The 57,671-nt window shown below is 70.5% G+C and carries 44 protein-coding genes, 1 tRNA gene and 2 CRISPR repeat arrays (2 of these 47 running past the window's edge); of the genes, 16 read left to right on the forward strand and 29 right to left on the reverse strand.

All coding sequences use genetic code 11. The features are described 5' to 3' along the window. Both cas1e and cas2e read left to right on the forward strand, forming a co-directional pair. Window positions 1-572: the 3' portion of a type I-E CRISPR-associated endonuclease Cas1e gene (gene cas1e, locus ABD191_RS04650; RefSeq protein ID WP_344077167.1), read on the forward strand. The gene continues 382 nt to the left of window position 1, outside the view; only the last 572 of its 954 coding nucleotides appear in the window; its start codon lies beyond the left edge, outside the window; its stop codon occupies window positions 570-572. Continuing rightward, window positions 572-928: a type I-E CRISPR-associated endoribonuclease Cas2e gene (cas2e, locus tag ABD191_RS04655; protein WP_344077169.1), complete on the forward strand. Its 357-nt coding sequence runs from the start codon at window positions 572-574 to the stop codon at window positions 926-928. Before cas1e ends, cas2e begins: the two co-directional genes overlap by 1 nt. Window positions 929-993: 65 nt before the next feature. After that, window positions 994-4,074: a CRISPR direct-repeat array (repeat unit 28 nt; unit sequence GTGCTCCCCGCGCATGCGGGGGTGATCC). A gap of 94 nt (window positions 4,075-4,168) precedes the next feature. Then, window positions 4,169-4,562: a CRISPR direct-repeat array (repeat unit 28 nt; unit sequence GTGCTCCCCGCGCATGCGGGGGTGATCC). Between the two features lie 212 nt (window positions 4,563-4,774). Here cas2e and trxA read toward each other — a convergent pair. From trxA to ABD191_RS04735, 16 genes are all read right to left on the reverse strand, one after another. After that, window positions 4,775-5,101: a thioredoxin gene (gene trxA, locus ABD191_RS04660; RefSeq protein ID WP_344077171.1), complete on the reverse strand. Its 327-nt coding sequence runs from the start codon at window positions 5,099-5,101 to the stop codon at window positions 4,775-4,777. 109 nt (window positions 5,102-5,210) lie between these two features. Beyond that, window positions 5,211-7,835, reverse strand: coding sequence for an ATP-dependent chaperone ClpB (clpB, locus tag ABD191_RS04665; protein ID WP_344077173.1), 2,625 nt, complete (start codon window positions 7,833-7,835; stop codon window positions 5,211-5,213). Beyond that, complete coding sequence (locus ABD191_RS04670; RefSeq protein ID WP_344077174.1) at window positions 7,826-8,170, reverse strand: chaperone modulator CbpM; 345 nt, start codon at window positions 8,168-8,170, stop codon at window positions 7,826-7,828. Before ABD191_RS04670 ends, clpB begins: the two co-directional genes overlap by 10 nt. Further along, the gene (locus ABD191_RS04675; RefSeq protein WP_344077176.1) at window positions 8,167-9,123 is read right to left on the reverse strand and encodes a DnaJ C-terminal domain-containing protein; all 957 of its coding nucleotides are present in this window, start codon (window positions 9,121-9,123) and stop codon (window positions 8,167-8,169) included. Before ABD191_RS04675 ends, ABD191_RS04670 begins: the two co-directional genes overlap by 4 nt. Further along, window positions 9,123-9,611: a nucleotide exchange factor GrpE gene (locus ABD191_RS04680; RefSeq protein ID WP_344077178.1), complete on the reverse strand. Its 489-nt coding sequence runs from the start codon at window positions 9,609-9,611 to the stop codon at window positions 9,123-9,125. Before ABD191_RS04680 ends, ABD191_RS04675 begins: the two co-directional genes overlap by 1 nt. A gap of 5 nt (window positions 9,612-9,616) precedes the next feature. Then, window positions 9,617-11,500: a molecular chaperone DnaK gene (gene dnaK, locus ABD191_RS04685; RefSeq protein ID WP_344077180.1), complete on the reverse strand. Its 1,884-nt coding sequence runs from the start codon at window positions 11,498-11,500 to the stop codon at window positions 9,617-9,619. 638 nt (window positions 11,501-12,138) lie between these two features. Further along, window positions 12,139-12,846: a hypothetical protein gene (locus ABD191_RS04690; protein WP_344077182.1), complete on the reverse strand. Its 708-nt coding sequence runs from the start codon at window positions 12,844-12,846 to the stop codon at window positions 12,139-12,141. A 159-nt stretch (window positions 12,847-13,005) separates the two neighbouring features. Beyond that, complete coding sequence (locus tag ABD191_RS04695; protein ID WP_344077184.1) at window positions 13,006-14,109, reverse strand: MSMEG_0565 family glycosyltransferase; 1,104 nt, start codon at window positions 14,107-14,109, stop codon at window positions 13,006-13,008. Continuing rightward, a complete protein-coding gene (locus ABD191_RS04700; protein WP_344077186.1) occupies window positions 14,106-14,945 on the reverse strand; it encodes a carbon-nitrogen hydrolase family protein in 840 nt (279 codons plus the stop codon). The genes ABD191_RS04695 and ABD191_RS04700 overlap by 4 nt, the downstream gene beginning before the upstream one ends. Then, complete coding sequence (locus ABD191_RS04705; protein WP_344077188.1) at window positions 14,942-15,778, reverse strand: carbon-nitrogen hydrolase family protein; 837 nt, start codon at window positions 15,776-15,778, stop codon at window positions 14,942-14,944. The genes ABD191_RS04700 and ABD191_RS04705 overlap by 4 nt, the downstream gene beginning before the upstream one ends. After that, window positions 15,775-17,166, reverse strand: coding sequence for an MSMEG_0567/sll0787 family protein (locus ABD191_RS04710; protein ID WP_344077190.1), 1,392 nt, complete (start codon window positions 17,164-17,166; stop codon window positions 15,775-15,777). Before ABD191_RS04710 ends, ABD191_RS04705 begins: the two co-directional genes overlap by 4 nt. A gap of 2 nt (window positions 17,167-17,168) precedes the next feature. Then, window positions 17,169-18,248, reverse strand: coding sequence for an MSMEG_0568 family radical SAM protein (locus ABD191_RS04715; RefSeq protein WP_344077192.1), 1,080 nt, complete (start codon window positions 18,246-18,248; stop codon window positions 17,169-17,171). Window positions 18,249-18,256: 8 nt separating this feature from the next. After that, a complete protein-coding gene (locus ABD191_RS04720; protein WP_344077195.1) occupies window positions 18,257-18,769 on the reverse strand; it encodes an MSMEG_0572/Sll0783 family nitrogen starvation response protein in 513 nt (170 codons plus the stop codon). 25 nt (window positions 18,770-18,794) lie between these two features. Beyond that, entirely contained in the window at window positions 18,795-19,610 is an 816-nt protein-coding gene (locus ABD191_RS04725; RefSeq protein WP_344077197.1) for an amidohydrolase family protein, read from the reverse strand. Between the two features lie 4 nt (window positions 19,611-19,614). Continuing rightward, the gene (locus ABD191_RS04730; protein ID WP_344077199.1) at window positions 19,615-20,922 is read right to left on the reverse strand and encodes an MSMEG_0569 family flavin-dependent oxidoreductase; all 1,308 of its coding nucleotides are present in this window, start codon (window positions 20,920-20,922) and stop codon (window positions 19,615-19,617) included. After that, entirely contained in the window at window positions 20,919-21,239 is a 321-nt protein-coding gene (locus tag ABD191_RS04735) for an MSMEG_0570 family nitrogen starvation response protein (RefSeq protein ID WP_344077201.1), read from the reverse strand. The genes ABD191_RS04730 and ABD191_RS04735 overlap by 4 nt, the downstream gene beginning before the upstream one ends. 725 nt (window positions 21,240-21,964) lie before the next feature. Here ABD191_RS04735 and ABD191_RS04740 point away from each other — a divergent pair. From ABD191_RS04740 to ABD191_RS04750, 3 genes are all read left to right on the forward strand, one after another. Next, window positions 21,965-23,581, forward strand: a complete 1,617-nt coding sequence (locus ABD191_RS04740; RefSeq protein ID WP_344077203.1) for an ArnT family glycosyltransferase — start codon at window positions 21,965-21,967, stop codon at window positions 23,579-23,581. 165 nt (window positions 23,582-23,746) lie between these two features. Beyond that, window positions 23,747-25,216 carry an endo-1,4-beta-xylanase gene (locus ABD191_RS04745; protein ID WP_344077205.1) on the forward strand — a complete coding sequence of 490 codons (1,470 nt, stop codon included), beginning with the start codon at window positions 23,747-23,749 and terminating at the stop codon, window positions 25,214-25,216. 564 nt (window positions 25,217-25,780) lie between these two features. Continuing rightward, window positions 25,781-27,205 carry a non-reducing end alpha-L-arabinofuranosidase family hydrolase gene (locus ABD191_RS04750; protein ID WP_344077207.1) on the forward strand — a complete coding sequence of 475 codons (1,425 nt, stop codon included), beginning with the start codon at window positions 25,781-25,783 and terminating at the stop codon, window positions 27,203-27,205. A gap of 214 nt (window positions 27,206-27,419) precedes the next feature. Here ABD191_RS04750 and ABD191_RS04755 read toward each other — a convergent pair whose 3' ends face one another. Further along, a complete protein-coding gene (locus tag ABD191_RS04755; protein ID WP_344077209.1) occupies window positions 27,420-27,881 on the reverse strand; it encodes a hypothetical protein in 462 nt (153 codons plus the stop codon). A gap of 397 nt (window positions 27,882-28,278) precedes the next feature. On the opposite strand from ABD191_RS04755, the gene ABD191_RS04760 reads away from it, so the two are divergent. Further along, window positions 28,279-28,890 carry a hypothetical protein gene (locus tag ABD191_RS04760; protein WP_344077211.1) on the forward strand — a complete coding sequence of 204 codons (612 nt, stop codon included), beginning with the start codon at window positions 28,279-28,281 and terminating at the stop codon, window positions 28,888-28,890. Window positions 28,891-29,401: 511 nt separating this feature from the next. Here ABD191_RS04760 and ABD191_RS04765 read toward each other — a convergent pair. Beyond that, entirely contained in the window at window positions 29,402-32,662 is a 3,261-nt protein-coding gene (locus ABD191_RS04765; protein ID WP_344077213.1) for a trypsin-like peptidase domain-containing protein, read from the reverse strand. Further along, a complete protein-coding gene (locus tag ABD191_RS04770) occupies window positions 32,659-33,039 on the reverse strand; it encodes a CU044_2847 family protein (RefSeq protein WP_344077216.1) in 381 nt (126 codons plus the stop codon). The genes ABD191_RS04765 and ABD191_RS04770 overlap by 4 nt, the downstream gene beginning before the upstream one ends. Before the next feature lie 417 nt (window positions 33,040-33,456). On the opposite strand from ABD191_RS04770, the gene ABD191_RS04775 reads away from it, so the two are divergent. Together ABD191_RS04775 and ABD191_RS04780 are read left to right on the forward strand one after the other, a co-directional pair. Continuing rightward, on the forward strand, window positions 33,457-34,839 hold the full coding sequence (locus ABD191_RS04775; RefSeq protein WP_425560650.1) for an IS1380 family transposase: 1,383 nt from the start codon (window positions 33,457-33,459) through the stop codon (window positions 34,837-34,839). Between the two features lie 150 nt (window positions 34,840-34,989). After that, entirely contained in the window at window positions 34,990-35,244 is a 255-nt protein-coding gene (locus ABD191_RS04780; RefSeq protein WP_344077218.1) for a hypothetical protein, read from the forward strand. Here the strand turns inward: ABD191_RS04780 and ABD191_RS04785 are convergent. Further along, window positions 35,226-35,309: transfer RNA gene (locus ABD191_RS04785), tRNA-Leu, on the reverse strand. The genes ABD191_RS04780 and ABD191_RS04785 overlap by 19 nt on opposite strands. Window positions 35,310-35,499: 190 nt before the next feature. On the opposite strand from ABD191_RS04785, the gene ABD191_RS04790 reads away from it, so the two are divergent. The 5 genes from ABD191_RS04790 (at window position 35,500) to ABD191_RS04810 (ending at window position 41,975) form a co-directional block, all read left to right on the forward strand. Then, window positions 35,500-36,981 carry a fibronectin type III domain-containing protein gene (locus ABD191_RS04790; RefSeq protein WP_344077221.1) on the forward strand — a complete coding sequence of 494 codons (1,482 nt, stop codon included), beginning with the start codon at window positions 35,500-35,502 and terminating at the stop codon, window positions 36,979-36,981. Window positions 36,982-37,056: 75 nt separating this feature from the next. Next, the gene (locus tag ABD191_RS04795) at window positions 37,057-39,711 is read left to right on the forward strand and encodes a fibronectin type III domain-containing protein (protein ID WP_344077223.1); all 2,655 of its coding nucleotides are present in this window, start codon (window positions 37,057-37,059) and stop codon (window positions 39,709-39,711) included. A gap of 101 nt (window positions 39,712-39,812) precedes the next feature. Next, complete coding sequence (locus ABD191_RS04800) at window positions 39,813-40,019, forward strand: hypothetical protein (RefSeq protein WP_344077225.1); 207 nt, start codon at window positions 39,813-39,815, stop codon at window positions 40,017-40,019. Window positions 40,020-40,196: 177 nt separating this feature from the next. Beyond that, window positions 40,197-41,012: a metal-dependent hydrolase gene (locus tag ABD191_RS04805; protein WP_344077227.1), complete on the forward strand. Its 816-nt coding sequence runs from the start codon at window positions 40,197-40,199 to the stop codon at window positions 41,010-41,012. Window positions 41,013-41,078: 66 nt separating this feature from the next. After that, complete coding sequence (locus tag ABD191_RS04810) at window positions 41,079-41,975, forward strand: amidohydrolase family protein (protein WP_344077229.1); 897 nt, start codon at window positions 41,079-41,081, stop codon at window positions 41,973-41,975. Between the two features lies 1 nt (window position 41,976). On the opposite strand, the gene ABD191_RS04815 is transcribed toward ABD191_RS04810, so the two are convergent. The 5 genes from ABD191_RS04815 to ABD191_RS04835 all read right to left on the reverse strand — a co-directional run bounded on the left by ABD191_RS04815 (window position 41,977) and on the right by ABD191_RS04835 (window position 47,841). Then, the gene (locus tag ABD191_RS04815) at window positions 41,977-42,852 is read right to left on the reverse strand and encodes a siderophore-interacting protein (RefSeq protein ID WP_344077310.1); all 876 of its coding nucleotides are present in this window, start codon (window positions 42,850-42,852) and stop codon (window positions 41,977-41,979) included. Between the two features lie 55 nt (window positions 42,853-42,907). After that, a complete protein-coding gene (locus ABD191_RS04820) occupies window positions 42,908-45,028 on the reverse strand; it encodes an iron ABC transporter permease (protein WP_344077230.1) in 2,121 nt (706 codons plus the stop codon). Beyond that, entirely contained in the window at window positions 45,025-46,053 is a 1,029-nt protein-coding gene (locus ABD191_RS04825) for an ABC transporter substrate-binding protein (protein WP_344077232.1), read from the reverse strand. The genes ABD191_RS04820 and ABD191_RS04825 overlap by 4 nt, the downstream gene beginning before the upstream one ends. A 46-nt stretch (window positions 46,054-46,099) precedes the next feature. Next, window positions 46,100-46,933 carry an ABC transporter ATP-binding protein gene (locus ABD191_RS04830; protein WP_344077234.1) on the reverse strand — a complete coding sequence of 278 codons (834 nt, stop codon included), beginning with the start codon at window positions 46,931-46,933 and terminating at the stop codon, window positions 46,100-46,102. Between the two features lie 167 nt (window positions 46,934-47,100). Next, entirely contained in the window at window positions 47,101-47,841 is a 741-nt protein-coding gene (locus ABD191_RS04835) for an SRPBCC family protein (protein WP_344077236.1), read from the reverse strand. A 259-nt stretch (window positions 47,842-48,100) separates the two neighbouring features. Between ABD191_RS04835 and ABD191_RS04840 the strand changes: the two genes are divergently transcribed. Beyond that, on the forward strand, window positions 48,101-50,389 hold the full coding sequence (locus ABD191_RS04840) for a rhamnogalacturonan lyase family protein (protein WP_344077238.1): 2,289 nt from the start codon (window positions 48,101-48,103) through the stop codon (window positions 50,387-50,389). A 41-nt stretch (window positions 50,390-50,430) separates the two neighbouring features. Here ABD191_RS04840 and ABD191_RS04845 read toward each other — a convergent pair whose 3' ends face one another. From ABD191_RS04845 to ABD191_RS04855, 3 genes are read right to left on the reverse strand one after another with little or no spacing between them, the layout of a single operon-like run. After that, complete coding sequence (locus ABD191_RS04845) at window positions 50,431-52,611, reverse strand: ABC transporter permease (RefSeq protein ID WP_344077240.1); 2,181 nt, start codon at window positions 52,609-52,611, stop codon at window positions 50,431-50,433. Beyond that, complete coding sequence (locus tag ABD191_RS04850) at window positions 52,608-53,309, reverse strand: ABC transporter ATP-binding protein (RefSeq protein ID WP_344077242.1); 702 nt, start codon at window positions 53,307-53,309, stop codon at window positions 52,608-52,610. Before ABD191_RS04850 ends, ABD191_RS04845 begins: the two co-directional genes overlap by 4 nt. Next, window positions 53,306-53,830, reverse strand: coding sequence for a PadR family transcriptional regulator (locus ABD191_RS04855; protein ID WP_344077244.1), 525 nt, complete (start codon window positions 53,828-53,830; stop codon window positions 53,306-53,308). Before ABD191_RS04855 ends, ABD191_RS04850 begins: the two co-directional genes overlap by 4 nt. Before the next feature lie 148 nt (window positions 53,831-53,978). Between ABD191_RS04855 and ABD191_RS04860 the strand changes: the two genes are divergently transcribed. Together ABD191_RS04860 and ABD191_RS04865 are read left to right on the forward strand one after the other, a co-directional pair. Continuing rightward, complete coding sequence (locus ABD191_RS04860) at window positions 53,979-54,467, forward strand: hypothetical protein (RefSeq protein WP_344077246.1); 489 nt, start codon at window positions 53,979-53,981, stop codon at window positions 54,465-54,467. A gap of 5 nt (window positions 54,468-54,472) precedes the next feature. Continuing rightward, a complete protein-coding gene (locus tag ABD191_RS04865) occupies window positions 54,473-54,886 on the forward strand; it encodes a hypothetical protein (RefSeq protein ID WP_344077249.1) in 414 nt (137 codons plus the stop codon). Between the two features lie 15 nt (window positions 54,887-54,901). On the opposite strand, the gene ABD191_RS04870 is transcribed toward ABD191_RS04865, so the two are convergent. Next, window positions 54,902-57,671, reverse strand: the 3' portion of a protein-coding gene (locus ABD191_RS04870; protein ID WP_344077251.1) for a nidogen-like domain-containing protein. It continues 1,067 nt past the right edge of the window; only the last 2,770 of its 3,837 coding nucleotides appear in the window; the start codon falls outside the window, past its right edge — the gene reads right to left on this strand; the stop codon is at window positions 54,902-54,904.

Here is a 57,671-nt window from a genome sequence, read left to right on the forward strand (position 1 = left end):
GATTCCCCGGCGAGGACACCTCACGCCTGACCATGCAGCAACTGCGGGGAAAGGAAGGTGCACGGGTACGCCGCACCTATCGGGAACATGCTGAGCGGACAGGCGTCGGCTGGAACCAGCGGGAGTACGACAACGGCAACTTCGCCGCCGGCGACGCGATCAACCAGGCGCTCTCGGCCGCACATGCGTGTCTGTACGGGGTCGTGCACGCGGTCATCGTCGCCCTCGGCCTGTCGCCGGGGCTCGGCTTCATCCACACAGGACACGAGCGCGCTTTCGTTTACGACATCGCCGACCTGTACAAGGCGGAGGTCACCATCCCGGTCGCGTTCGATGTGGTCGCCAGCGGTGCGGCCGACATCGGCGCCGACACGCGGCGCGCGGTGCGCGACCGGATGCAGGACGGGAACGTCCTGGTCCGGTGCGTACGCGACGTTCGCACGCTCCTTCAGCCACAGCCGAGCGGACCGATCGATGACGACGAAGCCGGGTCGCTCGGGCTATGGGATGAGCACGGCTTTGAGGTTGCGGCGGGAAAGAACTACGACGATGCGGGGGACATCGACTTCTGATGACGGTCATTATCCTGACGGCGTGCCCAGTCGGCCTTCGAGGACACCTGACCCAATGGCTGATTGAGCTGTCCGCCGGAGTGTACGTGGGACACATCAGCTCCCGCGTCCGCAACCGGCTGTGGGCTCGCGTCATCGACATGGCCGGACCGGGAAGAGCGCTCATGGTGTTCCAGACGAAGGGTGAACAGCGGCTGTCGTTCAAGGTGCATGACCACCACTGGACGCCGGTCGATCTGGACGGAATATCGTTGATGCGAAGGCCGAGCGAGCCGGTTTTCAACGCTGCTATGCCGAGCGGATGGAGCAAAGCAGCACGCCGCCGCCGGTTTGCAGGACGTCGTTCGTCCGAGTAGCCGGGCACGGTTCCAAAGTGAAGAAAAACCAGACTCTAGATCTTCATCACCGCAGGTGAACAAGTGTGCTCCCCGCGCATGCGGGGGTGATCCCTGCCGCCGCCCCGTGGGCTTCAGCGCGAACGGGTGCTCCCCGCGCATGCGGGGGTGATCCCCACCCGCGGCCGTCCCGACCTGGTCGGCCGGGGTGCTCCCCGCGCATGCGGGGGTGATCCCCCGAAGTCCCCGTCGAACGACGAGGCCAGGCTGTGCTCCCCGCGCATGCGGGGGTGATCCGCGCGATCCGCTCGGGATCATCTACGACCGCACGTGCTCCCCGCGCATGCGGGGGTGATCCCAGAACGGCCAGGACAACGACGACGAGCCACCAGTGCTCCCCGCGCATGCGGGGGTGATCCCAGGTCCCAGTCGGGGTGCTCGTAGGGCAGCGCGTGCTCCCCGCGCATGCGGGGGTGATCCTGATCGCCCGGCTTGAGGAGACTCCGTGAGCGTGTGCTCCCCGCGCATGCGGGGGTGATCCAACTCGAACTCCGCGACACCGTAGGCGCGCGCCACGTGCTCCCCGCGCATGCGGGGGTGATCCCCCCTCCCACGACCCCGGCGTGGCGAGCTACACGTGCTCCCCGCGCATGCGGGGGTGATCCCGGCGCGGCGGTGAAGATCCTCAACGCCCTGATGTGCTCCCCGCGCATGCGGGGGTGATCCGCGACTGCAGGAACGCCACGAGCCGGGAGATCCGTGCTCCCCGCGCATGCGGGGGTGATCCCGCCACGATCGCCCAGTCGGGCAGCGTGGCGGTGTGCTCCCCGCGCATGCGGGGGTGATCCAGCGCGGCCGGCCATCGGGCAGCAGCTCCCCGAGTGCTCCCCGCGCATGCGGGGGTGATCCCCCTGCGCGAGATCGCAGACGAGTGGGAGGACCGTGCTCCCCGCGCATGCGGGGGTGATCCCCGCAAGCTCGATCTCGTCCGTGCGGTAGCCGGGTGCTCCCCGCGCATGCGGGGGTGATCCTGGATATCGCTGTGATCGAAGTCGCAGCGTTCGGTGCTCCCCGCGCATGCGGGGGTGATCCTCCCGCGCGGTGCGTATGTCCGCAGACAACGGAGTGCTCCCCGCGCATGCGGGGGTGATCCCTCGGCGAGGTACAGCTCCCGGGCGACGTCCTCGTGCTCCCCGCGCATGCGGGGGTGATCCCGACCAGCCCGTGGGCTGGGCGCGGCACGACGAGTGCTCCCCGCGCATGCGGGGGTGATCCCAGGTCGGCGTCCGCGCGCAGCCCGCCCAGGACGTGCTCCCCGCGCATGCGGGGGTGATCCCCAGGTGCCCGGCGCGCGGTTGTCGATTTTCAGGTGCTCCCCGCGCATGCGGGGGTGATCCGCCGAGCTTCCACCAGTGCGTGCCCAGCTCCTCGTGCTCCCCGCGCATGCGGGGGTGATCCCTCGGCGCAGCCGGGCGCGGTGCTGTGCTTGAAGTGCTCCCCGCGCATGCGGGGGTGATCCCGCCACGAGTGCGCCTTCATCAACGCCCCCGTCGTGCTCCCCGCGCATGCGGGGGTGATCCGCGGACTTGGTTGAGTTGCAGGTCATCGGCGGCGTGCTCCCCGCGCATGCGGGGGTGATCCCTACCGGCCGGCGACGTACCGGACGGCGTACACGTGCTCCCCGCGCATGCGGGGGTGATCCCGTCGTGGTCGATCGGCTCAAGAAGCTGTGGAAGTGCTCCCCGCGCATGCGGGGGTGATCCGCTGTTCGTGGCCTTGACCTTGGCGCCGCCCTCGTGCTCCCCGCGCATGCGGGGGTGATCCCTCGCGGCCGTACCGGCGGAACAGGCCGCTGTTGTGCTCCCCGCGCATGCGGGGGTGATCCGGACTCCGACTTCATCGGCCAGATCCTCGGTCTGTGCTCCCCGCGCATGCGGGGGTGATCCGGTGAGGTCCGACTCGTTGGAGTTGACCAGCTCGTGCTCCCCGCGCATGCGGGGGTGATCCGCCCTGCTGTGACTCGTACTGCGTGGACGCGTTGTGCTCCCCGCGCATGCGGGGGTGATCCGATCCCGGTCAGCGACATGAACAAGAGCTGGGAGTGCTCCCCGCGCATGCGGGGGTGATCCCAGCACCGACGCGTGGCACGGCTGGTCAAGCGGGTGCTCCCCGCGCATGCGGGGGTGATCCCGCGGCCACGATCCGCGACTACCTGATCGAACTGTGCTCCCCGCGCATGCGGGGGTGATCCAAGCACAACGGCTCCGGCTTCCACGCTGACCGGGTGCTCCCCGCGCATGCGGGGGTGATCCGTCCTCGTGGCGGCCCATGTGGTGTCAGTCCCTGTGCTCCCCGCGCATGCGGGGGTGATCCCGACACGACCGTCTTGCACACGTCCACCAGGTGGTGCTCCCCGCGCATGCGGGGGTGATCCCGACCTCGCGCAGCCGCTCGTGCGCCTTGGTGTGTGCTCCCCGCGCATGCGGGGGTGATCCGGACATCCACCGGGCCACTAACATCCCGCCGAGGTGCTCCCCGCGCATGCGGGGGTGATCCCGGTACGTGGTGCGGCAGCGCGCGGCACGGCTGGTGCTCCCCGCGCATGCGGGGGTGATCCTCGCTCGTCCTGAAGCGCCGTCTCATGCGCCGCGTGCTCCCCGCGCATGCGGGGGTGATCCCTCGCCACGTCGTGGGAGCCGCTCGCGATCACGGTGCTCCCCGCGCATGCGGGGGTGATCCCGACGTCGAGGTGACGCGCAACAACGGCGGCACGTGCTCCCCGCGCATGCGGGGGTGATCCCCACCCTCCATTCCGAAACCGCTGACGCGGTTTGTGCTCCCCGCGCATGCGGGGGTGATCCCTCGTACGGCGTCATCACGTGGCACGGGAGTTTGTGCTCCCCGCGCATGCGGGGGTGATCCCCACCACACGTGGGCGCGCACAGCGCCCAACACGTGCTCCCCGCGCATGCGGGGGTGATCCATAATCTCTTCCCGCTCGGCGGGGCCGGGCGGCGTGCTCCCCGCGCATGCGGGGATGATCCGTCCATGCCCATCGACGCACTCCCGGCCGACGGGTGCTCCCCGCGCATGCGGGGGTGATCCCTGGGCCGGGTCGACCCCCTCGACCTCCGCAAAGTGCTCCCCGCGCATGCGGGGGTGATCCCGCCATCAGGTGCCGGCCCACGCCGGTACGCCAGTGCTCCCCCGCGCACGCGGGGGTGATCCTGGATGACGCGGCGGCCGCCGCGGGCCCGCCGCGTGCTCCCCGCGCATGCGGGGGTGATCCCGCGGAAGATGAGCCGTCCGACTCCGTGCTGATGTGCTCCCCGCGCATGCGGGGGTGATCCGGCGTTCAGCGGCAGCGGCCAGACCCGCTGGTCGTGCTCCCCGCGCATGCGGGGGTGATCCCCGGTGGGCGTTCCAGTACGCGTCCGCCGACGGGTGCTCCCTGCGCATGCGGGGGTGATCCGTCAAGTTCGGGCGGGGCTTTACGACCACGTCTGTGCTCCCCGCGCATGCGGGGGTGATCCCTGCCGACGATCACGCGCGGCGGTGGCGCGTGAGTCCTCCCCGCGCATGCTGGGGTGATCCGGGTGCATGGGATGTTCCCGACAGTGGTCTGATGTGCTCCCCGCGTATGCGGGGGTGCTCCCGCGTCGCGGACCTCGGCCATGACCTGCTGGTCATTGCTGTTAACGGGCCAGCACCGCACGGGGACGCCCTCCTTAGGTCACGGCCAGACCGATGACGATCCGCGGCGGTGGAGTGCCCGAACCCGCGGGCACGTCTTCGCTGTCACGTTCGGCGTACGCGCTGGTGGTGTCGGGCGTTTCGGCGGTCACGCGGCGCCGCCCGGCGGCCCGGTCATGATGTCTTGTTCAGGGCTCCGTCAACCCAGGTGCGCAGCGCGGCTGCCGGGGCGGCACCGGCCTGGCGCGCGACGACCTGCCCGTTCTTCAGCACGAGGAGCGTCGGTACCGCCTGCACCCCGAACCGCGCGGTCAGCGTGGGCGACTCGTCGACGTTGACCTTCACCAGCTTCACCGCGCCGGCCAGGTCGGTGGCGACGCGGTCGAGTGCGGGGCCGACCGTCCGGCACGGTGCGCACCACGGCGCCCACAGGTCGACCACGACCGGGACCGGGGACTGCTCGGCGACCTCGGCGAAGTCGCCATCGGAGGCACTCGCCACCCACGGGAGTGGGCCATGGCAGTTTCCGCACGTGGGCGTCCCGCTGGCGACGGCCGGCACCCGGTTCCTCTGCCCGCAGGCTGGGCACCGCACGATCTCGGTCGCCACGTCACTCCTCGGGGGAGTTCTCGTAGGTGACGGTCAGCTCGTCACCCGCGACGTCGATCCGGATCAGCGCGCCGTCGAGAACCTCTCCCTCCAGCAGCGCCCGGCCGATGCGCGTCTCGACCTCCCGGGCGATGTAGCGGCGCAGTGGCCGCGCTCCGTACACCGGGTCGTAGCCACGCTTGGCGATGAACCGGCCGGCGTCCGGGGTCAGCTCCAGCCGCATCCGCCGCTCGGCCAGCCGAGCGCGGACGTCGGCGAACATGAGCTCGACGATGAGCTCGATCTCGGCCTGGGTCAGCGGCTTGAAGAGCACGGTATCGTCAACGCGGTTGAGGAACTCGGGACGGAACTGCGCGCGCAGTTCGCCCAGCACCGCGCCGCGGGCCTCCTCCGTGATCTCGCCGTCGGCGGTGACGCCGTCAAGGAGGTACGCCGACCCGATGTTCGAGGTCATGATGATCACGGTGTTGCGGAAGTTGACCGTGCGGCCCTGCGCGTCCGTGAGGCGGCCGTCGTCGAGGACCTGGAGCAGGGTGTTGAACACGTCCGCGTGCGCCTTCTCGATCTCGTCGAAGAGCACGACCGAGTACGGCTTGCGGCGTACCGCCTCGGTGAGCTGCCCGCCCTCCTCGTATCCGACGTAGCCGGGCGGCGCCCCGACGAGCCGGCTGACCGTGTGCCGCTCCTGGTACTCGCTCATGTCGAGGCGCACGATGTTCTCCTCGGTGTCGAACAGCGCCGCGGCCAGCGTTCTGGCCAGTTCGGTCTTGCCGACCCCGGTCGGCCCGAGGAAGATGAACGACCCGATCGGCCGGCGCGGGTCCTTGATGCCGGACCGGGCGCGGATGATGGCGTCGGCCACCAGTTGCACGGCCTCGTCCTGGCCGATCACGCGCTCGTGGAGGATCTCGTCCAGCCGCAGCAGCTTCTCCCGCTCGCCCTCCGTGAGGCGGGCGACCGGGATGCCGGTCCAGCGGGACACGACGTCGGCGATCTCCTCCTCGGTGACCACCTCACGCAGCAGTCGCTGGCCGCCCTGCTTGGCCGACAGTCGTTGCTCCTCGGCTTCCAGCCGGCGTTCCAGCTCGGGCAGCCGGCCGTGGCGCAGTTCCGCGGCCTGGTTGAGGTCGTACCGGTGCTGCGCCTCCTCCGCCTCGTGGCGGACCTGTTCGATCTCCTGGCGCAGCTCCTGCACCCGCTTGAGCGCCTGGCGTTCGGCGTCCCACTGGGCGTGCAGCGCGTCGGCCTCCGCGCGCAGGTCGGCCAGCTCCCGGCGCAGCTGCTCCAGCCGCTCCTTCGATGCCGGGTCGTCCTCTTTGGAGAGCGCGGCGTCCTCGATCTCCAGCCGGGTCACCCGCCGGCTCAGCTCGTCCAGCTCGGAAGGCATCGAGTCGATCTCGGTACGCAGCATCGCGCACGCCTCGTCGACCAGGTCGATGGCTTTGTCGGGCAGGAAGCGGTCGGAGATGTACCGGTGGCTGAGTACCACAGCGGACACGAGCGCGTTGTCGACGATCTTCACGCCGTGGAAGACCTCCAGGCGTTCCCGCAGCCCGCGCAGGATCGAGATGGCGTCCTCCTCGGACGGTTCCTCCACGAGTACCGGTTGGAACCGCCGCTCCAGCGCGGCGTCCTTCTCGATGTTCTTGCGGTACTCGTCGATGGTCGTCGCGCCGATCATGTGCAGCTCGCCCCGGGCGAGCATCGGCTTGAGCATGTTGCCCGCGTCCATCGAGCCCTCGGTCGCCCCGGCGCCGACGACGGTGTGCAGCTCATCCACGAACAGCAGGATCCGACCCTCGGCGGCGCGCACCTCGGCCAGTACCGCCTTGAGGCGTTCTTCGAACTCGCCCCGGTACTTGGCCCCGGCCACCAACGAACCCATGTCCAGCGCGAAGATGACCTTGTCGCGCAGGCCCTCGGGCACGTCGCCGCGGGTGATCCGCTGGGCCAGCCCTTCCACGATGGCGGTCTTGCCGACGCCCGGATCGCCGATGAGGACCGGGTTGTTCTTCGTCTTGCGGGACAGGAGCTGCACCACCCGCCGGATCTCGCTGTCCCGCCCGATGACCGGGTCCAGCTTTCCGGCGGCCGCGTCGGCGACCAGATCCCGGCCGTACTTGGACAGCGCCTCGTACGCGACCTCCGGCATCGCGGACGTGACCCGTTGGTTGCCGCGGATCCCGGTCAACGCCTCCAGGAAACGCTGGCGGTTCAGCCCCTGGTCCTCCTGCAGCAGCCGCCCGGCGGCCGTTGCTGAGCCCTCCTCAAGCAATGCCATCACCAGGTGCTCGACCGACACGTACTCATCCTTGAGTCGCTTCGCTTCCCGCTCGGCGGCGTCGAACAACCGGGACAGGCGCTGGGTCACGTAGACCTGGCCGGGCGCGGCGCCCGGCCCGCTGACCCGGGGGCGGCGGCCCAGCTCGTCCTCCAGCTGCGCGCGCAGCTTGTCGGGATCGGTGCCGGCCGTGTCGAGCAGCCGGGGGACCAGGCCCTCGGGCTGGTCGAGCAGCGCCAGCAAGAGATGTTCCCCGTCGACCTCGGTGTGCCCGTAGCGCAGCGCCTTGGTCTGCGCGTCGTGCAGGGCCTCCTGCGACTTCTGGGTCAGGCGGTTCATGTCCATTGCCGGCCTCCGGCGGGTCTTGGTGGCGCCATCCGCAGCTCGCGTTCCAGCTCGGTAACGCGATCGAGCAGGTCGAGGACGACCCCGACGGCGGCGTAGTTGAGGGCGAACGCGCTGCGCAGGCGCTGGATCCGGGCCGCCAGGGCGAGCTGCGCCGGCGGGAACCAGAGCCGGCCGGCCCGGTCGCGCTGCGGTTCGAGCAGTCCGAGTACCACGAGGCGACGGACCATGTCCGGATGGAGCCGGGTCGCGCGGGCGAACGACTCGATGTCGCGCCACCCGAGATCCGGGCCGCGGCCGGCGAGCGTGGGCGACGGGACCAGGGGATAGCTCACCGCTGCCTCCTGGGGTCGAAAGTGGACACCGCGGCGAGCTGCTCGAACAACCGCCGCTCTTCCTCGGTCGGCGTGGCGGGCACGATGATCCTGGCTTCGGCGTACAGGTCCCCGGGCTTACCCCGGGGGTGCGGAAGGCCCCGCCCGCGCAGCCGCAGCCGCCGCCCGGACGACGTGCCTGCCGGTACCTTCACCTTGGCCTCGCCGCCCGGGGTGTCGATCGCGACCGACGCGCCGAGCGCCGCCTCCCAGGGCGCCAGGGGCAGGTCGACGGTGATGTCCCGGCCGTCGACCCGGTACCGCGGGTGTGGCGCGAGGCGGACGACGAGGTAGAGGTCGCCCGGCGCGGCGCCGTCGGTACCCTGTCCACCCTGGCCCGCGAGACGGATCCGCTGGCCGTCGGCGACCCCGGCCGGGATCGTGACGTCGATGTCACGCCCGTCGAGCGAGATCCGCCGGCGCCCGCCCCGGTATGCCTCGTCGACCGTGAGAGGGAGCTCCGCCTCCTGGTCGGCTCCCGCTACCGGTCCCCAGCTTCGGCGGCCGCGACCGCCGAAGATGCCACCGAGCAGGTCATCGAGATCGACGTTGTCGCCGGGACCCGTCTCGAACCAGACGTCCGGACCGGCGCCCCGGCCGCCGCCGCGACGCGCGCCGGCCCCCGCCCGGGCACCGGCGCCCGCCCGGCCGCGCGCGGCCCACGCCTGCGGGTCCACGTCCGGTGGGACCTGGCGGAAGTCGGGGCCGAACTGGTCATACCGCCGGCGGGTCTCCGGGTCGGACAGCACGTCGTACGCCTCGGAGATCTCCTTGAACCGCTCTTCCGCAGCCGGGTCCTTGTTCATGTCCGGGTGGTACTGGCGGGCCAGCTTCCGGTAGGCCCGCTGGATCTCGTCCCGGCTGGCGCTTCTCGGCACCCCCAGGGCGTCGTAGAAGTCGCGTCGGGCCGCCATCAGTCGCCCTTCGCCACGACCACGGCCGTCGGACGCAACAGGTGCTCACCGTCGCCGTACCCCGGCCGCACTACCTGCACGATGGTGCCGGCCGCCGTGTCCGGGACGGAGACGACAGCCACCGCCTCGTGCAGGGTCGGGTCGAACGGTTCCCCCACGTCGGAGCGCTGCGGGAACCCGAGCTTGGCCAGGACGTCGAGGGCCTGCTTCCGGACCGCCCGGACGCCCTCCACGATCGCGGACGGGTCGTCGGCCGCGTGTTCCAGGGCGAGGTCGAGGTTGTCGACGACGGGCAGCCATAGCCCCGCCACCCGGGCCCGCTCGGCGTCCCGCTGCGTCGCCGACTCGCGAGCGACCCGCTTGCGCAGATTGTCGAAGTCGGCGAGCGCGCGCCGCCACTGGTCCTCCAGCTCAGCGACGCGGGCCTGCAGTTCGCCGATCTCGGCCGACTCTTCGGCCGGCGGGCCGGTCGCCTGCTCGTCGGTCATCACCCTCACCCCGTGCTGAACTCGGCATCGATGACGTCGTCGTCCTGGCCGCCACCGGCCGGGCCGCCCGGCTGGCCACCGGACTGGGGTGGCGGGCCGCCCGCCGCGCCCAGGCTCTGGTACACCTGCAGCAGCTCGCCGGTCAGCGACCGCACGCGCTCCAGCGGCGCCTCCTCCTTGACCGCCTGGCGGGCATCGGCGACGAGCGTCTCGGCCCGGGCCTTCTCGTGGACCGGCACCGCCTCACCGAGCTCACCCAGCCGGTGCTCCACCTGGTAGGCGGCCGAGTCGAGCTCGTTGCGGGCGTCGATGAGCTGGCGCAGCTGGGTGTCGGCGTCGCGGTGCCGTTCCGCGTCGGCGACCATGCGCTCGATCTCGGACGTGTCCAGGTTCGAGGTCTCGCTGATCGTGATGCGCTGCTCCGCCTCGGTGTCCTTGTCCCGCGCCGTCACGTTGAGGATGCCGTTGGCGTCGATGTCGAACGTGACCTCGATCTGCGGTACCCCACGCTGAGCAGGCCGGATGTTCTCCAGCCGGAACCGGCCCAGGACCCGGTTGTCGGCGGCCCGCTCGCGCTCGCCCTGCAGCACCACGATGTCGACGGCCGGCTGGTTGTCCTCCGCGGTGCTGAACACCTCGGTCCGGCGGGCCGGGATCGTGGTGTTGCGCTCGATGACCTTCGTCATCAGGCCGCCCATCGTCTCCACGCCCAGCGACAGCGGCGTGACGTCCAGCAGCAGTACGTCCTTGACCTCACCCTTGATGACCCCGGCCTGGATAGCGGCGCCGAGCGCGACCACCTCGTCCGGGTTGACCGTCATGTTCGGGTCCTTGCCACCGGTCAACCGGCGCACCAGTTGCTGCACGGCCGGGATCCGGGTCGATCCGCCGACCAGGATCACCTCGTCGATGTCGTTCGCGGTGATCTTCGCGTCGGCCATGGCCTGCTCAACCGGGCCGAGGCAGCGTTCGACCAGGTCCCGGGTGAGCTCGTCGAACTTGGCCCGGGTCAGCGTCATGTTCAGGTGCTTGGGCCCGTTGGCGTCGGCCGTGATGAACGGCAGGTTCACCGTGGTCTGGCTGACCGAGGACAGCTCCACCTTCGCCCGCTCCGCCGCCTCGAACAACCGCTGCAACGCCTGCGGGTCGCGGCGCAGGTCGATGCCGTCGGAGCGCTGGAACTCGTCGGCCAGGTAGTCGACGATGCGCCGGTCGAAGTCGTCCCCGCCCAGGTGGGTGTCGCCGGCCGTCGCCCGTACCTCCACCACGCCGTCACCGACGTCCAGGAGGCTCACGTCGAACGTACCGCCGCCCAGGTCGAACACCAGAACGGTCTCGTGCTGGTGCTTGTCCAGCCCGTAGGCCAGGGCCGCCGCGGTCGGCTCATTGATGATCCGCAGCACCTCCAGCCCGGCGATGCGACCGGCGTCCTTGGTCGCGTGCCGCTGCGCGTCGTTGAAGTACGCCGGGACCGTGATGACCGCCTCGGTCACCCGCTCGCCCAGATACTTCGAGGCGTCCTCCACCAACTTGCGCAGTACGAGCGCGGAGACCTCTTCAGGCGCATAGAGCTTGTCGCGTACCTTGAACCGCACGGCACCGTCCGGCCCCGCCACCACGTCGAAGGTGACCGCGTTGAGCTCACTGGCCACCTCGTCGTACCGCCGGCCGATAAAGCGTTTCGCCGAGTAGATCGTCCCCTTGGGGTTCAGGATCGACTGCCGGCGAGCGAGCTGGCCGACCAACCGCTCACCCTGCTCGGTGAACGCCACCACCGACGGCGTCGTCCTGGACCCTTCCGCGTTCGGGATAACCGTGGCCTGACCGCCCTCCATGGTGGCGATCACCGAGTTCGTCGTACCGAGATCGATACCTACTGCCTTTGGCATGGTCGTACCCTCCGCGTCCTAGGGCGCCCGTCAGTGGTGGTCAAGACCTTCCGCAGCCGTCCTGCCTGTTTTGAAGATGTCGAAGCCGTGTTCCCGCCTCGTCGAGCGGCAGGGTGTGGGCGGTGATCCGGGTCGGGCGATCTCGCCGCGCTCGGCGCGTCGCTGCAGCTGCTTCATGGAGCGCTGCGCGTTGCGCTGGCCGGTGCGCGGGGTCGGCGACCAGTTCAGCCCCGCGCCGGCGGGAAACGTGCCACGCCCGGACCCAGACTCATCCGGCCGAACCTCGCCCCGCCGCGCCGCTGTACCTCGTCTGCCTGGCCGTCACTGCTTCTCAGGCCGTCAGTCGAGTCACGGTGGCTTCCGCATCGGATCGATAGCATTCGAGCGTGCCGTCCCTGGCAACCCAGATGCCGCTGACCAGAGCGAGCTACCCACCGCAAATCCACCTAAACCAGTGGCACTCCCACGGTTCCGGTGGGACTACCGCGACGCCGACTTGGGGCGCAATGAGAACATAAGAGGGTTTTGCGATGATTTGGCGTTCTCGCTTGGATCGCCAGGGCGGCGTACACCTGACCGGCCCGGACGGCGACCCAAGTCCTTCCGGCCTGATCGCGTTGTGCCGCGGGCAGCCTGCGCTATTGCGGCGTGCACACCCGGTTGAGGGGAATGACGAAAAGATCCGTCGAGCCGCTCGGAGGGCCGGAAAGAGCACGGTAGTTGGAGTTGATGTCCTTGCTCAATGCCGCGCTCGTGGTGGGATCGAGCAGCGCCACGTGAGCATAGCGGACACCGACATTGGCATCCTCGGTCTTATCCTCACGTCCCAGCGTTATTCCGGCCACATAGAAGGTGCCGTTCGCGCGGTCGATTGCCGCCGGCCACGGGTACCAGGCCGTTCCCTCCTCGACGAAGATCCACATTTCGTCACGCTCGCCCTGGTGAGCGTCCGGACCGGTGATGGCGACCCTGGCTCCGACCGACAGCGGAGGCGAGTTCCTGGTGAACAGCTCTGCCTTGACGGTCACCATCTCGCAGTTCGGGCCCACCGTCGCCTGTGCGGAGGTGGAGGCGGCCGTGGGAGTAGCAGCGGTGAGAGGAGTGATCACTGTGGCGGGCGGCGAGCCTTCGGCGGGACCGGGGCTGGGATTGCGGGCATAGAAGTAGATCCCTGCCGCCAGCAGGGCCACGCCCACCACTGCGGCCAGGCCGCTGAACCATCCGCGTTGAGGGCCTTCGGCGGCACCATCAGGAACGAGGAAAACACGAAAGCCGAGAGCGCCAGCGAGGAACGCTGCTCCCGCGATAACCAGGGCAGCGGGAACGTTTGCGTCACTCAGTGACATGGTCAGATCTCCAACGGTCATGTGCCGGGACACCTAACTGTCTGGCACAACCGCACCCGATGGAAACTGTCCTTCCTGTCGGCCCGCGAAGTCATGCCGCCAAAACCCAACCGCCGCCGGACGAGAATGTGTACCCGGATAGCTGGTACATCCACCGCGTCACACCGCGCACCGGCTGCCAGGCCGGGTCCGCGCCGTCAGGGACGCGTAGAACTCCAGGTGACGTTGGGCGGCCGCGGCCCACGTGTGGCGGGCGGCGAGTGCCTGCCCGGCAGCGCGCCGGGCACGGTCGTCACCGCCGTTCAACGCTTCGCGCAGCGCCGCCGCGAGACCGGCCGGGTCGACGGCGAAGCGGGCGGCGCCGCCGAACACCTCGCGCAGCACCGGCAGGTCCCGCACGACCAGGGGGACGCCGGCGGCCAGGGCCTCCATGGCGGCCAGCCCGAAGCCCTCCTTGACCGATGGGAAGGCGAACGCGGCCGCCCCCGCCACCAGGTGCGGCAGGTCGGCGTCGTCGACGGTGCCGAGAACGACCGGCGCGACGTCCAGTTCGGCGGCGCGACGCTCCCAGCGCGCCCGGTAGTCGCGGTAGTCGAAGAGCGTCTCGCCCCCGGCCACCACGAGCCGGACCGACGGATCGGCGGCACGCAGCAGCGCGTACGCCTCGAGGAGGTCGAGCGAACCCTTGCGCGGCTCGATGCCGCCCACGGTGAGCACGTAGCGGCCGAGGCGCTCGCGCCAGCCGGCGCCGTCCGCGCCCGCGAACCGGTCGAACGCCACGCCGTTGGGAATCACCGACGCGGTCAGTCCCCAGCCCGCGCGAAGCTCATCCGCGACGGCCGCCGAAACACAGATATGGGCGTACGGCGTGACGATCGCCCGCTCGTGGCACTCGGCCAGCTCGGGAGTGGTGAACTGGTCGAGGTGGTGCACGGTGCGCACGCACTCGCCGACGGCGTTCGCGCTGATGCAGTCCTGGGCGTGCACGACGTCGTACGGGCGGGGATCGAAGGCGGCCCGCAGCGTGGCGATCGACCGCAGGACCCGCTCGCCCACCGTCTCGTCGGGCGGCCCGTCGGGGAACGGCAGGACACGCAGCCGCACCGCCGGATCGACCGGGCGGTAGAAACCGGTGTCGCCGCCCCGGCCGAGCGTCCAGACGGTGACGTCCTGGCCGGCGGCGGCGAGCGCCTCGGCCAACGCGAGGGTGTGCACGACCCCACCGCGCGGCTTCGTGGAGTAGCTGAGCAGCGCGATCCTCATGGGTGCGTCCGGTAGGCGGCAGAGCGCAGCTCGTCGAGGTGGTTGAGGATCCGGCGGGCGCGGTCGAGCTCTCCGGCGACGTCGACCTCGGCGACCGCGAGGCCGGCCTTGCCGAACGTACGGGCCAGGATCTCCCCGCCCGGGCCGACCACTTTGGACTGGCCGAGGAAGCGCAGGCCGGCCAGCGTGCCGGTCTGGTTCGCCGACGCGAGTACGACCTGGTTCTCCGCGGCGCGTGCCTGGTCGTAGAGGTCGAACAGCCGGGCCTGGCGGTCCTGCGCCATCCGGGGGGCGCGGTTGGTCACGCTGGTCGGCCACGCCGACAGGCACCCGATGATCTGTGCGCCGTCGAGTGCCAGACTGCGGGCGGCCTCCGGGAACGTCTTGTCGTAGTCGATGAGCATGCCGAGCCGGCCCGCCGGGGTGTCGAACGCGTCGAACCGGTCGCCGGGCGCGTACGCGACGGTCTCGCCGGCGGGCAGGTGCACCTTACGGTGCCGGCCGAGGACGCCGTCGCCGGTGACGCAGACCGCGGCGTTGTAGCGGACGTGGCCGTCCGCCTCGCAGTAGCCGACGCAGACGGTCATCTCGGCGGCGAGCCCAGCCACGCGCGCGATGAGCGGGTCGTCGGGCTTGAGCGCGGGAGGCAGCGCGTCGGGGTCGGGGTGGCGCAGGTCCGCCAGGTAGCCGCCGAGTGCGGCGTTGGGGAGGACGAGCAGGTCGGCGCCCTGCGCCCGGGCGTCGTCGATGAGCTTGCCGATCCGGGACAGGCAGAATTCGAGGTCGCGCCCGAAGTGGGCGGCCGCGGCCGCGATCCGCACCGGTCGACCGGTCATGCCCCCACCGCGTAGGCGTCCGGGCGGCGGTCGCGCAGGTGGCCCATGGCGCGGCGGGCGGTCTCCAGCGCCCGGGCGACATCGAGGTCGGCCACCGCCATCCCGGCGCCGACGCCCGTGTCGGCGAGCACGTCACCACCCGGCTCGACCACCTTGGCGCTGGCGACGAAGCGCAGCGTGCCGAACGTGCCGGCCTGGTTGGCGGACAACCAGACGATCTGGTTCTCCAGGGCGCGGGCCCGGTCGAACAGGTCGAAGCGCCGCTTCCAGCGGTCCTCGGCGAGGTCGGCGGGGGCGTTGGTGCGCGAGCCCGGCCACGCCGAGACGCAGACGCCGATCTGCGCGCCGTCGAGGGCGAGGGCCCGCGCGGACTCGGGGAACGCCTTGTCGTAGCAGATCATCATGCCGATCCGGCCCACCGGCGTGTCGAAGGCGCGGAACTGGGCACCGGAGGCGTAGCTGGCGTCCTCGCTGAGCGGCTGGTGGACCTTGCGGTGGTTGCCGAGCACGCCGTCGCCGGTCACGCAGACCACGCTGTTGTACCGCAGGTCGCCGTCCGCTTCGCAGTACCCGGCGACGACGGTCATCTCGCCGGCCAGCGCCGCCAGCCGGCGGATCTCCGGACCGTCGACGGCCAGGGCGGGCGGCCCGTCGTCGAGGTCGGCGCCGTCGTCGAGGCTGAGCAGGTACCCGCCGAGACACGCCTCCGGCAGCGCCAGCAGGCGGACCTCCCGGGCGCGGGCTTCGGCGACCAGGCGCGCCACGACCTGGAAGTCGGCCTCCAGGTCGCGGCCGAACGCGGCGGCGACGGCGGCCATCCGCATGGCCGTCATGCGCGTCCCAGCCCGGTCACGGCGCTGACCGCCTCGGTGATCTGACCGTCGGGCCAACGCAGGCCGACGCCCGTACCCGGGGTGAGCTCGCCGCAGGCGGCGCTGACCGCCGGCCCGGCGCTCGGCGCGGGGCGGCCCGGCACGTCGGCCGTGACCATGGCGTAGCCGGGGAAGCAGGTGAGCCAGTCGCCCACGGTGGCGGTCGCGGGACGCGGCACGCTCGCCACGTCGAGGACCGCCGCGCAGCCACTGGCCTCGGCCAGCATGCCGAGGGTCCCGACGATGCCGGCCATCGAGACGTCCTTGGCGGCGGCCGGGCGGGCGGCGGCGACCGCCCCGGTCATCGCCCGCAGGTCGACCGTGCGGCGGTGGCTGGTCGAGTCCCACTGCCGGCCCCGGTAGCCCGGCCGCCAGCCGCCGCCGAGGTCGGCGGTGAGCCGCACGGCGTGGCCGGGGCGCCCGCCCCCGCCGGGGACCGGGTCGGCCGTGCGGCCGAGCGCCGTGACCGCCAGCGCGGCGGGCACGCCGAGCTGCGTGTGCCCGCCGAGGACGGGCACGTCCCAGGCCTGTGCGGCGCGGCGCAGGCCGGCGAGGATCCGGGCGGCGTGCGAGCGGTCGCGCGCGCCGACGGCGTCGAGCAGTCCCACCGGGGTGGCGCCCATCGCGGCGAGGTCATTGACGTTGACCAGGACCGAGCACCAGCCGGCCCACTCCGGGTCGCTGTCGACCATGGACGGCAGGATCGCGTCGCAGGCCGCGACCAGGTCGCTGCCGGGTACCGGCGCCCCGTCGTCGCCGACGAACCCGGCACCGCCCGGCGCGAGGCCGGCCAGCAACGGCCCGAGCGCCGCCTTCGTGGCGCTGGCGTGCGCGCGGATGCGCCCGATGGGCCACCGGACCAGAACGTGCGGGGTGCCGGCCACGACGGTCGACCGGATCGGGATCCAGCCGAGCCGGCGGAACAGCACCTCGTTGCGGGCCTGCACCCGCGCCTCGAAGCGCAGCACGCCCTCGGACTCGGCGCGGGCGCACGCGGCGCGGACCAGCGCGGCCCCGACGCCCCAGGTGCGACGGGCGTCGCGGGCGACGACCAGGCGACCGCCGTGCCACCAGCCGAGGTCCGGGCCGCCGTCGACCGGTCCGAGCCGGACGCCGCCGACGACCCGGCCGCTCGTGTCGCGGGCCACCAGGACGACCGTGCGCGGGTCCTCGTCGCGGTCGTCGAGGTCGTGCCCGGCGAAGATACCCTGCTCGTCCACGAACACCTCGTGGCGCAGGCGCCGGTACGCGCGCTCGGCGGCGGGGTCGGCCGGCTCGATGTGGAACGCCTGGCGACGTTCGGGTGCTCTCCGGTCTCCCTGCGGCAGCAGGGTCTCACAGATCTGCATGGTCATCCGCCGGCGGGCCGCAGGACACTGCAGGCGCCGCAGGCGGCACAGCCCGCCTGCTGGTCGACGCCGGACATGCCGGCCGCACGCAGCCGGGCGGCCACCCGCTCGGTGACGTACGCGAGCACGGCCGGGTCGGGCGCGCCCACCCCGTCGCGGGCGGCGAGGGTGCCGCGCATCGGCCGCAACGGCACCACGAACGGGTACACGCCCCGGTCGATGAGCCGGCCCGCCCCGGCGATCAGCTCGTCCGGGTCCTCGCCGAGCCCCACCAGCAGGTACGTGGAGACGCGGTTGCGGCCGAAGACGCGTACGGCCTCGTCCCACGCCTCGTCGTACCGGGCCAGTGGCACCGTGGACTTTCCCGGCATCCAGGCGCGGCGCACCCGGTCGTCGAGGCTCTCGGCGTGGATGCCGATCGCGGTGGCGCCGGCCGCGTGCAACTCGCCGATCCACGCCAGGTCGGCCGGGGGTTCACACTGGACCTGGATCGGCAGCCCCGGCACGGCCGCGCGGATCGCCCGCACGCTTCGGGCGAGGATGCGGGCGCCCCGGTCGGGACCGGTCGTCGTGCCGGTGGTCAGCACCATCTGCTTGACGCCGTCGAGGCGCACCGCCGCCTCGGCGACCTCGGCCAGCTGATCGGGCGTCTTCGCGGCGACGGTGGACCCGGACGCGAGCGCCTCCTCGATCGTGCAGAAGCGGCAGCGGTCGGCCTCGGCGTACCGGATGCAGGTTTGCACGACCGTCGTGGCGAGCACGTCCGAGCCGTGCAGCCGCGCGATCTTCTCGTACGACACGCCGTCCGCGGTCGTGAGGTCGTAGAACCGGGGCCGGCGCACCGGGGTCAGGGTGAGGCCCGTGTCGTCGTCGCCGAGCCAGACCCGCCCGTCGCGTACGGAGTATGGGCTTTCGGGGTTGGTGGGCAGCGCGGCGTTGGCACCGTCGACGAGTACGTGGTCGTCGCCGCTGGGTCCCGCGCCGTCCGGCCGGCGCAGGCTGTCCACCCGGACGCCGTGCAGGGCCAGTTCGGCGCGGGTCAATATCCGCACATCCACTCTCGTGCCGGTGCCAGCGCTCACGGCGACTCCTAGAACATGTAGGTGGAGTTGATGATCGCGCCCTTGCGCGCGTAGTGGATCAACGCGTCCTGCACGTCGAGCGGGTGCGTGGGGATGACGCCCTCAATGAGGTCCTCCTCGCGCGCGCCGTGCAGCGACAGCCCGAACCGGCAGCAGAAGACCTTGCCGCCCTCGGCGATGAACGTCTTCAACGAGTTGTTGATGTTGTGCTCGCCCGGGAAGGCCGAGTTGCCGGTGGTCGGGAAGCCGCGGGTGGCCAGGCAGTTCAGCGAACCCGGCCCGTAGAAGTAGATCGCGGACTCGAAGCCCTTCCGCAGCGCGCGGGTGGCCTGCAGGATCGCCACGAAGCTCACCGACGACTCGTGGGCGATGCCGTGCACCAGCGTGAAGTAGGTCTCCCCGTTCTCAGCCTTGTAGTCGGGGAACACCTTCGTGGAGCCGTAGATGTTGGAGCCGTCCGGCAGCGACGGGTGCGGGATCTCGTCGAGGCTCTGCTGCTCAAGTTCGCTGAGCTCGGTCACGTTCTCTCCTTCGGGTTGATTCTCATCAGGGGTAGAGCGCCGCGAACGTGTCGCGGAAGATCAGGTCGCCGAGGGCGCCGCCGCCGGTCGCGGCCGCCATCCGGGCGTACTCGCCGGCGAAGTCGCCCCACGGCTGGTCGCTGGCGAACAGCACCCGGTCGCCGCCGATGCCGCGCCGCTCGATCTCGGCGGCCAGCCAGTACGGGGTGAAGCCGATCGCCCACGACAGGTCGGTGTAGACCCGCTTGCCGGCCGCGATCCAGTCGAAGAACCGGGAGCCGGCGAGCTTGATGTGCCCGCTCATGCCGCCCCCGAAATGGACCAGATGCACGGGTACGCGGTCCGCGTACCAGTCGACCAGGTGCCCCACCTCGTCGACGTCCGACGCGGCACCGGGCGAGGTGTGTACGTGAACCACGAGGTCGTGCTCCCGCGCCGTGGCGAAGATCCGGTCAAGGTGCGGCCGGCACGCGGGATCGGTGGGCCGGCCGCCGAGCAGGAAACTGACCTTGAGCGCGCGGACACCGTCCTCGCCGGCCAGGGCCAGGGCACGTGCGGTGCGGTCGGCGTCCTCGGGGCGCGGCGACACCCACAGCCCGGCGCGGATGCGATCGTCGCGCTGGGCGGCCTCGATGACGAGCTCGTTGAAGCCGAACGCGACGTCCGGGTCCGGCACGCCGTAGTTCGGCAGGACCAGAGCCCGGTCGGTGCCCTCCGCGTCGAGGTCGGCCAGCAGCGCCCTGATGGTGGCCCGGGCGGTGGTGTCCGGGTTGACGGGCGGCCCGCCGTAGAACGGATAGGCCGGCAGGACGCCGAGGTGGCGGTGTGCGTCGGAGACCATCGCGTCACCCGACCGGCAACGCGACGTTGAGATCGGCCGGCGCCCCGGTGAGTACGCCGCACACGTCCGCCAGCCGCCGCGAGGCGTCGATGTGGCCCGCCAGGAACTCGGCGTCGCGGCCCACCGCCTCGAACCGCCCCGAACCCCAGCTGTGCTGCCACGGCAGGCCCAGGAAGTACAGCCCCGGGCAGCTCGTGGCACCGCGCCGGTGCATCGGGTACCCGCGCCCGTCGAAGGCCGGCACCTCGATCCACCGGTGGTCGCGGGTGAACCCGGTCGACCACACCACCGAGGTGATTCCCGCTTCACCCAGGTCGAGCGTCCGAGGATGATCCCGCTCGGGCCGCCAGACGGGCGTGTAGCGCGCCTCTTGCGGAGCGGTGATGCCCTGCCTTTGGATATGCGCGTCGATGGCGTCCTTGATGCCGTCGGCGACCGCGTCGGCGTGGTCGAGGTTCGCGGCCAGGTCATTGGCGAACGACAGACGGGTGTTGGCGATGCCGATCAGGCGGCCGTAGAGGCGCATGCCGTCGCGGGCGAAGGCCCGCAGGTCGATGTCGCGTCCACCGTCGCGGCCGGTGACGTAGTGGTTGGCCCGCACGCGCACGGCGTCCGCGTCGGCGAACTCGTCGATGCCCTTGGCGTAGTGGCCCATGTCGTCGAGCCACGCCACACAGTCACGGCCACGGTAGAACCGGGCGACCCGCGGCGCACCGCCCACCGCCAGATGCACCTCACGGCCGGCCAGGTGCAGGTCCTCGGCGATCTGGCAGCCCGACTGGCCCGTGCCCACCACCAGCACCGCGCCCGGCGGCAACAGCGCAGGGTCGCGGTACTCGCTGGAATGCAGCTGCAGCACGCCGTCGGGCAGGCGCTCGGCCATCCGCGGCACCGACGGCATGTGGTACGGCCCGGTGGCCACCACGACCTGGTCGGCGGTCAGCTGGCCGGCGGTCGTGACGAGCTCGAACACGCCCCTGGGATCCCGGCGCAGGCGCGTCGCGCGTACTCCGGAAATGATCGGCGGATCGAACGAGGCGGCGTAGTCCTCCAGGTAACGGACGATCTCGTCGCGGAGCATGAACCCGTCCGGGTCGGGTCCCTCGTAGGGAAAGCCGGGCAGCCGGCACTGCCAGTTCGGGGTGACCAGGCAGAAGCTGTTCCACCGGCGGGTACGCCACTCGTGCCCGATCCGGTTGGCCTCGATGACCAGGTGGTTGATGCCGCGCTGGCGCAACCAGTAACTCATGGACAGGCCGGCCTGGCCGCCGCCGACCACGACCACAGGGTGATGCGTGCCCGCGACGCTCACGGTGCTTTTCTTTCGTTCGCGGTGGCAACGCCGTGGGCGTCGGTGAGCGCGGTCACCGTGACCGTCGCGTCCGGTGGGTACGCCGCGGCCGCGGCCTCGATCTCGGCGAGCTGCTCGGCGGCTGACGTGCACCCGAAGCCGTACCGGGCGCGGACCCGCTCACTCGCGATGGCGAGCGCCTGCCGGCTGCGGTCCAGAAAGGCGGCCACCGGGTACGTCCCGCCCGGGACGAAGAACTCCTCGACCACCGTGGACGGGGAATAGCAGCGCTGGTCAGCACCGTCCGGCCAGCGAACCAGGAAGTACATCTCAGGCATGGCGACCTCCTGAGAGTTACTTCAATGGCTGACCGTTTCCGACCAACGTCATCCGGAACAACGCGCCGTTACTTAGTCCTCACGGGGTCCGTAGCCGGATCACATCGCCCTGACCAACCACCAGGTGGCGCCGTCCACGTGGGACTCCTCCGTTGGTTCGCTGGCGCCGACCGGCCCTGGTCACCGTCGAAGCGCGACTGTGGCCGCTGTCGCACGACTGTGGCCGCTGTCGCACGACGGTGGAACGCCGTGGCGAGCTGCGCCAGCCCGGGGCACGTTCTGGCGGCGCGGTCAACCCGGATCCGGCCGTCCCGGGCCGCTCCGTCGGTCAGCCGGCGCGTCGCGCATCAAACTAATGTGTCACGCAGCCATGCAAGTTTCCTCACCCGCCGCGCACTTGTTGATCAAGATGCTAGCTGCGCCGGGGAGGCGATCCACTGTGGATGGTGCGTCGGTTGAAGCAGGCGGGGGCCAAGGGGGCGTTGCGATGCAGGTGACCGCCGGCAACGACACCGACCGGGGTGGCCGCCGCGGAACGGCGTCTCCGGGCCCCCGCAAATGCGCAGGTTAGAGGAAGATATGGCGAAATAGGGCCCGCCGGGCGCGGACACAGGACGCCTCCACCCGGGGATTTGTTTCAGCTAGCATCTGCCCGTGATCCCTCATCCAGTGCGGCCGATGTCTGCCTGTCTGACAGCGGCCGACGCGACCCGTGGACGGCGCGGGTGACCGCCACTACCACCGCCGAGGCGGACACATCCGAACCGGTCCACGACGCCGCACCTCGACGACTGTGGTCATTGCTGCCGCTGGTGGCCCTCGGCGCGGTGTTCGCCGGGCTGATCGGCTTCGTGGCGACCCGGGCCGGGGATTACGGCCGCACCTTCGATGAGCCCTTGCAGGACGCCTACGGCGAGAGCGTCTTCAAGTGGTACCGCACGGGTGGCGCCGACCTGTCGTTCCAGGACTTTCCCTCGTACTGGTACATGCCGGAGCACGGCGTGTGGTGGGAGACGGTCATCGCGGCCTTCCAGCACGCGTTCGATTCGCACTGGTACACGAGGTCGGTTCTCGGTGGCGTAATCATGATCTTGGGCGTCGCCGCCGTGGCCGCCTGCGGCGCCGAGCTCGCCGGCCGCTGGGGCGCCCTGGTCGCCGCCGTCGGCATGGCGCTGTATCCCCGCTACACCGGCGCCGGCTTCACCAACTCCAAGGATGTGCCGCTGGTGGCGCTCATGGCCTTCGCAGCCTGGGCCATCCTGTTCGCGATGCGCCGGTGGAACGGTCGTCTCGGCTGGCGCCTGTTTGACTGGGTCCTCGTCGGTGTCGCCATCGGGCTGGCCACCTCGCTGCGCATTGTCGCCGTCATCTGGTTCCCGGTCCTGGGCGCGGTCTGGCTCGGTTGGTGGGTCCGCAACTTCCGCGGTGCGCGCGCCGAGCGAACCTGGGCCGCGGCCCTGTGGCGGCAGGCCGTCGCCGCGGTGGTGGTCTGCGTCGTGGCCTATGGGACGATGCTGGCCACCTGGCCGTACCTGTTCCTGAACCCGGTGCACGGCCTGTTCGACGCGTACCAGGTCATGTCCCACTACGACTGGCAGGGCACGGTCCTGTACCTGGGCGAGGACCTGCAGGCGGCGACCGAACTGCCGTGGCACTACCTGCCGGTGTGGTTCGTGATCGGCTCGCCGCTGCCGACCATCGTGCTGTGCGGCCTCGGCCTCGGGTTCATCGTCGCCGACCTGCTGAGGCGTCGAGTGGACGCGCGGCTGCTCGTCGTCGTGGCGCTGCCCGCGATCACCATCGCCACCATCGTCATTACCCGCCCCACCATGCTGAACGGGTTCCGGCACACCCTGTACGTCGCCGCGTTCCTCGTCCTGCTCGCGGCGTATGCCGTGGTGCGGACCATGCGGGCGCTGCACCGCCACGGCCGGCGGGCCGCGTTCGTCGCCGCCGCCGTCGTACTGGTGGCCAGCCAGGCGGAGGTCCTCGTGTCGGCCCTGCGCCTGCATCCCTACGAGTACATGTACTTCAGCCCCGTCGTCGGCGGCTACGCCGGCGCGCACGAGGACTTCGAGACGGACTACTGGTTCGCGTGCCAGAGCCCGGCGCTGGAATGGCTCATCGCCCACCACAAGGAATACTCCGCCAACCCGGAACCGAGCGTGGACGCGATGCAGGCCGCGGTATGGGGGTTGCCGGAAAACAACTTCACCAGCTCCGACACGCCTGACTTCGTCGTCAAAAGCGGGCGCGATATGCCGGCCCCGGAGTACCGGGTGATCCACACCGAAGAGATCCAGGGCGTCACGCTGTGCAGGGTCGCCGTCCGCAACGGCTGACCCGATCCGGCTGCCCTGGGCTAAGAGCCAATAGTCTGCATGACTCCTATTCGAAAGTAGCGGGAACACTATCGGAATACATTGACGGTTTTGACTTCTCATCCGGAGAATGCGGCCAGCGGCAAGTTCCTACGTCCCGCCGCCATTCTGTAGGGGAGAACAGTCATGCCTCGTCATCTCGGCCCACCCGACAAGATTCCGAGTCGTCTTCGAACGCTGCTGGTCCTGAGCGCGACCGCACTTCTCGGCACGACTCTCGCCGTGACGATCCCCACCTCCGCGAATGCGGCGACCAGCCTCGGCGCCGGCGCGGCCCTGCGCGGTCGCTTCTTCGGCACCGCCGTCGGTGCGACCAACCTCAACGACGCGACATACAGCTCCCTTCTGGCGACCGAGTTCACCATGGTGACGCCGGACAACGAGTTGAAGTGGGAGTTCACGGAGCCGAGCCGTAACCAGTACACCTTCGTCAAGGCCGACGCCATCGCCGCACGGGCCGAGGCCCTCGGGGTACCCATGCGCGGGCGTGTGCTCGTGTGGCACGCGCAGCTGCCGGCGTGGGTCAACGTCATCGCCTCGCCGACCGAGCTCACCGCCGCGATGCAGAACCACATCAACATCGTCATGGGCCACTACAAGGGCAAGATCCACTCTTGGGAGGTGGTGAACGAGGCCTTCGCCGACAACGGCAGCCTGCGTCGCAGCGTCTGGAGCGCGACGCTGGGCAGCAACACCAGCTGGATCGAGACCGCGTTCCGCACGGCCCGGGCGGCCGACCCGGCCGCGAAGCTCTGCTATTCCGACTACTTCATCGAAAGCTGGGACAACCCCAAGACCCAGGCCGTGTACGCGATGGTCCGCGACTTCAAGGCCCGCGGCGTACCGATCGACTGCGTGGGGTTCCAGGCACACTTCACCTCAACCTGGCCCGTACCGGGCAGCTTCCAGACCACGCTGCAGAGCTTCGCCGCCCTCGGCGTCGATGTCCAGCTCACCGAGCTCGACGTCGCAGGCTCCGGCGCCGTGCAGGCGACCAGCTTCAGCGCGGCCGTCGCCGCGTGCCTGGCGGTGTCCCGCTGCACCGGCATCAGCGTCTCGCAGATCCGCGACTCCGACTCCTTCTACAGCAGCACCACGCCCTTGCTCTTCGACCGGTACGGCGCCAAGAAGCCGGCGTACGACGCGGTCCTGTCCACGCTCTACCCCGGCCCCGTCACGCCGCCCGCGCCGAGCACCTCGGCCCCGGTCACCAGTCCAACGGTCACCAGCCGACCGCTCACCTTCCCGCCGGTCACGACCGAGGCGGTGCCCACCACGTCGGCGTCGGGTCAACCTGGCGGGTGCACCGCAACGTACCGCCTGGTCAGCGCATGGCAGGGCGGCTTTCAGGCCGAGGTGACCGTCCGCAACAACAGTGCCGCCACCATCTCCAGCTGGACCGTATCGCTGGGACTTCAGAGCGGACAGTCGACGAACAATCTCTGGAACGGCGTCCCCAGCGCGACATCCGGAACCATCGCCGTTCGCAACGCGCCGTACAACGGCACGCTCGCGGGAAGCGGCACGACCACGTTCGGATTCGTCGCCACCGGTCCCAGCACGCCCGCGCCCATCCTGAGTTGCAGCACCCCTTAACCGGGCACACTTCAGATCGAGCGAAACTGCCGCCAACCGGGCTCGCCCGGTTGGCGGCAGTTTCGGCTGGCCGGTGAACCAGTCAATGCCAGGAGACGGCATCATTGGGTACTCCTGAGGGACGATAAGCACGGCGCCACGCCGCAGATCAGATCGAGATCGGCGGGTGGGGAGCCTTGGCATTCGAACCGTTCGCCGATCACCGCCCCGGGGGTATGCCGTCGCGACGCTGTCGGGCCGAGGGCGCGATATCTGCTTCAACGCACCAGGTCATTGAAAACTGTTATGTGGCGCATGGCTATACGCTCGCGTCCCATATGGCCCAGCCATTAATTGACCGTGCGCTGCGCCGAGCTTATGGCGTTTCCCGTGGTCAGGCGCCCAGGGTGCGATACCGGTAAAGCCATTTGGATCCGCTGCGGCTGCTGCCGTCTTGAGTAATGGAGAATCCTCTGGCAACATCGCCAGATATCAATGCAAGGCGTTTTTCAACGTCATTTGCCCGTGTAGGGCGCGGGTGACCTCTGTAACACCCGTGTACGGCCCACACATGCAGGAGGAGTGATGACGCTCTCTCGTCCCAGAGCGCTCCGAGTGGCAATTCTGACCTTCGCGTTCGTCGTGGCAAGCACAGCCGGCGTCATGACCGCGACCACCGCTCAGGCGGCGGCCGGCTGTCGGGTCAACTACACGATCACCAACCAATGGCCGGGTGGCTTCGGCGCCAGAGTGGACATCACCAACCTCGGTGACCCGCTCGTCGGCTGGCAGCTGACCTGGACGTTCACCGCCGGGCAGGCGGTCACCCAGCTGTGGAACGGCACCGTGACGCAGTCCGGCGCGCAGGTCACCGTCACCAACGCGAGCTACAACGGCAGCCTCGCCACCGGTGCCACCACGAGCTTCGGCTTCAACGGCAGGTGGACCGGCAGCAACCCGCTGCCGGACAACATCGTGCTCAACGGCACCGCCTGCAACGGGATAGCCACCGGCCTTCCGCCGACGAGCGCCCGGGCTACGAGCGCCCAGCCGACAACCGGTGGGCCGACCAGCGCACCCCCGATCACGACGCCTGTCCCTCCATGCTCCCTTCCATCGACGTACCGGTGGACATCGACGGGCGTGTTGGCCGAGCCGCAGCCGGGATGGTCGACGCTCAGGGACTTCACCCACGTCGTCTACAACGGCAAGCACCTGGTTTACGCGTCCACACACGATGGCATCAACGCGTGGGGTTCCATGAACTTCAGCCCTTTCACAAACTGGTCCGACATGGGTTCAGCGAGCCAGAACGCGATGACCCGGGCCGCCGTCTCGCCCACGCTGTTCTATTTCGCGCCCAAGAACATCTGGGTGCTGGCCTACCAGTGGAGTACGACCCCGTTTGCCTACCTGACGTCGACCGACCCGACCAACCCCAACGGGTGGTCAGCGCCTCAGCCGCTGTTCACCGGAAGTATCTCCGGCTCCGGCACCGGCCCGATCGATCAGACCCTCATCGGTGACGGCGAGAACATGTACCTGTTCTTCGCTGGTGACAACGGCAAGATCTACCGGTCCAGCATGCCGATCGGGAACTTCCCGGGCAGCTTCGGCTCCTCGTATACGCAGATCATGAGCGACACGGCGACCAACCTGTTCGAGGCCGTCCAGGTCTACAAGATCCAGGGCCAGAACCGGTACCTGATGATCGTCGAGGCGATCGGCAGCCAGGGACGTTACCTCCGCTCGTTCACGTCATCCAGCCTGGATGGCTCGTGGACGCCGCAGGCAGCCACCGAGAGCAACCCGTTCGCCGGTAAGGCCAACAGCGGCGCCACCTGGACCAACGACGTCAGTCACGGCGACCTGATCCGCAGCAACCCGGACCAGACCATGACCATCGATCCCTGCAACGTGCAGCTCCTGTACCAGGGGCGACCCATCAACCCCCCGCCCGGCTACGGCCTCGCGCCCTACCGGCCGGCGTTGTTGACCCTTCAGCGATAGCGGGTGAAACAGCCCTGATCTGGCGGAGGCGCGGGGCGGGCTCGATGTAGCCGAGTCCGCCCCGCGTCATTTCCCAACAAAAAGGGTGCATCACTACAATTCCGCGACCCATTCGTGCTCGCGCGACTCACCTCTGCCGGCCCACTGAAAGACCAGGCTTAACGGTGCAACGGAGAACCGTTACGCCGTTAAGGCGAAAGTCCCGGTCCTGGAGTCAGTTGTCGGCCGCCCAGAAGCGGACCCGGAACTGCTCCACGCCCACGATCGGGATGGGGTGGCTCGGTAGACCTTGGATTCTGCGGAGTTCGGCGCGACCGGTGACGCTCACCTGGGCGTGGTAGCGACCGGGCGGGCCGACGGTCAGACTGCGGCTCACCGGAAACTCCAACATGCCGGAGACGTGCACGGTGCCGCCGCTCAGAGTCAGGGTGACCTGCTTCTGGGCCTCCGCGTCCTGGCCGTTGTCGGGCGGGGCGGCAGCCCATGCCTCAAGCACGACCTGGGCCACGTGATAGGAACCGGAGGCGCTCATCAGGTACAGGATGTCGTCCGCGGCATAGCAGAGCGCCTTGGGATCGAGGGGCTGGTCCAGAAACTCGGCGGCCGCCCCCGCAACGATGACGATGTGGCGATCGGGCGGGAGCAGGGCTTCGACACTGTCAGACGGTCCAGTCATCACACTTCATGACGGTAGTAACCGATGGTTGTGGGCCGCCGGCGGCCGGCGGCCCACAACCCTGAGCTACGTGGCTGGCAGCGAGGTCCGGCGCGTGGTGTGGAGAGACGTGCAGCGCCCTCCGACGCGGATGGCTGCATGCGTCGGAGGGCCAGGTCCCTGCCGGCCGTCGCACGTTGGACCGTGGCCGTCGCACGGGCCGGTCGGCGGATCCCGTTACGACGGCGGCGCGCGAGGCGGCAGCATCGCGGCCACGCTACTTACTGGTGCTGCCGCAACACCGACCTGGGCGTTCGTCGGAGTGCGCCAACAATGACTGTCGACTCGTGACCGTCCATTGAGTAAGAATCTGCTCCGGCTGCAGCATGGTCTGGGGAGCGATGTGAAAAACCGGCGCGTGAGCCTGCTGGACATTGGGCTCGATGCCGCGTTCGACGCGGCAATGGTGTTTGTACAGGCAACCATTGAGAGCGTCAACGCGGGGTGGGAGTCGCCGATCGTTGACATCGACTTCGTTCGTTCCCGCGACCCAGACACGGTCATGACGGCCTTCACGGCCTCCTGCGACGTGCTGCACGTCATGGCACACGGCGACCATGCCATCACGCCCACGTTCAGTAGCAGCGATGATCAGACCATCATCTCCCTCGCCGAGCTGGGCGAACGTGCCGCGGACAATGGCCGGGGCATTTCGGCGGGCGCAATCTTGGCCGACGGCTGCACCACGGGGACCGGCGCCTGGCAGAAGGCTGTTCGGGACTGCCTTCACTCTGAGATCACGTACATCGGGACCTCCTCGCAGATCGGATGGCACGAGAGCACGGTGTTCTGCTCCGCCTTCTACGGCGCGATGCTGCGAAACAAGGGCCGAGGGATGACCATCGCAGAGCAGGCGTACGATGCCGCCGAGCGAGCTCGTACCGCATACGAGGCGATTACTGACAAGAAGTGCCCGTACAAGGTGACGATGTTGGCCCCAAGTCGGCGCGCTCTCGCAGCCCTCGCCTGACACCTGCGCTCGACCTACAGCGATGGTCAGTGCTTTGCGGGTGTGCGGCGAGGACGACGAGTTCCGATAGCGCGGCCCCGAGGTCGCTCATCGACATCACGACCACGTACTCCTGGTTTCCTCATGCATTTACAGGAGTCCGGCGGCGATTGAGCCGCCGGACTCCTCGATGCTGCTGCACGTTGTCATCCGTGTGCGTGTGCGACGGGATGCGGCTCGCCAGTGAGTGCGGCAACCGCGCCTGCGACCTCGCCGAGGTCCGCCCGTACGTACACGGCGGTGCTTCCGACCTCTCCGTTGCCGGCTTTGCTGTGTCCGGCAAACGCCTCGGGCACCAGTCTGAGGCGGCTGGCATTGTCGCTCACTTCGGGACTGTTTGGCATTGTCGGACACTTCGGCACCGGGTCGGCGAACTTGGGTCTCTGGGCCGTGCGCCGATGACGAGACCGGCAGCAGACCCTGGCGTCGGTGGTAGTTGACCCGCATTGTCGCGGCATGTGTAGAAGCCTGATTACGCGGTCTGAGTCTGCTGGAGCAGACGCTCGGCTTCGTCCGGCCGGCCGAGCTTGGTGCGCAGCACCTCGGCTAGCTCGGCTAGCTCGGCCAACGGCATAGCGCTGTCAGCTAGGTCGCCCGTATCAAGCTGCGCGATCCGGTCGTCCAGCCAGGTCCGCACGTCGGATTCGATGTCGACTGGATGGCGTAGGGCTAGGGTCATGTCGTGGGTGGCATCGTCACCGCCGTTGAGGAGTTCCCAGACGAGGAACTCCGGCCGGATGCGGCTGTGCCGGCGTCCGGCCGCGGCGATGAAAGCACGACGGGTGGCCCGGGCTAGCGGGACGTGACCCGGCGAATCGTCTAAAGTGATCGTCCGGGCCGGGCGGAGCGCTGTGCGGATGCGGGCCGGGTCGGCAGGGCATTCGGGGCAGTGCCGCCTGATGCCGACGAAGAGGGCGACGAGCAGGTGCCACGGCTGGATAAGCGCTGAACCGTTGGCGCGGGCTTCGTCCTCGGCTGTGCTGAGCGCTCGCAGGAGATGAATGTCGCACCGTGCGAGCACACTCGGCGGCCGCAGCCGGGCGCCAGCTTCGGCAGCGACGGCGCGCAGCCGCTCGTTCCGTGCGCCCTGATCGCGTCCGTTAAAAACTAGTCGCTGGGCGGCGGCCCGGCCCTCCGCATAATAGACCAGGTTGACCTGGTGCACGAGGTGTGCGTCGACGACGCGGGGAAGCGGCAGCTCGTTGTCCCACGCGCGAAGCGGATGGACCGGGCGCGAGTACCAGTCGAGCAGCTGGCGATGCCGGAACTGGTAGACCTCGCCGGAGCGCCGAAAGATTCCGGCCGTATAGCCGTCGGTCAGGAAGGCTTCGACCGCGGCCGGCCAGTTGCGGCGCGTCCGGGCGGTGCCCACGGCCTGATCAAGGTCTGGGGACGGGACCGTCCAATTGGCGGAGATGCCCTCGGCGTGCGCGGAGATTGAACGCTGCTCAGTAGCGCGCTGCACCAGCTGCCCATACCACACCTCGAACCGGCGTTTCGTCGAACTTTGCAGGCCGGCCGCAACGCCGGTCGGCAGCGCAACCACTAGCCCGGCGATCAACGCGAGACGCAGCGCCTGGCCCGCGCCCGTCACAGGCCAGACAATCACGAAGATGACCAGGGCCACAAAACACATCTGCAGCAACCCGCCGAGCAGGACCCCGCTGACTAGCACGATTCCACTCTTGAGTGCCTGGATGCTTCTGGCCCACGCCGGCAGCCCTGGCATACGCAGTGATCGACGGGTCATGCGGCTTGCGCGCGGCACGCCGTAGCCCACGGCTGCCAGGATCGCCAGTCCGGCTAGCGCAGCCGCCAGGACGGCTGTCGGGGAGTTGGCCACGTTGTGCAGAGCCGACTGCACGGCCCGCACAATCGCAGTGCCGGCGACCACGTCGACGAGCCACGCACCGAGCGTCAGCACGCCGAGACCGAACCAGACCTTGAGGTACGCCACTGTTACGGTCAGGGCGCGATGAATCAGCTCGCTCGCCCAGGCCCGCTCCGCCGAGTAGTGCGTCATGATGTCCTGCCGTGGTCCGCCGCGGGCGACCTGCGCTTCGAGGTCCTCCGCGATCACCCGGCACCACGCGTCTGCAGTGTCACTCGCTGCGATTGCATGCAACCGTGCCCGCGCCGGGGCGAACGTCCCGACGAGCAGATCGCGCACCCTTCGCCGGTACTGCACGCCGTCCTCGGTGCCCTCGGGGATTAGCCGGCGCATGTCGTTGTTGTCGCGGAAGTATGTGACCGCCAAGGTCAGCTGCCAAGGCGTGCTCAGAGCATCGATGACATCGGAATGGCCAGCCTGGACCGCGTCGAGCACCATTTGCCAAGCCATACGGTTCACCGTCCGACCGCCGATGGCATCGTCGACGTAACGGACAATTTCCTCTGCTGTCAGCGGCAGGATGGTGATCTCGCTCGCAGGCTCGATGTCCCGGCCGAGGTCGGAGTAAACGCTGCTGCGACACGTGACGACGTACCCCGTCTGGCCATGGTCGGCTACGAAAGCGTTGACCGCCCGGACCGCGGCATCGAGGTCCTCCCGCTCCGCAGAAATCTCGTCGAGCCCGTCCAGGACTGGCAGGACCGCACGATCGAACAGCAATCCTCGAGCCGCAGCGGCCGCGATCCCGTAACGGGACCCGAGCTCCGACACGAGCCAGTCGCCCAGGTCAGCACTCGGGTCCCAACCGACCAGCTGAAAGCGAACTGGCACTGGGTCGTCGGCACTCAGCCTGCCAAGCAGCCCGAGGATCAGCCCGGTAAGCAGGACGCTCTTGCCTGCGCCGGCGGAGCCGAGAACGACAAGTTGGCGCTTGGCAGGGCCGGTGAAGAAGCCCTGGATGTCGGTACGGACCGCCGGGCCGGCCGCGCCCTTCTCGCGAAACCGTGCGGTGTGCTCGACGGCGTAGTCCACCTCGGCGGCAACGGACCGCTTGATATCCAGACCCAGGAGATACGCTCGGTCCTGCGACTCCTGCGCGCGAACACGGCGAAACAGCTGCCGTTTGGCCGCCGGCCAGGCACCGACCACCGATGGATGATCGCCCGCCGGCTCTAGGCCGACGCGTGGGATCGCGTCGAGCCGCTTGGTGTCATCTTGGCGGGTGTACATGACCGGGCGCACCAAGCCGTCCAGTAACGGCAGCAATTCCTCGACCCGCGCGACCCAAACCGTGCCGGACAACCAGTCGTCAGCAGCGTTATACCTGCCCGACACGACTCCAACCACCGCGTCGTCGGTCAATCGCCGTACCGGGCCGCCGCTCATCCCAGGCAGCACGTCCTTCGAGGTGAACCGTCCCAATGACACCGTTTCATCGCGGGTTGTGCCGGACTTCCATCGCCCGGTGGCGGCCAGCCACCGATACTGCCGCTCCCCGTCGTCGACCTGCACCACCCCGGCCACGACTACGCCGGCCAGCAATGGCACCTCATCAGTCGCAGCCAAGCCCACCACCATCCCCGGCAGCGGTGCATCTGCCACGAGAACCGCCAGATCACTCGGTGGAGCGACCCGGAGCACCCGTGCATCACTAGCAGCGATCCCGCCAGCCAATGCATCGACTGCCACCACATCGCCGGGGCCTCCCGCCCCAAGGGCGGCCAACACATGCCACGCCGTTACCAACACGCCGGGCGACACCTGAAAACAGGTACCCACTGGTGCCCCGTCAGAGTCGAGGACCCGTCCGAGATAGTTAGGTACGCGTGAGTCAATGCTCACGGCGTCCTACCCGCCTCGTCATGGACTTGGTTTTGGTCCTCATCCGGCTGGCCAGGCGCGGTCGTAGCGGCAGCACGATCGGGGTCGTAGCCGACCATCACCTTCAGCGCCACCTCGCCCGATCCGCTCGCCACGATCACGTCGCCCTTAGCCGTAAACTTGAGCCCGAACTCCACCTCAACCCTGTCCGGTCGGGCACCTGCAGCTACCAGCCGCCGCACCGTCGCGGCCACCTTCGTCGACACCGCGACGATCGTGTCCTGAGCTCGCTCGAATGAATCCACGACGTTCTGTTGCATTCGTTCACCGACCGATGTCTGCTGCGTGCCGACCACACGGGTCGTCCCCACCTCCACCAGAACGTCGATGTCGTCCATACGCACCGTGATCACTTGGCCACCCATAGACCGTCACCATGCCAGTCCTCGCCCTGTCCTCCAAAACAAGTTCCATAAGTGCGGCCGAAATCGTTCCACAATCACCCGCGCGACCGTAGCGCTGACCAAGTCGCCGGATATGCCATCGACCAAATGGCCCACCTTTCTATCTCGTTCAATGAGGTGATCTCAGCAAGGATGTCAATCCGCTGAAAACGTGGCGTCCTGGTGGCTGGTTGGATAGCTGAAACACAGGCCGAGCGCAGCAACGCCCTCGCACTTACTAACCTGCGTGATTCACGGTGATCACGATTGTGGGCTGGTTGCCGGCGTGTAGATAAGCGAAAGTGCCTCTCCCGCAAGGGAAACTGTGATTGCGACATCGACAGTTCTCTTGACGGAAGGGGCACCTTCGCAGTGCAGTCTACGGCGTGGTCGAAGGGTCTGCGGGTCACCGCGGACGGGACGGGTGTGGTGTCGCACGTGGGTGCGGCACTGCTGCGGATGTTGGCCGACCGGGTCGGTCTGACCGGGGCGTTGTCGACCGTGTTGACCCGGCGGGAGTGGTGGCCCGGCCATGATCGGGGTCGGGTTCTGACCGATCTGGCCGTGATGATCGCCGACGGTGGCGAAGCCATCTGCGACATCGACGTGCTGCGCCATCAGGGTGAGGTGTTCGGGCCGGTGGCTTCGGCCGCAACGTGCTGGCGGGCCCTGGACGAGATCGACGAGGTCCGGCTACGGCACATCAACGTTGCGCGGGCGAAGGTCCGCGCCCGGGTATGGGCAATGCTGGGCCAGCTGCCCGTCGCGCGGGCGGCGGGGCGCGACATCGGCGCCGGCGTGGTGGTGCTGGACGTGGACTCCACGATCGTGATCGCGCACAGCGACAAGGAAGGCGCCGCACCCACCTACAAGCACAGCTACGGGTTCCATCCGATCCTGGTCACCTGCGACAACACAGGCGAACTTTTCGCCGTGCGACTGCGGCCGGGCAACGCCGGCGCGAACACCGCCGCCGACCACCTTGATGTGCTCACCGACGCGTTCGCCCAGGTCCCTACCGCGCACCGGCGCCATCTACTGGTTCGCGGCGACTCGGCCGCCGCCACCCACGCCGTCCTCGACTGGCTGACCGAGAAGGGCCGCAAGCGGGGCCGCACCGTGGAGTATTCAATCGGCTGGTCGATCAGCGAGAACGAACACGACGCGATCACCACGCTGCCCACCACGGTGTGGTCACCCGCGTTGGCGGCCAACGGCGGGGTGCGCGACGGCGCCGACGTCGCCGAACTCACCGGCCTGTTGACCCTGCCCGGCTGGCCGGACGGGATGCGGGTCATCGTGCGCCGGGAACGACCCCACCCCGGCGCCCAGCTGTCACTGTTCGAGGAGCGTGACGGCTGGCGCTACACCGCCTTCATCACCAACACCCGCACCGGGTCCCTGCAATGGCTCGAAGCCCGCCACCGCGCCCACGCACGAGTCGAGGACCGCATCCGCTGCGCCAAAGACACCGGCCTGGGCCGGTTGCCTTCCCGCGAGTTCGCGATCAACACCGCCTGGTGCGTCGTCGCCGCGATCGCCGCCGACCTCATCGCCTGGCTCCAACTCCTCGCCCTGCACGGCGACCTCGCCACAGCCGAACCGAAACGGCTGCGCTACCGCATCCTGCACACCGCGGCCCGTCTCGTGCGCGGCCAGCGCCGCCAGTGGCTACGCATCCCGAAGTCCTGGCCCTGGGCCGAACAGATCACCGGCGCGTTCAACCGGATCGCGGCCATCCCCGCACCCGGCTGACCAGCACAGCCGCCGCCACGACGACCGGAGGAACTTCAGGAGACCACGCCCACCGCCGCGACAGACGGTTCTCCACCCTGCCCACCAGCCGAATCCATCAACCAATCACGATGCGATCGGATCGGGGCGCCCAAGCCACACACCGCGCGAATGATCGAGGCTAAGGCAGCCGGCCCGCGTCAGCCGTCCGACGGCCAGTTCAACATCGAAGAGATCACCGAGCTTCTCGATCGGCTCGGCAACATGATCACCGTGCTTGAACGGGCCCCGCCTGAACACAAGACGGAGGTCTACCAGGCGCTCGGGCTCAAGCTCACCTATCGCCCGGAAACGCAAACGGTGCACGCCGAGATCGATCTTGGCATGCACCGTTGGGATTCGGTTCGTGTCGAAGGGGGGACTTGAACCCCCACGCCCGTTAAGGGCACTAGCACCTCAAGCTAGCGCGTCTGCCATTCCGCCACTTCGACGTGTCAACCATGGTACTCACGCTGGGAACTTGCGTCCCCGGTGAGCCCTTGGCGCACGAGGGAACACTGTACACGGCCGCGCAGCCGGGGTGCGAGCGGGATCCACAGGTCGCCGTTGGGACGTTCTACTCGTCCACAGGACAGACCGTGAGGGTGGCGCGACACGGCGCAACGAGGCAGCATGGCGGACATGCCTGGGGAGCCCTACCGTGTCACGCCTGCCGAGCCGCTGGCCGGCGTGCTCGCCGAGGCGCGGCGGCGGGCGGAGGCGGGCGATCTGACGGGGGCGCGGTCGGCGCTGGAGGTGGGTCTGGCGGCCGCCGAGGCTGATCTTGGCCAGTTCCATCCGGACCTCACCCACGCTATGGTCGATCTTGCGACCATAGCCCGTGAGCTGGGGAACCTCACGGAGGCGCAGCGCCAACTGGGGCGGGCGCACCGCATCCTGCTCGCGTCGGTGGGTCGGGATCATGTCCGTACGCTCTCGGTGGAGGACCGGCTGGCCCGGGTGAATGTGGATCTGGGCGACCCGACGGACGACCTCGACCGGCACCTGGCCGATGCGGGTCCGCGGTTGCTGGGTGAGGACAGCGCCGCGGTGCGGGACGCTCGCGCCCGCCTCGGCGCCGCGTCAGCGTCTTCCGCCTGGGGCACGCCGCTCCCGCCCGGCGGCGAGCCGTTCCCGCCCGGCACCGAGCCGGCGGCACAGGCGCAGCCGGGGGCAGCACAGGCGCAGCCGGGGGCAGCGCAGGCGCAGTCCGGGGCGGCGCAGGCGCAGCCGGCGGCGGCGCAGGCGGAGCGCGGGGCGGCCTCGGCGTGGGCCGACGCGGGGGAGTGGTCGGACCCGACGGGCTGGTCCGGCGCGGGATGGACCAGCACGGCGGGAAGCGAGCCCTACGCGCCGGTGCCGGGCGCGCCGGGCGTGTTCGGGCTGCGCCCACCGGCCGCGGGTGGCGCGGGGCAGGGGAGCGCGCCCCGATCGGTTTCCCCGATCCCGCCGGACGCGCCGCTGTATGTGCCGGAGGAGTACGACTCCGGTGGGTGGGCGGCCCCGGCCAGCGACGAGGCCACGCACCCGCAGTCGTGGGGTCCTCCGGCCCCGGGCGGGCCGCGGTCGTGGGAGCCGCCGGCGTGGGAGGAGCCGCCGCGGTCGCGGGGGCGTCGGGTGGTGATGATCCTGCTGTCGGTCGCCGGCATCGTGGCGCTGACGGCCGGCACGGTGGTCGCCATGCAGGCCCTGCCGCCGTCGGCGACCGGGGTGAAGCCGCCCCGGGTGGTCACGGTCGCGCCGAGCGCCCCGGCCGCTGCGCCGTCGAGCGCGCCGGCCCCGACGTCGAAGGCCCGCACGTCGGCGCCGGCACCGACGACGGGTGCGGGGGGCGTGGGCGCGCCGCCGACCCGGCTGCGGCTCACCGACGACGGGACCTCGGTGACGGTCACCTGGCGTGATCCGTCCGACGGCACGGTTCCTTTCATCGTGGCGGGCGCCCGATCGGGTGACGAGTCGCACCCGATGCAGAGCATCCCGGCGGGACGCACGCGATCGACGATTCACGGGCTCAACACGCGATACGACTACTGTTTCACGGTCGCGGCGGTGTATTCGATCGACGTGGTGGCCCGCAGCACGCAGGTGTGCACGCACCGGCTGTCCACAGCTGACACGCCATAGGCTTTCGCCTATACCGACGTCACCCATATGATGGGCGGCGCTCCTGGGGGAGGACCAACGAGTGAGGGCCCAGACATGAGCGACCTGCGCGAAATCGACGACGTCCGAGCCGACGACGCGCGCGCGGACGACGGTGTCCCGCCCATCGACGACGGGGCCGCGGCGGCGAAGCCGGGCTGGCGCGCCGGCAAGGGCGGCCTGGTCACCCTCACCACAGTTATCGCCCTGCTCACCGCGACCGGCCTGACCCTGCTGGGCCTCGGCGCGGCCGACAACGCGGTCGCGAACTACGACGCCAACTCCTGGGTGTGGAGTTCCGGCAAGGGCGAGGTCGACCGCATCAACGGCATCACCGCCAAGGTCGACACCCGTCAGCAGGTCAAGGACGCGCGCAACCACGATCTGCAGATCACCCAGAACGACCGTTTCCTGATCCTGCGCGACCTGCAGACCGGGCAGGTCACCGCAATGGACCTGGCCACCCTTCAGGTCGGCGCGGTGATGAAGACCATGCCGGGCGTCGGCGTCACGGTCGTGCTGCACGAGGACGTCGCCTTCGTCGTCGACACGACGCTCGGGCAGGTGCGCCAGCTCGACCCCCGCACGCTGGCGCCCACCGGTGAGATGCTCGCCTTCCCCCGCGGCATCACGTCCGGCGACTTCGATGGCAAGGGCCTCCTGTGGCTCGCGGTGCCGCAGGAGGGCACGGTCGTGGCCATCACGGCGGGCAGGGACGGGGCGGGCCCCAAGGTCACCCGCACGGTCAATGTGGCCCCGCCCAACCACGACCTGGTGCTGACCGTCCTGGACAGCGGCGTCGCCGTGCTGGACAACACGGCCGGCACCCTTACCCGCGTGCCCGGCGAGGGGAACGGGGAGAAGGGCGGCAGTGACAGCGCCACCCCGTCGGCTCTGCCGCTGACCGGCCCCGGCGTGCTGCCGCCCCGTTCCAGCGGCGGGCCCATCCCGGTGACCGTGAGCGCCGAGCGCCACGTCGTCGTCCTGGACGGGGAGCGGCTCGTGGAGTTCGACGTGCCGGGCACCGGGCCGCTGCAGCCGGTCGTCGCGTTCGCCGGCCACTTCTACTGCGCCGACCCGGCCACGGGCGTCGTCTACGAGTTCGACGGCAATGGTCAGCAGGTCAAGGAGATCCGCATCCCGGCCGCGGGTGGTCCCCTTGAGCTGGAGGTGCGCGAGAACCACCTGTTCATCAACGCGCCCGACGGCTCGACCGCCCGCGTCGTCGACGACAAGCACAAGGTCAGCAACGTCGACAAGTACCAGAACGAGATCCTCGGCGGCGATCCGCCGCCGCCCCCGCCGAAGCCGCCGGCGCCCCCGAAGCCGACCGTCACCGTGCCCGGCCCGCCGCAGCGGGTGAACGCGTCTGCCGGCGACAAGTCCGTGCGGCTGACCTGGCGCAAGGCCCGCGAGAACGGCGCGGCCATCACCAAGTACGTCATCAGCGGCGGCCCCGGTGAGCCGATCACGGTCGGCGCGAACACGCGGTCCGTGCTGATCGAGGGCCTGACCAACGGCGAGACGTACCGGTTCAAGATCCATGCCGTGAACAAGAAGGGCGCCGGACCGGACGCGACGAGCAACCCGGTCATGCCGACCTCCGACGTGCCCGACCCGCCGACCGAGGTCGTCGCCAAGGAGCAGCCAGACGGCACGGTCGACCTGACGTGGAAGGCCGCCAACGGTCAGGGCCGAAAGATCGTCCGGTACTCCGTGACGGCCGTGGCGGGCGGCACCCAGACCCCGGTCGGCGACGTGAAGACCAACAAGATGACCATCGCGGCCGGCACGTTGGAGTACGGCACGCAGGTCGCCTTCACGATCGTGTCCGTCAACGACAAGGGCGGCGGCAGCGAGCCGTCCGAGGTCAGCAACGTCGTCATCCCGTACGCGAAGCCGGGCGCGCCCGGCAACGTCAGCGCGGCGACCGTGGCCAACAAGAAGGGCTCCGTCCAGGTCAGCTGGGAGCGGGCCGACGAGAACGGCCGGCCGGTCACCAAGTACGTGGTGACGGCGAACGGCGCCGAGACCGAGGTGACCGACACGTCCGCGACGCTGGACGGGTTCGGTGACGACCAGGCCGTCACGGTCACGGTGGCCGCCGTCAACGAGGCCGGGCCCGGCCCCACCGGCACGGCCACCGCCCGCACCATCGGCAAGCCGACCGTGACGTTCACCCGCGACACGTCCGACTACAACTCGGTGTCGGTGACGTTCACGCCCAACAACAAGGGCGGCACGGCGACGTGCAAGGTGGCCGTGAGCGGCGAGGGCAGCAAGTCCGCCAAGTGCACCACGGCGGCGGTCACGATCACGGTCACCGGCCTGTGGCCCAACGAGTCCTACGACTACACGATCACGATCACCAACGCGGCCGGCTCGGCGTCCGTCAAGCGGACCAAGAAGACCAGCACGATGAGGGCCACGGTCACCTGCAACGTCGCCAGCTACTGCAGCAGCGGCGTGTGGGCGTACTCGGTGCCGTCGCAGACGAACGAGAGCAACGCCGTGCGCTCCTACCAGGACGGCGCCCAGATCACGCCGCAGTGCCGCGCGACGGGGGACAAGTCGGTCAACGCCAAGCCGTGGGGCGGCAAGGACAACAACAAGTGGCTGGGCTACACCTACGACGGCAAGCGCACGTACCTGCCCTGGGCGTGGGCGAAGCTCGACGGCGGCGACGACATCACCATGTTGCCCGCGTGCTGACCCGCGTCAGGTTTCGGTCATGATCTTGCGTGGTTGGCCGGCGGGCAACTAGCCTTCGGCGCCGTGTCGTCCACCGTGGACGGCCCCACCAGGAGGATTCCATGCAGGGTGCGGAGCCCAAGCTCATCAAGGCGTGGCACGGCAAGTCGGCGCAGGAGCTCGCCGACGCCCCCGTGACCGCGATCTACGGCGTCTCCGAGGGTGACGCGGAGCTGCTGGCGAAGGCGTTCGGCATCAAGACCGTGCGTGACTTCGGCACGAACAAGCAGTTCCGCGCGGCGCAGGCCATCACCGCCCTCGCCGACTGACGCGAGCGGCCCCACCGGGCACCGGACGCGACACCAGTCACCGTCCGGTGCCCGTAGTGTGTCACCCGGCCGTGTCGTTGATCACGTCCACTGTGGATGTATAGCTGATTGTGTGCGTGTCGCTACGGGTGGCACAGTCTCCCGAGCAGCGCCGACCACCTGAAGGGGTGACCGACCATGATGGGCTCGTCCCACGCACTGTCCGGAGCCGCCGTGTGGCTCGCCGGTTCGTGGGCCCTGGAGGCCACCGGGGCGATCAACCCGCAGACGCCGCTGGAACTCGCCGTGGGTACGGCCGTGTGCGCGGGCGGGGCCCTCCTGCCGGACCTCGACCTGTCCGGCCGGGTCACCACCGGGCGGGGCGGCGCGACCGTGGCGCACACGTTCGGGCGCGTCACGATGTTCCTCGCCGAGGTGATCGAGAAGTTCTCGCTAGGCGTCTACAACGTCACCCGGCTGCGCCGCGACCCCGAGCGGCACAACGGCCACCGCACCCTCACCCACACGATCATCTTCAACGTCCTGGTGGGCATCGGCACGTGGCAGCTCGCGCTGCACTACGGCAAGTGGGCCGTCATCGGCATCATGTTCTTCATGGTCGGCCTCGCGCTGCGTGGGCTGTTCGACAAGTGGGCCGCCCGCGCCGGCTGGGTCATCGTCACGCTCGTGTCCGGCTGGGCCGCCTTCTTCGTGTACAACAACATGCACGGTGACCGGGGGTACCCCCTGCTCGGCGTCGCGGTGGGCGTCGGCGGGCTCGTACACCTCGCCGGCGACGTGGTGACCAGCCACGGCTGCCCGCTGTTCTGGCCCGTGCCGACCGGACCCGGCCGCCTGTGGCGCAACATCGGCGTGCCCGACCCCTTCGTCGTCGAGGTCGGCGGCAAGGTCGAGACGGTCGTCCTGCGTACGATCTTCACGATCGTGTCCCTCGTCTGCGTGGCGGGCCTGTCCGTACCCTTCCTGATGGACAGGTTCAACATCGAGTGGTGAGCCCGGGTGGCGGTAATGTGTGCCCGGCAGGCTCGGTGACCATCGGGAGGCTTCGGTGAGGGTGCCGTGACGGCGGGGCCCCACGGCGACGGGGAGGTGCCCGCGTTCTGGCGTGGGCTCGGCCTGCCGGGTCTCGCTGACATCCACGTGCACTTCCTGCCGCCGCGCATCCTGCAGCGCATGTGGTTGCGCTCCGACGAGGACTCGCTCGCCGGGGGCCTACTGCCCGCGTACGTGTACCGGTGGTCGGACGAGGAGCGGGTGGCGCACCTGCGGGAACTGGGCGTACGCGCCTTCACCGCCTTGGCGTACGCGCACCAGCCGGGCATGGCCGACGGCCTCAACGCCTGGACGATGGACTTCGCCGCGCACAACGACGGATGCGTACCGTCGGCGACGTTCTATCCCGAACCGGGCGTCAACCGGTACACGAAGGCGGCGCTGGACGGGGGCGCCCGGGTGTTCAAGGTGCACGTGCCCGGCGGCGGCTTCGACCTCACCCACGCCCGGCTCGACCCCATCTGGGGCATGCTCGCCGAGGTGGGCACGCCCGTGGTCATCCACGTCAACAGCCTGCGGGAGGAGGGCCGGCTCGGCAGCCTCGACCCGCTGGAGGTGATCCTGCGCCGCCACCCGACCCTGGCGGCCGTCATCGCGCACCTCGGCGCCCCCGACTACGAGCACCACGTCGCGCTCGCCCAGCAGTACGAGCGGGTCTGCCTCGACACGGCGGCGATCTTCACGCCCGGCTACGAGACCGCGTCCGGAACCGTGCCCGGCAGGCTCCTGCCGCAACTGCGCGACCTGGGCCTGGCCGGCAAGGTGCTGCTCGGTTCGGACTTCCCCACGATGTCCTACCCGTACGCGGAGCAGCTCGCCGGCCTGGCCGCCCTCGACCTGGGCGACGACTGGCTGCGGGCGGTGTGCTGGTACAACGCCGCCCGCCTCCTCCAGCTGGAATAGTTCAGCTTTCCGACCTGCCGCGCCGCCAGTAACCCATGAAGGCCGCCGTCTCGCGGGTGAACACCCCGTCGGCGAGCAACTGCCTGCGCAGCGACATCACCACGCCCGACTCGCCCGCGATCCAGCCGTAGAGCCGGCCGGTCGGCTCGCCGGGAACCTCCCACAGGATGTCGTGGTCGAGGTCCGGGTCAACCACCGCCAGGTCGGCGGGACCGCCCGCGCCGACGCCCGCCAGCGCCGGGGCGAGCCGGGCGGCCGCCGCCGTCACCGCCGGGACGAGCAGCTCACCGTGCGGGCGTTCGCCCCGCGCGAGCCACGTGACCGTCAGCCCGGGCGGTGCGGCGACCGGCAGCGCGTCATCCGGGTGGGGGACCTCCAGCAGTGCCGTACCGCTCACGCCGTGCGGCAGGCGCTCCACGATCGACAGTACGGCGGGTACGGCGGTCTCGTCGCCGGCCAGCAGCACGCTGGCCGACGAGAGATCGGCGGTGCCGACCTTGCGGCTGAACTCCAGGCCGCCGTGCTCACCGTCGTACTCGGCATTGGGTCCGATGATCGCCACGGAGTCGCCGGGGCGCGCGGACAGCGCCCACCGCGAGGCCGGGCCGATCTCGCCGTGCAACGCCAGGTCGACGTCGAGTTCGCGCGCGGCGGGCCGCACCGCGCGCACCGTGTAGGTGCGTATGGGCAGGCGCCGCTCGTCGGGCAGCGCCCGCCACTGCGCGAACCAGTCGGGACCCATCGGCATGTCCGCGATGTCGGCGCCCGGCAGCGGGATGACCAGCTTGATGCGCTGGTCGAAGCCGTTGTCGGCGAGCTGGTCGAGGTCCGGGCCGGTGAACGTGGCCCGCACGAACGTCGGGCTCAGCCGGGTCATCCGCGCCACGCGGACGACGAAGAACCGCCACGACTGGGTCACTGCAACCTCCGGGTCAGGTGATGTCGACGGCGTTGCGGCGCGAGCGCCACAACAGGTAGATGAAGTACGGGGTGCCGACCATCGCGGTGACCAGGCCGGCCGGGATCTGGGCCGGCGCGATCACCGTTCGACCGAGCGTGTCGGAGAGGCTGACCAGCAGTGCGCCGAGCAGCGCGGCCACCGGCAGCAGGCGGGCGTGGGCGCCGCCGACCAGCGCCCGCGCGATGTGCGGCGCCACCAGGCCGACGAAGCCGATCACGCCGACCGCCGAGACGGCCGTGGCCGCCAGCAGCGCGGCCGCGCCCAACGCGACCAGCCGGCTGCGCTCGACGCGTACGCCCAGCAGCCGGGGGGTGTCGTCGTCGAGCTGCATCAGGTCCAGGTCGCGGTGCGTGCTGGCGATCAACGGGGTGAGCACCACGAGCGCGACCAGCACGGGCACGATCTGCCCGGCCGTACGCCCATACGTGGAGCCGGACAGCCAGGTCAGCGCCTTGCCGGTGTTCCACGGGTCCGTCGCGATGATGATGAACGTGATGATCGCGGTGCAGGCGTACGAGACGGCGACGCCGATGAGGATCAGCCGGTCGGCGTGCAGGCCGCGCCGCCAGGCCAGCCCGTACACCAGGGCGAACGCCAGCAGCGCGCCCACTCCGGCGACGCCGGTCATGGCCCACACGCCGGCGGTCGGCACGAAGCTGATGAGCGCGACCGCGCCCACCCCGGCGCCGCCGGTGACGCCCAGGATGCTCGGCTCGGCCAGCGGGTTTCGCGACACCGCCTGCACGGCGGTGCCGGCGACGGCGAGCGCGGCGCCCGCGAGCAGCCCGGCCGCGACGCGCGGCCAGCGCGCGTCAAGAACAAACGTGTACGCGGGACCGGTCTGGTCGCGCAGCCAGTTGACCACGTCGCCGAACAGCACCCAGGTGTCGCCGGCCAGCATGCCCAGCGCGCCGGAGGCGACCACGGCGACCGCGCACACGACCGTGACGCCGGCGGCGAAGCGGCCCGAGCGCAGCTTGGCGGGGCGGGTGCCGGCCGCGCGGGCGCTGCGGCCGGAGTCACGGTGGCGGCGGGCCAGCCAGATCAGGACGGCGGCGCCCGCGATCGTGGTGACCACGCCGGTGGGGATGTCCACGCCGGCCTGGGCGCCCAGCACGGCGCGCAGCAGCACATCGGCGGCGATCATGACGAGCATGCCGGCGAGGCCGGCCAGGGGCAGCAGCACCCGGTGCCGCTGCAGCCCCGGTGCGAGCGGGGTGGCGAGCCGGGCGATGGCCGGCGCGCACAGGCCGACGAACGCGATCGGCCCCACCAGCGTGACCGCGCTCGCGCACAGCAGGACGGCCAGCAGCACGGCGAACACCCGCAGGCGGCGCACGTTGAGCCCGAGGGTGGCGGCGCTGTCATCGCCCAGGCGCAGGATGTCCATGCGGCGCCCGAGCAAGAGCATGCCGATCATGGTGATCCCGATGACCGGGGCGACCAGTGCGACGGCGTTCAGGTCGGCGAGGTTCAGCGAGCCGTTGCCCCACGCGTACAGGCCGACGGTCTCCTGCTCGAACAGCAGGAACAGCAGCGTGGTGAGCGAGCTGAGCGCCAGCGTGGTGGCCGAGCCGGCGAGGATGAGCCGGGTGGGCCCGGACCGGCCGCCGGCCGACAGCGCCAGCACCAGGCCGGCGGCGGCGAGGCCGCCGAGGAACGCGAGGCCGCCCGCGGCCAGGAGCGGCAGGCTCAGGCCGAACGCGGCCGCGACCGTGACGGCCAGGTGGGCGCCCGAGGTCACGGCGAGCGTGTCGGGCGACGCCAGCGTGTTGCGGGCGATTGACTGCAGCGCGGCGCCGGCGACGCCGAGGCACAGGCCGGCGACCAGGGCGGCGAGCAGTCGCGGCAGGCGGGAGGCGAGCAGGACCCGGACGGTCTCGTCGCTTTCGCCGCCGGCGAGCAGGCGGGCGAGGTCGGCCACGCCGACGGTCGAGGTGCCCTGGGTCAGGTGGACCGCGGCGAGCAGGGCGACCGACGCCACCGCGACGGCGAACACGACCGTGAGCCGGGTGCGCCCCGCCCTCGGCTGGGCGGCCTTCGGGGCCGGCGCGAGCGCCGGCCCCTGGGCCACGGTGGCGAGCTGGCTCACGCCCCGTACGCCTTGACCAGCTCGTTGATGTACTGCATGCAGGACTTGGGGCCGCCGAACGTCCAGATGCCGGCGGGCAGCTTGGTGACCTGCTTGTTCTTCACGAAGTTCAGGGACTCCCAGATCTTGTTGCCGGTGAGCCCGTCGGCGAACACGTCGTTGCCGTCGGAGGCGTTGTAGAAGAACGTCGCGTCGGCGTCCTTGACGGCGAGCAGGCCCTCGACGTCCGTGGTGCCGAGGCCCCACGCCGCGTCGACCTTGCCGGTCCACACGTTGGTCAGGCCCACGGCCGTGGCCAGCTCGGAGACCAGGGCGCCCTTGCCGTACATGCGGACGCTGATCGCGCTGCCCTGCTTCCAGCCGTCGGCCATGGCGTAGCCCTTGCCGGCGTTGCCCGCCGCCTCGATCTTCGCCTTGCCGTCCGCGATGGCCTTGTCGAGCTCGGCGAGCAGGGCCGTGGCCTTGTCGGTCGTACCGGTCGCCTGGGCGATCATGTTCAGGTCACTGCGCATGCGGCCGAGGTTGTCGCTCGCGTCGCTGCCCTTGGTCACGATGACCGGCACGTACTTCTCCAGCTGGGTGACCAGCGGCGCGTCCCGCTCGGCCTCCATCACGACCAGGTCCGGCTGCAGGGCCACGATCGAGTCGACGCTGGGCTCCTGGCGGGTACCGACGTCCTTCACGTCCGCGGGCAGCGGCGCGGCCGTGACCCATGTCGCGTACCCCTTCGGGTCGGCCGCGCCGACCGGCTGGATGCCGAGGCTGACCAGCATCTCCAGCTCGCCCCACTCGAGGCCGACGACCCGCTTGGCCGGGGCCTTCAGCTCGACGGCCTTGCCGCGCGAGTCCGTGACCGTGACCGGTCCGCTGCTCGTGGCGGCGGGCGCGCCGGTGTCGGTCTTCTCCTCGGTCGTACCGCAGGCGGCGAGCAGGCCGGCGGCCGCGGCGAGGGCCACGGCGGCCGTAAGGGCCCGGGTCCGCAGTCGGTTCATGATGATCTTCTCCTGGATGGGGGCGCGCGGCATCGCCGCGACTGCTCAGGGCAGCAGCCCGGTGGGGGTTGGTTATGGGTTAAGCGGCTACAGGCAGCAGCCGCGTGGTGTGTCTCCCGACAGGTCGGGTCGTCACGTGGCCGGTGTCGGGGTCGACGCTGACCTCGATGCGAATCCCGTACGTCTCGGTGAGGGCGTCCTCGGTGAGGACGTCGATCGGGGAGCCGGTCGCGCGGACGCGCCCGGCCTGAAGCAGGACGACCTCGTCGGCGATGGCGGCCGCCTGGTTCAGGTCGTGCAGCACCACGCCGATCGCCACGTGGTGGGCGTCGGCCAGCTCGCGGACCAGATCCAGCAGCTCCACCTGGTAGCGCAGGTCGAGGAACGTGGTCGGCTCGTCGAGCAGCAACACCGACGTCTGCTGCGCGAGGCACGTGGCGAGCCATACGCGCTGCAGCTCGCCGCCGGACAGCTCGTCGACCGGCCGGTCGGCCATCGGCGTGACGCCGGTGACGTCCATGGCGTGCGCGACGGCGGCCGGGCCGTCCGCGTCCGCGCCGCTGAACCGGGCGCGGTGCGGGTGGCGGCCGTAGCCGACCACGTCGCGCACGCACACGCCGCTCGGCGTCGGCCTGCTCTGCGCGAGCATGGTGACCTTCCGGGCGTACGCCTTGGCGGGCAGCTCGTGCGCGTTGCCGTCGGGGAGGAGCAGGTCGCCGCTGTCCGGCTTGTGCAGGCGGGCGAGGGCGCGCAGCAGCGTCGACTTGCCGCTGCCGTTGGGTCCCACGAGCGCGGTGACCCGGCCCGGGCGTAGCGTCACGTGTGCCGAGTCGACCACGGGCTGGCCGTGGTAACCCAGACAAAGGTCGACGCCGCTGAGCAGCGGCATCGCGGCGACGGAGGTCGGCGACATGCGGTTAGGTTAGCCTAACCTGTAGTCCTGTCAAGCGGCGCCCGCGCTGGTCGCGAGCTGTTTAACGATGTGTGCTTTTGTGATCACGCGGCGTACGCGTACCTTCTTGGATCTTGGCGGCAAAGGCGCCTTTTCGGACGCCTCTGCCGCCACGATTCGGTGCGTTGTCAGGCGAGCGAGATGATCAGGATCACGATGAGGGCGATGGCCACGACGGCGCCGACCGCCCAGGGGACGACCCGCCGGGCCATGCCGCCGCCCGCCAGTGCCAACAGGTCGACCGGCTCGGGCTCGGCCGGCTTGCCGGCGCCCGTACCCGACGCCGACGGCGCGTCGCCGGCCGGCGACGCGGCCGCGTCCACAGTCGACACGGCGTCGGTCGCCGGCTCCGCCGGGGCGTCGGCGGCCGCCGTGGCGTCGGGCGTACCCGTGGGGACGTCCGACGGTGCGGTCGCCGCCGGCGCGGGTTCGGTGAGCTTGCCGGACAGGCAGCCGACGAACTGGTCGAGGAGCTTGCCGCTGACGTCGCCGATCATGTTGCGGCCGATCTGTGCCATGCGGCCGGAGATGTTGAGATCGGTGACGACGTCGACGCGGGTGCCGGCGTCGGTGGGGTTCAGTTGCGCGACGACGGTGGCGTTCGCGGCGCCGGCGCCCTTGCTGTCCTGGCCGGACGCGGTGAAGGCGAGCTTGCGGGCCTGCTCGTCGCGCTCGGTGAAGTGGCCCTTGCCCTTGAGGCTGAGGCTGACCGGTCCGATCTTGACGCGTACGGTGCCGGTGAACGCGTCGCCGTCGTAGCTGGTGAGCGCCGCGCCGGGCATGCACGGGACGATGGTCTCCAGGTCGCCGAGCACCTCCCAGGCGCGCTCGACCGGGACGGGCACTTCGAAGCTGTGTTCCAGCCGCATGCTGAGATCCTCCACAATGGCGGGGTGGCGGGGGGCAACCAGTGGAGCGGATCATAAACCCGTCCGCCGGTGACGGCACCCCGCAACTTCCGGCGCCAGGCGGCCCCTGACCACTGGACCTAACGCTGGGCAAGCGCATTCTTGACGGCATCGATGAGCGTCGCTAACGTCGGGCCGTCCTGGTGTGACACGAGCGTTGCGGCGTACTGACCTGCCGATTGTGACGTCACATCTTCCTCCACCGTACGGAGTGAGGCTCATGGCACAACGAAGGATGCGGCGGGCCGCGATCGCCGGCACGGCGGCCCTCGCCGCGGTGGCGGCGGGCACGGTCGCCGCGGTCAACGCCTACGCCGCGGCCGGGTGCCGCGTCGACTACGCGATCGCCAGCCAGTGGGGTGGCGGCTTCGGCGCCAACGTCACCATCACCAACCTCGGCGACCCGGTCAACGGCTGGACGCTCACCTGGTCGTACGCGGCCGGCCAGACGATCACGCAGGCGTGGAACGCCACCGTCACGCAGTCCGGCGCCGACGTCAGCGCGACCAACGTCAGCTACAACGGGTCGATCGCCACGAACGCGACCACCTCGTTCGGGTTCAACGGATCGTGGAACAACTCCAGCAACCCGGTGCCGACGAGCTTCGCGCTCAACGGCACCGCCTGCACCGGGTCGACGACCACGCCGACGAGCGCGGCGCCGGTCACGTCAGGCCCGCCGGTCACCAGCGCCGCGCCGACCAGTGCCGCGCCGACGACGGCCGGACCGACCAGCGCGGCGCCCACCTCGGCGGGCCCCACCGTCAACCCGCCGACGAACCCGGCCAACGCCAGCAGTAAGCAGGTCGAGGACCTCAACCGCGGCCTGATCTCGGTGCGCAGCGGCAGCGACAACTTCGTGTCGTGGCGCATGTTCGGCTGGGAGCCGTCCGGGGTCTCGTACAACCTGTACCGCAACGGTTCCCGGGTCGCGACGGTCACGAACTCGACGAACTACCTCGACGGCGGCGCGCCGTCCGGCGCGTCCTACACCGTGCGCGCCGTCATCAACGGCGCGGAGCAGGCCGCGTCGGAGGCCTCGTTGAACATGGGCCAGCAGTACCTCGACGTGCCGATCCAGTCGCCGGGCAGCAACTACTCCGCCAACGACGCGTCCGTGGGCGACCTCGACGGCGACGGCCAGTACGAGATCGTGCTCAAGTGGGACCCGTCCGACGCCAAGGACAACTCCCAGTCCGGCTACACCAGCAACGTCTACATCGACGCCTACCGGCTCAACGGGCAGCGCCTGTGGCGCATCAACCTGGGCCGCAACATCCGGGCCGGCGCGCACTACACCCAGTTCCAGGTCTACGACTACGACGGCGACGGCCGAGCCGAGGTGGCCATGAAGACCGCCGACGGCACGGTCGACGGCGCGGGCGTGACCATCGGCAACGGCGGCGCCGACTACCGCAACAGCAGCGGTTACATCCTGTCCGGCCCCGAGTACCTGACGATGTTCAACGGGCAGACGGGCCGCGCCATGTCGACCGTCGACTACGTGCCGGGTCGCGGCACCGTGTCGTCGTGGGGCGACAACTACGGCAACCGGGTCGACCGGTTCCTCGCCGGCACGGCGTACCTCGACGGCCAGCGGCCCAGCCTGATCATGGCGCGCGGCTACTACACCCGCGCCGTCATCGCGGCGTGGGACTTCCGCAGCGGCAGCCTCGTGCGCCGCTGGACGTACGACTCGGGCAACAGCAACGTCGGCGCGTACGGCCAGGGCAACCACCAGCTGTCCATCGCCGACGCGGACGGCGACGGCCGCGACGAGATCATGTACGGCGCGGCGGCGATCGACGACAACGGCGCCCTGCTGTGGCGCAACGGCAACGGTCACGGCGACGCCTACCACGTCGGCGACCTGAACCCGGCGCGGCCGGGCCTGGAGTTCTTCAAGGTCTCCGAGGACGGCAGCAGGCCGACCGACTACATGGCCGACGCCCGTACGGGTCAGATCATCTGGTCGCACCCGGCGTGCAACTGCGACAACGGCCGGGGCGTCTCCGGCGACATCTACGCCGGCAGCCCCGGCGCGGAGTCGTGGTCGTCGGCGGTGAGCAACCTGACCAGCTCCACCGGCGGCACGCTGGGTCGCAAGCCCAGCTCAGCGAACTTCCTCATCTGGTGGGACGCCGACACCACCCGCGAGCTGCTCGACCAGACCCGCATCGACAAGTACGGCACGTCGTCGGACACGCGCCTGCTCACCGCGAGCGACGTGCACTCCAACAACGGCACCAAGGCCACCCCGTCGCTGAGCGGCGACATCTTCGGCGACTGGCGCGAAGAGGTCATCTGGCCGACCACGAACAACACCGCGCTGCGGATCTACACCACGACCAACGTGACCACGACGCGCATCCACACGCTCATGCACGACCCCATGTACCGCGTCGCGATCGCCTGGCAGAACACCGCCTACAACCAGCCGCCGCACCCGAGCTTCCACATCGGCAACGGGATGGCGACCCCACCCACGCCCAACATCTACGTCCGCTAGTCGCGTACGGGGGCCGGCCGCGCGCCGGCCCCCGTACGGTCTCAGTCGTTGCGGGCGGTGTCCGGGCCGGTGACGCGTCGCAGCCATGGCAGCGTCGAGGCGATGATCGCCAGGGACGCCGCGAGGCCGGCGACGACGGTCGCGTAGTAGCCGGCGCCCGGGGCCGTGAGCGCGTAGTCCAGCTGCGCCCTGAGGAACAGCGCGGCCGCCCCGAACCCGGCGCCGATCGCCACGACGGCCACGAGAAGCAGCGGCACGGCGCTCTCCAGGGCGACCACCCGACGCAGCGTCCGCAGCCGCACGCCGGTCAGCCGCAGCAGGGCGAACGGGCGCTTGCGTTCGCTGAGGCCGGCCGCCACGCTCACGGCCAGGCTGCAGCCCGCGATCGGCAGGCTGGCCAGGATCACCACGTTGGCCAGCTGCTGCCAGCCGGCCAGCGTCCTGGTGAAGTCGTTCTCGATGTCGTACTGCGTCGCTGGCGTGCGAAAGCGGTCCGGGTACGCCGCCATCAGCACCGTGCGGGCCCGCTCGATCGCGGCCGTGGACCCGTCGGTGTTGACCACGTATGCCATCGCGGGCAGCCCCGCCACCTGCGCGGCCGTGTACGGCGCCGCCGGCCACACCGTGTGCGCGCCCGTCTTCTCGCGGTACCCGACCAGGTCGCTCCACACGTAGGCGGCGGTCGCGCCGTCCGCGCACCGGCCGTACTCCGGGGCGCGGGCCAGGTCGGCGCACGCCACGACGCCCGGCATGACACCGCCCTCGCGGTCGGGGTTCTCGCGGACCAGCGTCGCGCTGCGTACCCCCGGCACGGCGAGCACGGCGGGAGCCGCCTCGTCGTCGGGCTCCGTCCACATGCTCAGGGTCGTGTCGGTGAGGCTGCCGGAGTGCTGCGGACCCCGGTTCGCCACGATCGTGGTGATCACCCCGACGGCCACACTCGTCACGAACAGCGCGAGGACCAGGCCGCTGACCGCCCGGAACGCGGCCTGCGGGTTGTCCGCCAGCCGGCGCGTCGCGATGATCGTCGCGGGCCGGTGGGCGCGCCGGGCCAGCAGCCGGGCGCCGACCAGGGTGAGCCACGGTCCGGCGATCACCAGGCCCACCATGATGAGCAGGAACCCGGGCAGGAACGCCGCGATCTGCCCGGTGGACGTGTCCGGCCGGCGGCCGACGAACCAGGCCAGCTCCCCGACGCCGGCCAGCAGCGGGACGAGCCGCCAGGCGCGCGGTGGGCGCGGCGTCACGCGGCGCGTGACCCCCAGCGGTGAGACCCGCACCCGGCGCAGCGCCAGCCGGGCCGCGACGCCCGCCGCGACCGGCACCCCGATGGCCACGAGCAGCGCGTCCGTCGCCGTGAGCGTCAGGTCGGCCGGGTAGAACGGCACCCCGGTGAACGGCACGGCCGCGAGGGGTCCCCGCAGCGCGACGAAGACCAGAAAACCCACAGCGGTACCGATGGCAGCGGCGGCTGTCGACTCCACGGCGGCGATGACGCTGACCTGCCTCGGGGTGGCGCCCACCAGCCGCATGGCCGCGAACCGCTGCTCGCGGCGGGCCGCGGTGAGGCGGGTGGCCGTACCGATGAAGATGAGCACCGGGAAGATCAGGGCGCCGGCGACCACGCTGAGGATGAGGGCCATCGCGTCGGTCGGGTTGCCGGCCACGCACCTGGCGCACGTGGCCGGGTCGCTCACGCCGATCCTGGTCACCTGCTTGGCGCCCGCGGCCTCGAGGTCGGCGGCCGTGCGTCCCACGACCGCGATGAGCGACTCCGGCGACGGCAGCGCGGCGTCGCCGAGCACGCCGACCTGGCGACCGGCGAAGCGGTCGCCCAGCTGGTCGGCCGGGGTCCTCGCGATCAGGTCACGCAGGGCGGGGGACACGTAGAACTCGCCCGCGGCGGGGAGCCGGTCGACGCCCGGCGGTACGGGCGACGTCGGGCCCGTGGCCGCCACGTCGAAGCGCACGATGGTGCCGCCGTCGAAGTAGGACTGGCTCGGCTGCCACCACAGCGGCGCGGCACCGGTCTGCGGCTGGGTGTCCTCGAAACCGGTGTTGAACCAGGCGTACCGCTTGTTCTGTTCGTCGACGGCGTTGATGCCGGCCAGCGTGGCCAGCAGGAGACCGACGCCGAGGGCCACGGCCGTGGCGATGATGACCAGCCGGCCCACCGCCTCCCGCCCGCCGGCCATGGTGAGGCGCAGCCCGAAGCGGATCACGACAGGACCTCGACGAGCGCGTCCACGCGGCCGTCGGTGACGATCACCTGGCGGTCGGCGTACGCGGCGACGCGCGCCTCGTGCGTGACCAGCACGACCGTGGTGCCCTGCGCGCGGGCGGCGGTGACCAGCAGGTCCATGACCTGCTCGCCGGTGAGGGTGTCCAGCGCGCCGGTCGGCTCGTCGGCGTAGATCACCTCGGGTTTGGCGACGAGCGCGCGGGCCAGCGCGACCCGCTGCGCCTGCCCGCCGGACAGCTCGCCCGACCGGCGGCCCTCCAGGCCGCCCAGGCCCAGCCGCTCGAACCACGCGCCCGCCTCGGCGACCGCCTTCGGCCGGCGGGCGCCCGCGAGCAGCAGGGGCAGGGCGACGTTCTCGACCGCGGTCAGCTCGGGGACGAGCTGACCGAACTGGAACACGAACCCGAACCGGTCGCGCCGCAGCATGCTGCGCCGCTCCTCGTTCATCGTGTCGACGCGCTGGCCGTCGAACCACACCTCGCCCTCGTCCGGGACGAGGATGCCGGCGAGGCAGTGCAGCAGGGTGGATTTTCCCGAGCCGCTGGGCCCCATGACGGCGACGATCTCGCCCCGGGCCACGGACAGGTTCGCGCCCCGCAGGGCGGGCGTCGAACCGAAGGTGAGCCTGACGTCGCGCGCCTCGATCATGCCGTCGCTTCGCTCGCTACGCTCGCTCATGGCTTGACCTCCTTGGCCAGTGCGTCCAGGCGGGCCGCCGTGACGTCGATCCAGCGCAGGTCGGATTCCAGATGGAACAGGCCGTGGTCGGCGAGCAGCGTGTCGATCAGGCCGCCCGACCGCTTGATCTCGGTCAGCTCCCGCATCCGCCTGAGGTGCATGGCGCGCTGCGTGTTGAGGTAGTCGGCCGCGGGCCGGTCCAGCATCAGCGCGAGGACCACCTTGGTGAACAGCACCGTCTGCAGGTGCGGCTCGGGCTCGACCGGCTCGGTGAGCCACGCGTCGACCTCGGTCGCGCCCTTCTCTGTGATCACATACCGCTTGCGCTCCGGGCCGACCCCGGGGCCGACCTCGCCCATGACGACCTTGCCGTCGCGGGCCAGCCGGCCCAGCGTCGCGTACACCTGGCCGAAGGGGAGCGGCCGGCCACGGCCGAAGTACGTGTCGTAGTCCCGCTTGAGGTCGTAGCCGTGGCTGGGCTCGCGCTCCAGCAGTCCGAGGAGGGTGAGGGGAACGCTCATGAGACGAACCTACACTACGAGTATACGCTGAGTATATATCCGCGACGTGTATTTCCCGGCCTGCCCGGGGCCCGGCTGACCGGAGCGGTCGAAAAGACCGGCCGGGCGACGCCTTGTCGATCCCCCACCCGCCCCGCAGGCTGATCCGATGGATCGCCGACCCCTCCTCACGAAGCTGGCCGAACTCGCTGGCGTCGTCAGCGTGCTGCTGCCCCTGATCGGCCTGGTGGCCGGGACCCAACCCGAGCGGCCGGACGACAGCGGCAACGCCGCGATCGCCTGGCTGCGCGACGTGCACGTCGGTGTGCAGGAGTGGGGCGGTGCCCAGTCGACGACCGTCCTCATCAACTGGACGGTCGCGCTCACGCTCGCCGTCTTCGCGGTGAGCTTCGTCGTCGTCGGCATGGTGAACGTGCTGATCGAAGCGGGCGAGCAGGACGCCTCCTACGGCGCGAAGATCTTCCTGCGGATGTTCCTGTGGGTCATCGCCGTCAGCGCCCTCTTCCTGTGGGTGTTCTGGCGACCGCTGCCACTGTGGGGCGTGTGGGTCGCGGCGCTGGGCCCGCTGGTGCTCGCCATGGTGGCCGGCCGGATCGGCACGGCCCTGCTGGGCCGCTACCTGCGTCGCCTGAGCTGACCGCAATGGTTACGGCGCGCCGGGGCATGCCCCGCCACGTGCGCGTCCTGTGGGGCGGCCTGGTGGCGGTCCTCTGCTACGGGACGGTCGTCCACATCGGACAGCTCGTCGCCGGGGGCCTCACCCCGTACGACTGGGCGCCGCCCTGGCTGGCGGGGTACTTCACGTCGTTGACGTTGGTCGACCCGCTGGCCGCCGGCCTGTTGTGGGCGCGACGGGCGGCCGGGCTGCACCTCGCCGTGGCGGTGCTGGTCACGGACGCTGCCGCTAACGGGTACGCCGCGTACGGCCTGGGTGAGGGCGGCACGACCGCGCGGGTAGCGCACGCGGTCATCACCACGCTGGCCGCCGTGTCGCTCGCCGCCGCGCCGGTCATCCGCCCGTACCTGAGGTCGCGCGGGCGGTCACCGGTCCAGTGACCGCCCGCGCCCGGTTCATCGGATCGGGAACACGTGCACGCCCGCCTCGTCGCTGTTGGTGGACGTGCGGGTCAGGCCCGTCGCCGAGGAGTCCAGCAGCGCGCCCGGCGTGCGGGAGCCGGGCAGCTCCAGGAACGTCCCGGCGCTCGCGGTGCCGTTGGTGTAGCCGGCCGCCGCGGACGTGCCGCCCAGCCCGTTCGCGCCGCCGCTCGCGTCGCCGGTCTCCCAGGCCAGCTGGCGGTACCGGAACACGATGTCGAACGCGCCCGCCGCCACGTCGCCGCGGTCGACGAGGTAGAGCTGGAACGAGTTCAGCTTGTCGTCGTGCCGGTCGAAGTAGCCGACCCGGTCGTAGTCGACGCAGAACGCGCGCCGCCCGTCGACCGTGCCGGTGCCGTAGCGCACCGGGTGCGAGTCGGCGCCGCGGGTGTCCACGTCGGCCCACCAGGCCGCCACGACGGCCCGGCTGGTCGTCGTCAGCGACCCGGGCGTGTACGTGCCCATCGGGCCGTCGAACGTCACGTTGCCGTTGTTGTTGACCCACAGCGACGAGAACCGCCGCCCCTTGAAGTCGACCGTGAACGGCAGGTTCACCTCCGGGCCGGATTCGTCGTCGTTCGCGGCCACCTCGGTCGCCTGGCAGGTGAGCCCGAGCCGGTCCCCGTCGACCTGCACCTCGTAGGACCCGGTGAAGCCACCCTGGTCGAACACGATCACCGTGTACCGGCCCGTCTGGCGCAACCCGGTCAGCCCCAGCGACCCGCACCCGGTGCCGCGCGTACGCCCGATGGGCTGCCCGTCCGGCCCGACGATCGTGACCGAGAAGGTGCCCGCGTTCGTGCACGTGGCGGGCGTGGACACCCGTACCCGGTCACCGGCCGTCAGGTCGATCGTGTACACGTCCGCGCGCAGCGCCGTAGTGATCGACCCGGTGACCCGCTGGCCCAACCGGATGTGCGCGGAGTCCTCGACGGTCGCGCCGAGTGGCCCGAGGTCGACGGACTGGCGCAGCCGGTTGGCGACGACCGCCGAGTCGTCGGCCATCGTGTCGTCGCCGCTGAGGGCCACGTCGAGGACGCACTGTTCCAGCCCGGCGCCGGGCTTGAGCCCGCGTTCGCGGCACACCCGCTCGGCCGCCGCCCGCGTGTCCGCGCTGAGGTCGGCGAGCGTGACGATCGCCGACGGGTCCACGGGCAGCCGCATGTTGTCGGGCAGCGTCGTGCGGAACAGCGACGCCGTGCCGGTGCGCCGCCAGCCCTGCGCGAACGACCCGTACAAGGCATCGCGGTTGTAAAGATCTTTTACGGGTACGCCGTCCGGCGTGGCGAGGTCGTCCCTGGGATCGCGGTTGGCGTTGCCGGCCAGCCCTCGGGTCGTGCCCCACCGGGCCTTGGCCAGGGTGACGAACGCGTTGTCGCCCGTCCACCGGCCCGCGGCCAGTTCGGTCCCGTCCGGCCAGCGCACGACCGCACCGCGCGTGGCGCCGTACGTGAGCACGGCCCCGCCCGGCAGCTCGCGCCGCAGCCCGTCGGTCATCGGGACGCGCTGCCCGTCGAGGGTGACCACGAGCGGGTCGCGGCGCCTGATCGTGGCGTCGTCGCCGAACGCGATGACCGACGCGCCCACCCGGGCCGCGACCCCGAAGTTGTACGACACCGTGCCGAGGCCCCCGGGCAGCCGCGCGAACCGGCTCTGCACCTCGAAGCCGTCCATGGTGGACTGCGCGAGCACGTAGTCGCCGGTCGCCTGAAAGCTGTACGCCCCGCCGTCGAACGTGATCAGGTGGGGGTCGCCGTAGCTGCCGCCCGCGCCAGGGTCGCGCGGACCGCTGTCGGGCGCGTCGCCGCCGTCGGGGTTGCCCGGGTCGTCCGGCACGCCGCCAGGCGGCAGGTCGTCGCCCGGGTTGTCCGGGTCATCGGGATCGTCGCAGGCGTCGCCCGCACCGTCGCCGTCCGTGTCGGTCTGGTCGACGTTCGGCGTGGTCGGGCAGTTGTCGAGCGGGAAGGTGGCACCCGCCCACGGCTGCCGGTCCGGGATCCCGTCGTCGTCACCGGCGTCGTTGTCCTCGAACAGGTCGGTCACGTCGCGGCGCAGCCGGTCCAGCGGGGCGTCGGCCTGGAACAGGATCGGCTTGCCGTAGAAGCCGCCGCCCGCCAGCGGTGTCGCCTCCAGCCGGCTCAGCGGGATGGTGGCCTGCTGGATGAGCGACCCGCCCGGGTTGCCGTCGCAGAAGTCGAACGAGTCGAGGACCCGCAACGTCAGGTCCGCCTCCAGCTCCACGTTGACGAGCTTGCCGTTCGAGTCGGCGGTCGGGATGAACCGCAGCGGCCCGGTGAACGTGCGGTCGTCCGGGATGAACGTCCCGCCGATCGCGACCCCGCCGACGCCGCCGGCGATGATGCCGGGGTCGCTGAGCGGCGGGAACGTGTAGTCCGTCATGCGTACGCTGCGGCCCAGTGACGTCGCCGTGCTCGGAAAGTCCCGCAGGTCGATCGTCGTCGGGTCGGTCGGCGCCCGCAGTACGGGCGGCGCCGCGTTCACGGCCGTCTCGACGTTGTCGAGCACCTGGCCGGCGCTGGTGAGGGTCGGTGCCGCGGCGGCGAACGCGTCGAGGGCGGCCTGGTCGGACACGGTCCGGCGAGTCGTTGTCGGCACGCCGCCCAGCAGGTACTCGACCGTGTAGTCCACCGAGGTCTGGCCGGCCGTGTTGGCCAGGAACGGCACGAGGGTCGCCCCCAGGTACGCCACGGCGGCCAGCGCGTCGGCCGGCGAGGCGAACGGGGTG

This window comes from Luedemannella helvata, from assembly GCF_039528415.1.
Classification (GTDB): Bacteria; Actinomycetota; Actinomycetes; order Mycobacteriales; family Micromonosporaceae; genus Luedemannella; species Luedemannella helvata.

What these genes read in the sequence shown, in the direction of transcription:
- cas2e (WP_344077169.1), top strand. Translation starts at nt 572, where the DNA reads ATGACGGTCATTATCCTGACGGCGTGCCCAGTCGGCCTTCGAGGACAC.
- clpB (WP_344077173.1), bottom strand. Translation starts at nt 7,835, where the DNA reads ATGGACATGAACCGCCTGACCCAGAAGTCGCAGGAGGCCCTGCACGAC.
- ABD191_RS04675 (WP_344077176.1), bottom strand. Translation starts at nt 9,123, where the DNA reads ATGGCGGCCCGACGCGACTTCTACGACGCCCTGGGGGTGCCGAGAAGC.
- ABD191_RS04680 (WP_344077178.1), bottom strand. Translation starts at nt 9,611, where the DNA reads ATGACCGACGAGCAGGCGACCGGCCCGCCGGCCGAAGAGTCGGCCGAG.
- dnaK (WP_344077180.1), bottom strand. Translation starts at nt 11,500, where the DNA reads ATGCCAAAGGCAGTAGGTATCGATCTCGGTACGACGAACTCGGTGATC.
- ABD191_RS04690 (WP_344077182.1), bottom strand. Translation starts at nt 12,846, where the DNA reads ATGTCACTGAGTGACGCAAACGTTCCCGCTGCCCTGGTTATCGCGGGA.
- ABD191_RS04695 (WP_344077184.1), bottom strand. Translation starts at nt 14,109, where the DNA reads ATGAGGATCGCGCTGCTCAGCTACTCCACGAAGCCGCGCGGTGGGGTC.
- ABD191_RS04700 (WP_344077186.1), bottom strand. Translation starts at nt 14,945, where the DNA reads ATGACCGGTCGACCGGTGCGGATCGCGGCCGCGGCCGCCCACTTCGGG.
- ABD191_RS04705 (WP_344077188.1), bottom strand. Translation starts at nt 15,778, where the DNA reads ATGACGGCCATGCGGATGGCCGCCGTCGCCGCCGCGTTCGGCCGCGAC.
- ABD191_RS04710 (WP_344077190.1), bottom strand. Translation starts at nt 17,166, where the DNA reads ATGCAGATCTGTGAGACCCTGCTGCCGCAGGGAGACCGGAGAGCACCC.
- ABD191_RS04725 (WP_344077197.1), bottom strand. Translation starts at nt 19,610, where the DNA reads ATGGTCTCCGACGCACACCGCCACCTCGGCGTCCTGCCGGCCTATCCG.
- ABD191_RS04735 (WP_344077201.1), bottom strand. Translation starts at nt 21,239, where the DNA reads ATGCCTGAGATGTACTTCCTGGTTCGCTGGCCGGACGGTGCTGACCAG.
- ABD191_RS04745 (WP_344077205.1), top strand. Translation starts at nt 23,747, where the DNA reads ATGCCTCGTCATCTCGGCCCACCCGACAAGATTCCGAGTCGTCTTCGA.
- ABD191_RS04750 (WP_344077207.1), top strand. Translation starts at nt 25,781, where the DNA reads ATGACGCTCTCTCGTCCCAGAGCGCTCCGAGTGGCAATTCTGACCTTC.
- ABD191_RS04755 (WP_344077209.1), bottom strand. Translation starts at nt 27,881, where the DNA reads ATGACTGGACCGTCTGACAGTGTCGAAGCCCTGCTCCCGCCCGATCGC.
- ABD191_RS04770 (WP_344077216.1), bottom strand. Translation starts at nt 33,039, where the DNA reads ATGGACGACATCGACGTTCTGGTGGAGGTGGGGACGACCCGTGTGGTC.
- ABD191_RS04780 (WP_344077218.1), top strand. Translation starts at nt 34,990, where the DNA reads ATGATCGAGGCTAAGGCAGCCGGCCCGCGTCAGCCGTCCGACGGCCAG.
- ABD191_RS04790 (WP_344077221.1), top strand. Translation starts at nt 35,500, where the DNA reads ATGCCTGGGGAGCCCTACCGTGTCACGCCTGCCGAGCCGCTGGCCGGC.
- ABD191_RS04795 (WP_344077223.1), top strand. Translation starts at nt 37,057, where the DNA reads ATGAGCGACCTGCGCGAAATCGACGACGTCCGAGCCGACGACGCGCGC.
- ABD191_RS04800 (WP_344077225.1), top strand. Translation starts at nt 39,813, where the DNA reads ATGCAGGGTGCGGAGCCCAAGCTCATCAAGGCGTGGCACGGCAAGTCG.
- ABD191_RS04805 (WP_344077227.1), top strand. Translation starts at nt 40,197, where the DNA reads ATGATGGGCTCGTCCCACGCACTGTCCGGAGCCGCCGTGTGGCTCGCC.
- ABD191_RS04815 (WP_344077310.1), bottom strand. Translation starts at nt 42,852, where the DNA reads ATGACCCGGCTGAGCCCGACGTTCGTGCGGGCCACGTTCACCGGCCCG.
- ABD191_RS04825 (WP_344077232.1), bottom strand. Translation starts at nt 46,053, where the DNA reads ATGCCGCGCGCCCCCATCCAGGAGAAGATCATCATGAACCGACTGCGG.
- ABD191_RS04830 (WP_344077234.1), bottom strand. Translation starts at nt 46,933, where the DNA reads ATGTCGCCGACCTCCGTCGCCGCGATGCCGCTGCTCAGCGGCGTCGAC.
- ABD191_RS04835 (WP_344077236.1), bottom strand. Translation starts at nt 47,841, where the DNA reads ATGCGGCTGGAACACAGCTTCGAAGTGCCCGTCCCGGTCGAGCGCGCC.
- ABD191_RS04840 (WP_344077238.1), top strand. Translation starts at nt 48,101, where the DNA reads ATGGCACAACGAAGGATGCGGCGGGCCGCGATCGCCGGCACGGCGGCC.
- ABD191_RS04850 (WP_344077242.1), bottom strand. Translation starts at nt 53,309, where the DNA reads ATGAGCGAGCGTAGCGAGCGAAGCGACGGCATGATCGAGGCGCGCGAC.
- ABD191_RS04855 (WP_344077244.1), bottom strand. Translation starts at nt 53,830, where the DNA reads ATGAGCGTTCCCCTCACCCTCCTCGGACTGCTGGAGCGCGAGCCCAGC.
- ABD191_RS04860 (WP_344077246.1), top strand. Translation starts at nt 53,979, where the DNA reads ATGGATCGCCGACCCCTCCTCACGAAGCTGGCCGAACTCGCTGGCGTC.
- ABD191_RS04865 (WP_344077249.1), top strand. Translation starts at nt 54,473, where the DNA reads ATGGTTACGGCGCGCCGGGGCATGCCCCGCCACGTGCGCGTCCTGTGG.